This window comes from Rhodococcus sp. JVH1, assembly GCF_000280725.2.
GTDB lineage: Bacteria > Actinomycetota > Actinomycetes > Mycobacteriales > Mycobacteriaceae > Rhodococcus_F > Rhodococcus_F jostii_A.
This window is the reverse complement of sequence record NZ_CP166289.1, coordinates 4,633,262-4,690,932: the sequence shown is the minus strand read 5'-3', so window position 1 is coordinate 4,690,932 and position 57,671 is coordinate 4,633,262. Positions and strand designations below refer to the sequence as shown.

The 57,671-nt window shown below is 67.1% G+C and carries 45 protein-coding genes and 3 pseudogenes (1 of these 48 cut by a window edge); 19 read left to right on the top strand and 29 right to left on the bottom strand.

Going from position 1 to position 57,671, the window contains the following annotated elements:
- Positions 1–1,031, bottom strand: partial view of a LuxR C-terminal-related transcriptional regulator gene (locus JVH1_RS21670; protein WP_043779216.1) — the 5' portion only. The gene continues 49 nt to the left of window position 1, outside the view; only the first 1,031 of its 1,080 coding nucleotides appear in the window; it begins with the start codon at positions 1,029–1,031; the stop codon falls past the left edge of the window.
- A 148-nt stretch (positions 1,032–1,179) separates the two neighbouring features.
- Positions 1,180–1,551, bottom strand: coding sequence for a nuclear transport factor 2 family protein (locus tag JVH1_RS21665; RefSeq protein WP_043779239.1), 372 nt, complete (start codon positions 1,549–1,551; stop codon positions 1,180–1,182).
- A gap of 273 nt (positions 1,552–1,824) precedes the next feature.
- Here JVH1_RS21665 and JVH1_RS21660 point away from each other — a divergent pair, with 273 nt between their 5' ends.
- The 5 genes from JVH1_RS21660 (at position 1,825) to JVH1_RS21640 (ending at position 8,791) form a co-directional block, all read left to right on the top strand.
- A complete protein-coding gene (locus tag JVH1_RS21660) occupies positions 1,825–2,844 on the top strand; it encodes an ABC transporter permease (protein ID WP_009475364.1) in 1,020 nt (339 codons plus the stop codon).
- Between the two features lie 62 nt (positions 2,845–2,906).
- Entirely contained in the window at positions 2,907–3,977 is a 1,071-nt protein-coding gene (locus tag JVH1_RS21655; RefSeq protein ID WP_009475365.1) for a substrate-binding domain-containing protein, read from the top strand.
- 13 nt (positions 3,978–3,990) lie between these two features.
- The gene (locus tag JVH1_RS21650; protein WP_009475366.1) at positions 3,991–6,183 is read left to right on the top strand and encodes an SMP-30/gluconolactonase/LRE family protein; all 2,193 of its coding nucleotides are present in this window, start codon (positions 3,991–3,993) and stop codon (positions 6,181–6,183) included.
- On the top strand, positions 6,180–7,265 hold the full coding sequence (locus JVH1_RS21645) for a hypothetical protein (RefSeq protein ID WP_009475367.1): 1,086 nt from the start codon (positions 6,180–6,182) through the stop codon (positions 7,263–7,265). Before JVH1_RS21650 ends, JVH1_RS21645 begins: the two co-directional genes overlap by 4 nt.
- An 11-nt stretch (positions 7,266–7,276) precedes the next feature.
- Positions 7,277–8,791: a sugar ABC transporter ATP-binding protein gene (locus JVH1_RS21640; RefSeq protein ID WP_009475368.1), complete on the top strand. Its 1,515-nt coding sequence runs from the start codon at positions 7,277–7,279 to the stop codon at positions 8,789–8,791.
- A 21-nt stretch (positions 8,792–8,812) separates the two neighbouring features.
- Here the strand turns inward: JVH1_RS21640 and JVH1_RS21635 are convergent, their stop codons facing one another.
- From JVH1_RS21635 to JVH1_RS21605, 7 genes and pseudogenes are all read right to left on the bottom strand, one after another.
- The gene (locus JVH1_RS21635; protein ID WP_009475369.1) at positions 8,813–10,159 is read right to left on the bottom strand and encodes a phenylacetate--CoA ligase family protein; all 1,347 of its coding nucleotides are present in this window, start codon (positions 10,157–10,159) and stop codon (positions 8,813–8,815) included.
- 16 nt (positions 10,160–10,175) lie between these two features.
- On the bottom strand, positions 10,176–11,330 hold the full coding sequence (locus tag JVH1_RS21630) for a CaiB/BaiF CoA-transferase family protein (protein ID WP_009475370.1): 1,155 nt from the start codon (positions 11,328–11,330) through the stop codon (positions 10,176–10,178).
- Entirely contained in the window at positions 11,327–12,118 is a 792-nt protein-coding gene (locus JVH1_RS21625) for an enoyl-CoA hydratase/isomerase family protein (RefSeq protein ID WP_009475371.1), read from the bottom strand. The genes JVH1_RS21630 and JVH1_RS21625 overlap by 4 nt, the downstream gene beginning before the upstream one ends.
- A 52-nt stretch (positions 12,119–12,170) precedes the next feature.
- Entirely contained in the window at positions 12,171–13,292 is a 1,122-nt protein-coding gene (locus JVH1_RS21620; RefSeq protein ID WP_009475372.1) for a CaiB/BaiF CoA-transferase family protein, read from the bottom strand.
- A 25-nt stretch (positions 13,293–13,317) separates the two neighbouring features.
- The gene (locus JVH1_RS21615) at positions 13,318–14,484 is read right to left on the bottom strand and encodes an acyl-CoA dehydrogenase family protein (protein WP_009475373.1); all 1,167 of its coding nucleotides are present in this window, start codon (positions 14,482–14,484) and stop codon (positions 13,318–13,320) included.
- 10 nt (positions 14,485–14,494) lie between these two features.
- Positions 14,495–16,444, bottom strand: coding sequence for an AMP-binding protein (locus JVH1_RS21610; RefSeq protein ID WP_009475374.1), 1,950 nt, complete (start codon positions 16,442–16,444; stop codon positions 14,495–14,497).
- Between the two features lie 51 nt (positions 16,445–16,495).
- Positions 16,496–16,987 (bottom strand): annotated as a pseudogene (locus JVH1_RS21605) (MaoC family dehydratase); the annotation flags it as partial.
- 182 nt (positions 16,988–17,169) lie between these two features.
- Here JVH1_RS21605 and JVH1_RS21600 point away from each other — a divergent pair.
- Together JVH1_RS21600 and JVH1_RS21595 are read left to right on the top strand one after the other, a co-directional pair.
- Complete coding sequence (locus tag JVH1_RS21600) at positions 17,170–18,501, top strand: MFS transporter (RefSeq protein WP_009475377.1); 1,332 nt, start codon at positions 17,170–17,172, stop codon at positions 18,499–18,501.
- A gap of 135 nt (positions 18,502–18,636) precedes the next feature.
- The gene (locus tag JVH1_RS21595) at positions 18,637–18,987 is read left to right on the top strand and encodes a WhiB family transcriptional regulator (RefSeq protein WP_083849743.1); all 351 of its coding nucleotides are present in this window, start codon (positions 18,637–18,639) and stop codon (positions 18,985–18,987) included.
- 76 nt (positions 18,988–19,063) lie between these two features.
- On the opposite strand, the gene JVH1_RS21590 is transcribed toward JVH1_RS21595, so the two are convergent.
- From JVH1_RS21590 to JVH1_RS21565, 6 genes are all read right to left on the bottom strand, one after another.
- Positions 19,064–20,491 carry an MmgE/PrpD family protein gene (locus tag JVH1_RS21590; RefSeq protein ID WP_009475379.1) on the bottom strand — a complete coding sequence of 476 codons (1,428 nt, stop codon included), beginning with the start codon at positions 20,489–20,491 and terminating at the stop codon, positions 19,064–19,066.
- 48 nt (positions 20,492–20,539) lie between these two features.
- Positions 20,540–22,003 carry an aldehyde dehydrogenase family protein gene (locus JVH1_RS21585; protein WP_009475380.1) on the bottom strand — a complete coding sequence of 488 codons (1,464 nt, stop codon included), beginning with the start codon at positions 22,001–22,003 and terminating at the stop codon, positions 20,540–20,542.
- Between the two features lie 108 nt (positions 22,004–22,111).
- Positions 22,112–22,876 carry an SDR family NAD(P)-dependent oxidoreductase gene (locus JVH1_RS21580; RefSeq protein ID WP_009475381.1) on the bottom strand — a complete coding sequence of 255 codons (765 nt, stop codon included), beginning with the start codon at positions 22,874–22,876 and terminating at the stop codon, positions 22,112–22,114.
- A 308-nt stretch (positions 22,877–23,184) separates the two neighbouring features.
- Positions 23,185–25,104 (bottom strand): hydantoinase B/oxoprolinase family protein, encoded by a 1,920-nt coding sequence (locus JVH1_RS21575; protein WP_009475383.1) that lies wholly within the window; start codon positions 25,102–25,104, stop codon positions 23,185–23,187.
- Positions 25,105–25,114: 10 nt separating this feature from the next.
- Positions 25,115–27,181: a hydantoinase/oxoprolinase family protein gene (locus JVH1_RS21570; RefSeq protein ID WP_009475384.1), complete on the bottom strand. Its 2,067-nt coding sequence runs from the start codon at positions 27,179–27,181 to the stop codon at positions 25,115–25,117.
- Between the two features lie 138 nt (positions 27,182–27,319).
- Positions 27,320–28,429, bottom strand: coding sequence for a LuxR C-terminal-related transcriptional regulator (locus JVH1_RS21565; protein WP_009475385.1), 1,110 nt, complete (start codon positions 28,427–28,429; stop codon positions 27,320–27,322).
- 200 nt (positions 28,430–28,629) lie between these two features.
- On the opposite strand from JVH1_RS21565, the gene JVH1_RS21560 reads away from it, so the two are divergent.
- The gene (locus JVH1_RS21560; protein ID WP_371113093.1) at positions 28,630–29,631 is read left to right on the top strand and encodes an IS481 family transposase; all 1,002 of its coding nucleotides are present in this window, start codon (positions 28,630–28,632) and stop codon (positions 29,629–29,631) included.
- Here the strand turns inward: JVH1_RS21560 and JVH1_RS21555 are convergent.
- On the bottom strand, positions 29,628–30,995 hold the full coding sequence (locus JVH1_RS21555; RefSeq protein ID WP_009475801.1) for an MFS transporter: 1,368 nt from the start codon (positions 30,993–30,995) through the stop codon (positions 29,628–29,630). The genes JVH1_RS21560 and JVH1_RS21555 overlap by 4 nt on opposite strands.
- A 180-nt stretch (positions 30,996–31,175) precedes the next feature.
- Positions 31,176–31,886: a TetR/AcrR family transcriptional regulator gene (locus tag JVH1_RS21550; protein WP_192817831.1), complete on the bottom strand. Its 711-nt coding sequence runs from the start codon at positions 31,884–31,886 to the stop codon at positions 31,176–31,178.
- A gap of 146 nt (positions 31,887–32,032) precedes the next feature.
- Between JVH1_RS21550 and JVH1_RS21545 the strand changes: the two genes are divergently transcribed.
- The 3 genes and pseudogenes from JVH1_RS21545 to JVH1_RS21535 form a co-directional block, all read left to right on the top strand.
- Positions 32,033–33,424 (top strand): APC family permease, encoded by a 1,392-nt coding sequence (locus tag JVH1_RS21545; protein ID WP_009475803.1) that lies wholly within the window; start codon positions 32,033–32,035, stop codon positions 33,422–33,424.
- Positions 33,421–34,569, top strand: coding sequence for a serine hydrolase (locus tag JVH1_RS21540; RefSeq protein WP_009475804.1), 1,149 nt, complete (start codon positions 33,421–33,423; stop codon positions 34,567–34,569). The genes JVH1_RS21545 and JVH1_RS21540 overlap by 4 nt, the downstream gene beginning before the upstream one ends.
- A gap of 314 nt (positions 34,570–34,883) precedes the next feature.
- Positions 34,884–35,240 (top strand): annotated as a pseudogene (locus tag JVH1_RS21535) (aldehyde dehydrogenase family protein); the annotation flags it as partial.
- A 228-nt stretch (positions 35,241–35,468) separates the two neighbouring features.
- Here JVH1_RS21535 and JVH1_RS21530 read toward each other — a convergent pair.
- Together JVH1_RS21530 and JVH1_RS21525 are read right to left on the bottom strand one after the other, a co-directional pair.
- Positions 35,469–35,777: an antibiotic biosynthesis monooxygenase gene (locus JVH1_RS21530; RefSeq protein WP_009475807.1), complete on the bottom strand. Its 309-nt coding sequence runs from the start codon at positions 35,775–35,777 to the stop codon at positions 35,469–35,471.
- A gap of 120 nt (positions 35,778–35,897) precedes the next feature.
- Positions 35,898–36,143, bottom strand: a complete 246-nt coding sequence (locus JVH1_RS21525; protein ID WP_009475808.1) for a sigma factor-like helix-turn-helix DNA-binding protein — start codon at positions 36,141–36,143, stop codon at positions 35,898–35,900.
- Positions 36,144–36,275: 132 nt separating this feature from the next.
- Between JVH1_RS21525 and JVH1_RS21520 the strand changes: the two genes are divergently transcribed.
- Entirely contained in the window at positions 36,276–37,043 is a 768-nt protein-coding gene (locus JVH1_RS21520) for a hypothetical protein (protein WP_009475809.1), read from the top strand.
- On the opposite strand, the gene JVH1_RS21515 is transcribed toward JVH1_RS21520, so the two are convergent.
- The 4 genes from JVH1_RS21515 to hppD all read right to left on the bottom strand — a co-directional run bounded on the left by JVH1_RS21515 (position 37,016) and on the right by hppD (position 43,199).
- Entirely contained in the window at positions 37,016–37,921 is a 906-nt protein-coding gene (locus JVH1_RS21515) for a DMT family transporter (RefSeq protein ID WP_011595706.1), read from the bottom strand. The two genes, JVH1_RS21520 and JVH1_RS21515, sit on opposite strands and share 28 nt — an antisense overlap.
- 40 nt (positions 37,922–37,961) lie before the next feature.
- Positions 37,962–40,337 (bottom strand): FdhF/YdeP family oxidoreductase, encoded by a 2,376-nt coding sequence (locus tag JVH1_RS21510; RefSeq protein WP_009475811.1) that lies wholly within the window; start codon positions 40,335–40,337, stop codon positions 37,962–37,964.
- 14 nt (positions 40,338–40,351) lie between these two features.
- Positions 40,352–41,902, bottom strand: coding sequence for an FAD-dependent oxidoreductase (locus JVH1_RS21505; protein ID WP_043779535.1), 1,551 nt, complete (start codon positions 41,900–41,902; stop codon positions 40,352–40,354).
- Positions 41,903–41,993: 91 nt separating this feature from the next.
- On the bottom strand, positions 41,994–43,199 hold the full coding sequence (hppD, locus tag JVH1_RS21500) for a 4-hydroxyphenylpyruvate dioxygenase (RefSeq protein WP_009475813.1): 1,206 nt from the start codon (positions 43,197–43,199) through the stop codon (positions 41,994–41,996).
- A gap of 181 nt (positions 43,200–43,380) precedes the next feature.
- Here hppD and JVH1_RS21495 point away from each other — a divergent pair, with 181 nt between their 5' ends.
- From JVH1_RS21495 to JVH1_RS21480, 4 genes are all read left to right on the top strand, one after another.
- Entirely contained in the window at positions 43,381–43,908 is a 528-nt protein-coding gene (locus JVH1_RS21495; RefSeq protein WP_009475814.1) for an Lrp/AsnC family transcriptional regulator, read from the top strand.
- A gap of 207 nt (positions 43,909–44,115) precedes the next feature.
- The gene (locus JVH1_RS21490) at positions 44,116–45,342 is read left to right on the top strand and encodes a Glu/Leu/Phe/Val dehydrogenase dimerization domain-containing protein (protein WP_009475816.1); all 1,227 of its coding nucleotides are present in this window, start codon (positions 44,116–44,118) and stop codon (positions 45,340–45,342) included.
- 16 nt (positions 45,343–45,358) lie between these two features.
- Positions 45,359–46,798 carry an amino acid permease gene (locus JVH1_RS21485; protein WP_009475817.1) on the top strand — a complete coding sequence of 480 codons (1,440 nt, stop codon included), beginning with the start codon at positions 45,359–45,361 and terminating at the stop codon, positions 46,796–46,798.
- 133 nt (positions 46,799–46,931) lie between these two features.
- The gene (locus JVH1_RS21480) at positions 46,932–48,101 is read left to right on the top strand and encodes an NADH:flavin oxidoreductase (RefSeq protein WP_009475818.1); all 1,170 of its coding nucleotides are present in this window, start codon (positions 46,932–46,934) and stop codon (positions 48,099–48,101) included.
- Here the strand turns inward: JVH1_RS21480 and JVH1_RS21475 are convergent.
- Positions 48,102–48,589 (bottom strand): annotated as a pseudogene (locus JVH1_RS21475) (SRPBCC family protein).
- Entirely contained in the window at positions 48,586–48,918 is a 333-nt protein-coding gene (locus JVH1_RS21470; RefSeq protein ID WP_009475820.1) for a helix-turn-helix transcriptional regulator, read from the bottom strand. The pseudogene JVH1_RS21475 and the gene JVH1_RS21470 overlap by 4 nt, the downstream one beginning before the upstream one ends.
- A 270-nt stretch (positions 48,919–49,188) precedes the next feature.
- On the opposite strand from JVH1_RS21470, the gene JVH1_RS21465 reads away from it, so the two are divergent.
- Positions 49,189–51,495, top strand: a complete 2,307-nt coding sequence (locus JVH1_RS21465; protein ID WP_009475821.1) for a serine/threonine-protein kinase — start codon at positions 49,189–49,191, stop codon at positions 51,493–51,495.
- A 99-nt stretch (positions 51,496–51,594) separates the two neighbouring features.
- Here JVH1_RS21465 and JVH1_RS21460 read toward each other — a convergent pair whose 3' ends face one another.
- Complete coding sequence (locus JVH1_RS21460) at positions 51,595–52,221, bottom strand: TetR/AcrR family transcriptional regulator (RefSeq protein ID WP_009475822.1); 627 nt, start codon at positions 52,219–52,221, stop codon at positions 51,595–51,597.
- Between the two features lie 141 nt (positions 52,222–52,362).
- On the opposite strand from JVH1_RS21460, the gene JVH1_RS21455 reads away from it, so the two are divergent.
- Positions 52,363–53,595 carry an oxygenase MpaB family protein gene (locus JVH1_RS21455; RefSeq protein WP_009475823.1) on the top strand — a complete coding sequence of 411 codons (1,233 nt, stop codon included), beginning with the start codon at positions 52,363–52,365 and terminating at the stop codon, positions 53,593–53,595.
- Here the strand turns inward: JVH1_RS21455 and JVH1_RS21450 are convergent.
- The 3 genes from JVH1_RS21450 to JVH1_RS21440 form a co-directional block, all read right to left on the bottom strand.
- A complete protein-coding gene (locus tag JVH1_RS21450; RefSeq protein WP_009475824.1) occupies positions 53,580–54,086 on the bottom strand; it encodes a DUF664 domain-containing protein in 507 nt (168 codons plus the stop codon). The genes JVH1_RS21455 and JVH1_RS21450 overlap by 16 nt on opposite strands.
- Positions 54,087–54,312: 226 nt before the next feature.
- Complete coding sequence (locus tag JVH1_RS21445; protein ID WP_009475826.1) at positions 54,313–55,401, bottom strand: acyl-CoA dehydrogenase family protein; 1,089 nt, start codon at positions 55,399–55,401, stop codon at positions 54,313–54,315.
- Entirely contained in the window at positions 55,401–56,579 is a 1,179-nt protein-coding gene (locus JVH1_RS21440; protein WP_009475827.1) for an acyl-CoA dehydrogenase family protein, read from the bottom strand. The genes JVH1_RS21445 and JVH1_RS21440 overlap by 1 nt, the downstream gene beginning before the upstream one ends.
- 238 nt (positions 56,580–56,817) lie before the next feature.
- On the opposite strand from JVH1_RS21440, the gene JVH1_RS21435 reads away from it, so the two are divergent.
- Positions 56,818–57,585 (top strand): IclR family transcriptional regulator, encoded by a 768-nt coding sequence (locus tag JVH1_RS21435; RefSeq protein ID WP_009475828.1) that lies wholly within the window; start codon positions 56,818–56,820, stop codon positions 57,583–57,585.
- Positions 57,586–57,671 lie beyond the last annotated feature (86 nt).

Genomic DNA, 57,671 nt, shown 5'->3' with positions numbered 1-57,671 from the left:
AGCTTACGCAGGATGTGGGTGATGTGGGTCTTGACGGTCCCCTCGGAGATCGACAGTTTTCGGGCAATCGATCGATTGGCGTCACCTGCCGCCATGAGCTCGATGACGTCCACCTCACGGCTCGACAGCACGGGGTGGCGTGGGTCGCTCATCGTGATCTGCGGCGGTGCAGCGATCTTCACGTCACTCACCAACCGGGTCATCCCTTCGCTGAGCGAGGCCAGTCCCTCCAGAACCGAGACTCGCGCCAACGTGTGACTCAACCCCTCTGCATAGAGGTTGAGCACCGCACGGTCGGTGGCGTCGACGTCGCGAGCCGGATAGTGGCTGTCGGCGTGAACGAGACCGATGACCTTGCCGTGCGAACGTAACGGAGCCACGATGTACGACGTGCACCCGGACATCGAGACCAGTTGCCGATTCACCCGAGGATTGTTCTGAACGTCGAACACCAGCCCGGAGCGGGCTCGATCGACCACGTCCGACTCGATGATGGAGCCGTCGAGTTTCGGTGGATCCTGGCGGCCGGCCGCAACCATGTCCCGGGCCAGTCGGGGGTCCCGCTCGATGAACATCGAATGCAGGTTCCACGTCGCATCACCGATGGTGGAGACGAGCGCGCGATCGAACCCGATGGTGCACGCCTCGGCCGCGGCTCGAGACAGAAGCTCGTTCGCGGTCGACACGACCTGTAAGCGGCCGAGTGCCCGGCGTATCCGCCGCATGGTCTCGACACCGTCTGCGACGCGGGCGTCCTCGACCCGCGACTCCAGGTCGCGGATACGGCCGAGGAGCCCGGTCAGCTCGGCGAGACGAGGCGGCGTGGGGCCCGCCCCGGGCCGGTTCATCTCAGCTGTCACGCAATCCCACACATGCGCCAGGAGCCGCTTCGCGGACGACACGTGCGCGCACTCGGCGACGGAGATGCCGCAGTCCAGGGCGTCGCCGGCAGCGATTCCCATTTCGCGAATCTGCGCGGTGACGTCTGCGTCGAGCTCCACGTCACTGCGTCGTGTATCAGGGGAAGTCATACTCATCGGCACCACTCCAAGACGGGGCCTACATCATATACAAATATGATGCGTGACACACCCCGGGTTTGCCGAATGCCCGGCGCGCAGTCCGCGCGCCCGGCACTCGTTCGCCGATCAGGCTATTGCTCTCCGGGGTACGGCGATTTCAGGGCTGGATACCCATCTCCGGGCCGATGTACTCCCGGACTCGAACGGCCTTACCGTCACGCGCCTCGACGATTTGCACGAGGTGCAACTTGACCTCCTGGCCGCCCATCTCCAGCTCGACGGACGCCTCGTTGAAGAAGCCCTTTTCGGTGAACGTGATGCCCTCGGGGCGGAAGTCCGGCACGGGCCCGTCGCCGGCGCGTTCGTACACGGCGGCGACGGCCTCGGACACCGAGACCCACTTGTCGTCGGCGCTGTGCCACACGGGGCAGTTCTCGACGCAGATCTCGAGGAACAGGTCGATGTTCGCCAAGGCCTTGACCCAGTTCTCCGAGAGTTCGATGGTTGCCTGGTCTGGGGTGCTGCTCATGTGTGGTCGGACCTTCCTGTCGGTTTCGCTGCAGGTGATCTGCGTCACCCATGCTGCCCGCGCGTGAACCGATCGAGTGTCCAGATATCTGGACACTGCCCCGAAGCCGGGATCGTCCATAAGTCGTAGTGGGAATCCGACCGCAGGCAGATGTAGGCGCACTACGCCATTCGCCACACTGGCTCGACCGATATGACACAGATCACCGACTCGATCTGTTCACCTCCGCCTCGTTGCGGTCGACACCCATATCCGAATCGACACAGGAGTCCCATGACTACGGCAACAGTGGCGGCCGAGCCGAGCCGGGTAACGCTCCGCGGCCGCCTGGGCGGCTTCGACCAGGCGTATCTGGTCCTCGGCATCACCGTGCTACTCGCACTGGTCGGCGGCGCGACAACGACGAACTTCCTGACTACCGGAAACCTCACCAGCATCCTGAGTCTGTCCGCAGCGTTCGGCATCCTCGCCGTCGGCGAGGCGATCGTGATCCTGGGCAAGGGTTTGGACCTGTCCGTAGCGGGGATCGGTCTCGGCTGCGCGCAGGCCACGTTGGCACTGATGAGCACGGGCATGCCCGAGTGGCAGGCCATCGGGCTGATGGTCGGCCTTGCTGTGGTCATCGGCCTCGTCAACGGCGTGATCATCGCCTTCCTCAACGTGCCCGCACTGTTCGTGACGCTCGCGACCGGCATGCTGGTGATCAGCGGTATCGACATTCTCGTCCTCACCCAGAACGTCTACAGCGTTCCCGGATCGTCGCTACTCGCGGCGATCGGCGGCGGTTCGGCGCTCGGGGTCCCGCGTCCCGTGATCATCGCGGGATCGGCCTTCCTGGTCGCCTGGCTGTTCATTTCGTACACGTCCCCGGGACGCCTGATCCGCGCCATGGGGGACAACTTCGACACCGCCCGAGCGTCGGGCGCCCCGGTCCGGCCGCTGCAGATCCTCACCTACGTGATCTCGGCACTGCTCGCCGCTGTGGCCGGCTACGTCACGGTGTCCATTCAGGGAAGCGTGCAGACAACCATCACATCCTTCGATCCGATCCTGTTCACCGCCCTCACGGTGGTGGTGATCGGCGGCGTGTCGCTGTCCGGCGGCCGGGGAACCATCCTCGGTGTCCTCGCCGGTGCGATCTTCGTCGGAATCCTCAACAACCTGTTGGTACTTCACGGGCTGAGCACCGCCGTCCAGGACCTCATCCGGGGAGCAGTACTCATCTCGGCGATCGCGTTCGACGCATGGCTGCACCCGCGGAACGAGGAGACCGAGAAATCCGGCGAACTATGACACCCCATCGGAAAACCATCACTCACACAGGCTCTTCCGGCCACCAGAAGGAATCGAGAACCATGAAGACGATGAAGAAGATCGCCGCGTGCATCATGGCGGTGGCGGCCACCGTCGCCGTCGCGGGCTGCACGGTCAACAGCGGTACTGCCGCCACTCAGTCCGAGGGAGGAGAAAAGGCGTTCGGTACCAACGTCGAACTGCTCCCGGCGCGACAGACGGCACTCGACGCGATGCAGGGCAAGAAGATCGCCTTCGTGCCGATTCTCTACAAGGGTTACCAGTTGACCGAGAACTGGGGCACGACGATGCAGCGGACGTTCGACAACCTGGGAGCGGAGTTCACGGTCTACGACTCGAACTTCAGTAGCGACCGAATGCTCAGCACCATCAACGATCTGATCGCCCGTAAGGCGGCCGACGTGCTGATCCTCCAGAACCAGGATCAGGGCCTACTCGACAGCGTCATCGACCAGGCGGCGAAGGCGGGCATCTACACGGTGGTGCTCAACATGATGTCCAACCGGCTCGGAGACGCCTTCGTCGGAGTCGACGTCTACGGTGCTGCGAAGTCGATCGCGGGCCGTGCCGTCGAGGACTGCGAAAAGCGCAACGCCCCCAAGACCATCTCGATCATCGATGGTCCCGGCAACGACCCGGCATCGATCCTCTGGAATCAGGGCATCAAGGACGTGGTGGAGCCGCTGGGCTACAAGGTTCTCGTCAATCACTCGCAGTTCCAGAACGCGCAGGCGCAGGCGGCCGCCGAATCGGTGATCCAGCAGCAGGGCGAGCTGTGCGGCTTCATGGTGACGTTCGACCTCAACTCGATCACTGTCGGGCAGACGGTCAAGGCCGCGGAGTCGCGGGGACAGGTGCAGCCCGGATCGATCGGCGTCTACACCCTCGATGCGGACAGCAACTGGTGCGACGCACTGAGGCAGGGACTGGTGACCGCGTCGGCGGCCTACGACGTCCAGGGCATCGGTGCCGCGGGCGCCGCGGCGGCCCAGAACCTGATCTTCGACGGAGCACAGCCAGGTGCCGCCAACTCGGTCGCCTACGTCTCGAGCACAGTGGTCGACAGAACCAACGTCGACCAGACCACGATCGCCTGCTACACGAGCCAGTAGGGACCGATATCTGATGACAACGTCGACTACATTGCGCCGCAGCGGCTTCGGTCCGCTTCGTCGCGGCATCGATGCCTTCCCCCTGACCGGGGGCCGGCCGTCCGACCGCATCGCGCGGTTCCGCACGATCTCCGACCTGTTCGAGAAGCGGTGGATGGAGGGCGCCGTCCCACTCGTGCTGGCACTCGCGCTGTGCGCGTATGTCCTGGCGACGACGAACGTCGGCGCGGCCAACGCGCCGCTCATCCTCAACGAGGTGTCCGAGTACGGCCTGCTCGCACTCGGCCTGACGGTCGTCCTCGTCGGCGGCGGCATCGACCTGTCGATCGGATCGATGGTGGGCGTCTGCGCGCTCGGCGCCATGGTTGCCGACCGGGTCTGGATGTGGCCGACCGCGGTCGTCGTCCCGGCGGTGATCGTGCTCGGGGCGTTACTCGGGTCGGTCAACGGGTACCTCATCGCCTGTCGGCGGATGCGTCCGTTCATCACCACCCTCGTCACACTCATCGCCTTCGGCGGGGCGGCATCCGCACTGCAGAACGCCTACAGCACCAAGATCGGCATCGGCAAGCAGTCTCTCGTGTGGGACTTCTTCAGCAACGGCACGATCATCGGGATACCCACCGAGTGGTTCCTCTTCGCGGTTGCGCTGATCGTCGCGCACCTGGCACTGACGCGCTCACGTTGGGGCTGGTGGGTGACGGCGACCGGATCCGACCGGCGCTCGGCGCGTCGTAACGGCATTCCGGTTACCGCCGTGACCTTCTGGACGTATGTCCTGTCCGGCGCGTTGGCCGGCACCGCTGCGATCCTGACGTCGGCACGGCTCAGTCGTACCGATCCCAACATCGGAAGGGGTTGGGAGATCATCGTGCTGACCGCGGTCGTCCTCGGTGGGGTGAGTCTGAAGGGCGGGCGTGGTTCGGTACTCCGCGCGACGGTCGGCGTCGTCGTGGTTGCCATCATCCAGCAGGCCACTGTCGCCGACGGCGCCCAGGGGTCCTACTACACGGTCATTCTCGCGGCCGTGCTGCTGGTGTTCACGATCCTCGATCTGCAGTGGGGGAAGTACCGGCAGCGGGCGGTCGAGAAGCTGAAGATCGACCCGGCCCGCCTGTCCCTCGGCCCGCTCGTCGACGTCACCGAACCGGGCACCGTCTGGTCGCTGAACCGGCGGCTCACCGATGCGCCGCCGGTCGGTCTCGGCAAGATCCGGGGAGCGGAGGACTGCGCGGTCGACTCGGACGGCAACGTGTACTGCGGTGACCAGCGCGGCTGGGTGTGGCGGTTCCGCGGCATCGACGACACCGAGGGCGAGATCTTCTCCCGCACCGGCGGATTCCCGTGCGGGCACGTCTGGGATGCGGAAGGGCGCCTCGTCGTCGCTGTGGGCGGCATGGGTATCTACCGCATCGGGAAAGACGGCGAACCGGAGCTCGTCGCCAACAAGGTCACGCGCAGCCCCCTGTCGCTGATCGATGATTCGGGCCTGCGCGCCATCGACGATCTCGACGTCGCTCCGGACGGCTCGATCTACGCGTCCGACTTCTCCACGCGGACCAACACGGCCGACTTCCTGCTCGAGCTCGTCGAGTTCCGGCCGAACGGCCGGGTCATCCGCGTCACTCCCGACGGCAAGACCGAGGTGGTCGTATCCAACTACGTCTTCCCCAACGGCATCTGCACCGCCCACGACGGCGAATCGATCCTCGTCGCGAGTACCGGCCTGTGTCGCGTCGATCGGCTCTGGATCTCCGGACCGAAGACGGGGCAGCTCGAACCGGTACTGGAGAACCTGCCCGGCTACCCGGACAACATCAACCGGTCGTCGGACGGCAACTACTGGATGCCGTTGTGCGCCATGCGCACCCAGATGTCCGATCTTCTCGGGAAGTATCCCGCGGTCCGCCGACGGATGACCCGCGAGGTGTCCGTGGACAACTGGGTGGTTCCGCAGCTCAACGTCTCGTGCGTGATCAAGTTCAGTGACCGCGGCGAGATCCTGTCGGTGCTCTGGGACGAGTCGATGGAGAACTATCCGATGGTCACCGCGGCGAAGGAACGCGACGGTGCGCTCTACCTGTGCGGCGTCAGCAACAACCGTATCGGCCGGCTGGAACTCGACCCGAGTGAAGTCGGCACCATCGATCCCTCGGCGGTGCCGGGGACCGCTCGCACGCGTACTCCCGAGGAGGTCACCCGATGAGTTCGACCCTGAGCACCCTCAGAGAATGGATCAACCCGAATCGGGGCAGGCACCGCACCGTGCCGCCGATGGACACCGGGCTGCGCCCCAATCTCCGGCTGGACGAGGCAACGGAACTCTTGCCTCCCGGGCGGTACGGGCCCGACGACGTGGTGATCACCCGTTCCGGCGCTGCGGCTTTCAGCAGTGGCAACGTCGTGTTCGACTGCCACGACGGTGAGGTCGGCCTCCGCGCGGAGTTCTCCGGCAGGGTTGCGGCCCTCGCGGCCGTCGGCGACGAGGTCGTCGCCGCGGTCGAGGGTCGCGGGCTCTGTGCGATCTCACCGTCCGGTGCAGTCGCGGAGATCTGCACGGACCGGTCGGTCACCTCGTGCGTGACCGCGCTGACGGGGACTCCCGACGGCGCCCTGCTGGTTGCCGTCGGCTCGACGGCCGGGCAGTCCGCGGAGTGGGCACGTGCCCTGGTCACGGGCGATCGGTCCGGACAGATCGTGCAGGTGGACGGGGACCGGGCGCGGGTAGTCGCCGAAGGCCTGGCATGGCCGTCGGGGATCGGCATGGCCTCCGACCGCGACGTGCTCGTGTCCATCAGTCTGGAGCACCGCGTCGAAGTGCGCGAACTCGCGGCGCTCGGCGACCGGGGGCGCGCCGTGACGGCGAACCTCCCGATCTACCCCGGTCGGGTGAGCGTCGCCGACGACGGCTACTGGTTCGCCGCGCCGTATGTACGCAACCGGGTCACCGAGATGCTGCTCGACGAACCCGAGGTGCTCGCCGAGATGATCGGCACGATCAGCCGCGACGAATGGTTCGTCCCGCGCCTGCACAGTGAGGATCCCTTCACTGAGACGATGCAGATGGGACAGCTGCGGGTGCTCGGGGTCGTGAAGAGCTGGGCGCCTGCCCGCTCCTGCGGGCTGGTGTTTCGCATGAACCGCACGGGTCGGGTCGTCGAGAGCGCTCATGCCCGCGTCGACAGCAGCCGTCACGGCGTCACCGGTGTCGCCGTCCGGAACGGACAAGTGATCGCCGCGGCGCGCGGGCACGGAAATCTGCTGAAACTACAAGCCCACAACAGATGAGGATGGCAACGATGTCAGAGGTAGCGAGTGGCTCATCCGCCGCACCGGTGATCCGGTTGACGAACGTCGGCAAGAGCTACAAGGGAACCCACGCGCTCGCCGGAGTCGACTTCGATGTGCGCCCGGGCGAGGTCCACGCCGTACTGGGCGAGAACGGTGCCGGGAAGTCGACGATGGTGAAGATCATCTCGGGCGCGGTGGCGCACGACACCGGCACTCTGGAGATCTCCGGGCGGGCACGAACGTTCGCGACACCGCGCGAATCAGTGGAAGCCGGTGTGGCGATGGTCTACCAGGAAGGGTCGCTCGTCGAGTCGATGACGGTCGCCCAGAATCTGTTCATGGGCGACGAGAAAGTGTTCAACAACCTCGGGCACCTCAACGTTATTGCCCGAGAACTACTCGAATCGCACAACTTCCACATCCGACCCGACGTGGCAGCCGGTTCACTCGGGGTAGGCCAAAAGCAGATGGTGGAGATTGCCCGCGCGGTCCATCGAAATGCGAACCTGGTGATCCTCGACGAACCGACCGCATCCGTGACACCCGAGGAACGGCTGCAGTTGTTCATGTCGATGCAGAGTCTCGCGCGGCGCGGGATCGGCGTCATCTTCATCACCCACATTCTCGACGAGGCATTCGAGCAGGCCGATCGCATCACCGTCCTGCGTGACGGCGTAGTCCAGGGGACCCTGACGAAACCGGAGTTCACCCACGACCGGGTGGTCAAGATGATGGTGGGCCGCACCGTCGAGATGGGACGCGTGCCGCCGGGCCGCACACCGGAACCGACGCCGACGCTGCAGGTCGAGGACCTGACACTACTGCCCGCTGTGCGCAACATGGCGTTCTCCGCCTATGCGGGTGAGATCGTCGGCCTCTACGGGCTGGTCGGTGCGGGGCGCAGCGAGGTCGCCATGATCATCAGCGGCATCACGAAGCGTCGTCGCCTCCGCGGTGGCACGGTGCAACTCAACGGAAAACCGGTCCGCTTCCGAACACCGCGGCACGCGCGGCGAGCCGGCATCGTCTACATCACCGAAGATCGCAAAGCCTCCGGCTTCTTCAGCCATCTGACAATCGCGGACAACATCTATCTCGGCCACCTGTGCAGCGCGCTCCGCCTGCCGTTCCTGTTCCGCCCCCGCGTCCGGAAGACGGTGGCGCAGCGGTTCGTCCACCAGTTCGAGGTCCGCACCCTCGCGCCCGAAAAGGCCACCCTCGAGGAGTTGAGCGGCGGAAACCAGCAGAAGGTCGTACTCGCCAAGGGGCTGACCCGCAAGCCACTGGTCGCGATAATCGACGAGCCCACCCGCGGTGTGGATCTGGGCACGATTCCGGAAATTCACGCGATGATTCGCGCTCTCGCCGACGACGGAGTCGCGGTGGTGGTCATCTCGTCCTACCTGCCCGAGATCCAGTCGCTGTCCGATCGGGTGCTGGTCGCACGCGCGGGCAGCATCGCAGCCGAGTTCTCGCCGGAGGAAGCCGACGAGGAGAGCCTCATGTTCGCGGCGGTGCACTGACGCGCGGCGCCGCGACCTCCGTCACTGCACGCGTTCGATGAGATTCACCTTGACGTGGTCCGGTCGCGCGAGGGTGCCGTCGGGCACGAGCTCGACCACCGCCTTGACGCCCAGAGCCGACCGGACCCGCTGCTCGATCGACGACCGCAGGTCGTCGTGCTGCTCGGTACCGAGTCCGTCGGAATACTCCACGACCAGCATGAGCGGCTTCTGCGTCGAATGCCCCTCGAAGTCGACGCGGATCCGCATCTCGCCGGTCGCGGCTGGCGCCAGCTCCGACACCAATTGCTTGACCGCGGAAGGAAAGAGGTTGATGCCGCGCACGATCAGCATGTCGTCGGTCCGGCCGACGCACCGCACCTTGTACCCGGTGCGGCCACACGCGCAGTCGGTGCCGGTGACCACCACGTGGTCGCGGGTGCGGAACCGCAGCAGGGGTGACGCCTGCCTGCGGAGCGCCGTGTACACCAACTCGCCCCGCGCGCCGGCCACGGGCTCGACGATCTCGTCCGTCTCCGGATCGATCAGCTCGGCCACCATCAGGTCCGGGGAGAGGAAGTGCATCCCGTCGCCCGCCTCGCACTCGCCCCAGTAGATGCAGGCGATGTCGGTGCCGCCGAGCATCTCCCGCGACGTGGCGCCCCACAGCGACTCGAGCTTGCCGCGTACGGCGGGCAGCCCGCCACCGGGCTCGCCGCCCACGCTGATCGCGCGCACACCCAGATCCCGGGCCCGCAGGCCGAGGATCGCCGGTGCCTGCTCGGCCAGATACGCCAAGAAGTTCGGCGTGCCGATCAGGGCACTCGGCCGCTGATCCGCCTGTACACGCAGGAGTCGCTCGGCGCCCGCCTCCGCGCCGATCGGAATGTCGACGATGCCCATGTACTGCGCCATCTGCACGACGGGGATCCCGCCGACGAAGCCCTTGCTCATTCCGAACCCGTGCAGCAACCGGTCGCCGGGTCGAAAACCGTTGGCGTACAGGGCCCGCGCCCCGAGCTCGGACCAGACGTCGATGTCGCGGCGCGTCAACCCGACGTAGGACGGGCTGCCGGTGGTGCCCGACGACGCCTGGATCTGCACGATGTCGGCGGCCTCGGCCGCGACATGGTTGCCCAGCGGCGGCGTGGCCGCCAGGCTGTCCCGCAGTTCCTGCTTCTCGGTGAACGGCAGGCCCGCGAGGTCCTCCACCGTCCGCACCCGGGTGACGTCGACGGAATGCTCGGCGAACTTCGCCTTGTAGAAGTCGCTGCGGGCGGCGAGGTAGTCGAGTTGCTCGCGCAGCCGCCGGTTCTGCAGATCCGCAGCGTCGCCGGGCGCGAGCGACTCGACCGCGCTCCAGTGCCGTGCCGAATGGGGAACAGCCATGGTGCGATCCCTCTTCCTACTCGAATTCAGACCTGATGGCGTCGGTGTGCGCGCCGAGAGCGGGCACCGCGCCGCTGCGCACTGGCCAGCCTTCGGCCACCGCGGACGGCAGCAGCGCCGGCACGGGGCCGGACGGGGTACCCACCTCGCGCCACCGTCCGCGCTCGACAAGCTGCGGGTGCTCGGCCAGGTCGCGCACGGTGTTGAGCCGGGCGTTGCCGATCCCCGCGGCGTCCGCCGTCTTCTGGATCTCCGCCAGCGTGTGCTCCGCGCACCACGCCCCCACGACCGCGTCCAGTTCGTCCCGCGCCTCGACGCGATTGTCGTTGTGCGCGTATCGCGGTTCGTCGGCGAGCTCCGGTCGGCCGATCATCTCGGCGAGACGTCGCCACTCGCGGTCGTTGGTCGTCCCGAGCACCGCGGTCTGGTCGTCGGAGGTGGGGTACGCGCCGTAGGGCGCGATCATCGGTGAGCCCATGCCGACCGGCACGGGCTCGGTACCGGCGTGGATCACCTGATTGAGGGCGAACCCCATCATCTCGGCGACGGTGTCGAGCATGGCGATCGGGATGACCGCTCCCCGCCCGGTCCGTTCCCGGTCGTAGAGCGCGGCCAGCACCGCGGAGTACGCGTACAGCGCCGTGCCGACGTCGGCCACCGGGATGCCCGGCTTGGCCGGATGTCCCGGTGCGCCGGTGATGCTGCAGGATCCGCCCTCCGCCTGGATGAGCAGGTCGTACGCCCGCTTGTGGTCGAGGGGACCACCCTTCCCGTAGCCGGAGATGTCGACCACAATCAGTCGCGGGAAGTCACGCGAGAGGTCCCGGGTACCGATCCCCAGCCGGTCGAGCGCGCCGGGCGCGAGGTTGCTGACCACGACGTCGGCGGTGGCGAGGATGTTCCGGAAGGTCCCCATGTCGGCTGCGGACTTGAGGTCCAGCGCCGCCGACTCCTTGCCGTGGTTCAGCCACGTGAAGTGTGCGGACATCCCGCCGACCACGGAGTCGTACGCGCGCGTCGAGTCGCCGAAGCCCGGGGCCTCCACCTTGATCACGCGGGCCCCGAGGTCCGCGAGGTGACGCGTGCAGAGCGGCGCCGAGATCGCCTGCTCCAGCCCGACCACGGTGATGCCGGCGAGCGGCCCCTGCGTTTCCTGTTCGGTTCCGGTCACGAGAACTTCGGCTCCCGCTTCTCGCGGTGCGAGGACACACCCTCGACCACGTCGGGACCGCCGAAGCCGTAGAACTCCAGCCCCAGCGACGCGTCGAAGATCGGCATCGCCTGCCGGTACCAGCCGTTGAGGGCCATCTTGGTGCCCTGGATGCCGGCCCGGGAGCCGGCGGCCAGCTTCCGCGCGATCTCCATCGCCCGGTCCTGCACCTGGTCGTCGTCGACGCACAGCGAGACCATGCCGATCCGCTCCGCCTCCTCGCCGGTGAGCACCTCGTTGGTGAGCAGGTGGTACTTGGCCTTCGCCATGCTCGTCAGCAGCGGCCAGCAGATGGCTGCGTGGTCGCCGGCTGCGACACCCAGCCGGACGTGGCCGTCGACGATCTTGGTGCGGCGGCCCGCGACGGAGATGTCGGCCAGCAGAGCGGCCACCAGGCCGGCACCGGCAGCCGGTCCGTTGATCGCAGAAATGATCGGCTGCGGGACCTCGATGATGTTGCGCACCAGGTCGCGTGCCTCACGCATCACCCGGGTCCGCGACGAGTAGTCGCCGATCATGGCCTCGACGAGATCGAAGCTGCCTCCTGCCGAGAACGCACGCTCACCGGCGCCGCGAATGACCACGGCGCGAACCGACTGATCGAGACCGATCACCGGCCAGATGTCGGCCAGCTCGCGGTGCGCGTCCGGGCCCACCGCGTTGAGGTTCGGCCCGTCCAGCATGATGCGGAGAATGCCTTCTTCCGGGCGGTCTACCTTCACGGACGTGAAGTCCTCGTAGCTGGTCACTGTTGCTTCCTTCCTGGAAATTCTCGGGTCGATCGGTGCGCCGGCGGTTCGGTCAGTCGCCGAGGCCCCACCGCGACGCGACATCCGCGGTCGCGACCGTGCCCACCCGCGGCGTCTCGGGTTCGCGAGCGGGTGTGCCGCTGAAACGCGGCGCGGGCATCGGATGCAAGACACCGCCGACGGTCCGGTACACGCCGCGCTGGGTGTTGTGGGGATCCACCGCGGCCTCGTCGAACGTGAGCACCGGGGTGACGCAGGCATCGGTACCCGCAAACACCTTCTCCCATTCGTCACGGGTGCGGCACTCGACCGCATCGCCGATGAGCTTGCGCAGATGCGGCCACGCGGCGCGATCGTTCTGGTCGGGCCAGTCGGCGGTATCGACGCCGAGGCGTGAGGTGAACTCCCGGTAGAAGTCGGGTTCGAGCGCGCCGACGGCGATGTAGCCGCCTTCCGCGCACCGGTAGGTGTCGTAGAACGGTGCTCCGGAGTCGAGGAAGTTCGTCCCCGGATCGTCCGAGTAGAGTCCCGCGGCGCGCAGGCCCTGCAACTTGGCGGTGAGGGCCGCGACACCGTCGACCATCGCCGCGTCGATCACCTGCCCCCGCCCGGTGCGGGCGGCGGAGACCAGGGCGCACGCAATGCCGTATGCGCCCATGGCGCCGCCTGCCGCGTAGTCACCGAGCAGGTTGATCGGCGGACGCGGCGCACTGTCGGACCGTGCCATGGCGTGCAACGCGCCGGACTGCGCCACGTAGTTGATGTCGTGTCCGGCGTCCCGCGAACGCGGCCCCGTCTGTCCGTAGCCGGTCAGCCGCACGTAGACGAGGCGCTCGTTGCGTGCCATCACCTCGTCCGGTCCGAGCCCGAGCCGTTCGGTCACGCCGGGCCGGTATCCCTCGATGAAAACGTCCGCGGCTTCGGCCAGGCGCAGCACACTCTCGCGTCCGTCCGGGTCCTTGAGGTCGACGGCCACCGCGTCGACGCCCCGGTTGACCACGTCGACTTCCTCGGTCAGACCGTCCGTCTGGCTGAGGGCGCGGGCCGACCGGTTCGGTGGCCGCACCACCCGCACCACGTCGGCTCCCATGTCGGCGAGCAGCATCGAGACGTACGGCACCGGGCCCATTCCCGCGAGCACCAGTGCCCGGACTCCAGCCAGCGGACCGGTCATCGTCACACTCCTTCGTCGGTGGGGCTCAGTACGACCGCGGCAGGCCGAGCACCTGCTGCGAGACGTAGTTGCGCACCATCTCCTGCGAGAACGGCGCGTTGCGCAGGAGGCGCACCTCCCGCCACAGCCGCTCGATGTGGTACTCCTTCGCGTACGCGTAGCCGCCCAGCGTCGAGAACACCCGGTCGCACGCTTCGAAGCCGGCCTCGGCACCGAGGTACTTCGCCGCCGCGGCCTCGTGTCCGCACTCCTGCTTGTCGTCGAACAGTTTCGCGGCGTGCATCGCCATCCGCTCGGCGGCCTCGAGACGGATCCACGAGTCCGCGAGCGGATGGGCGACGGCCTGGTTCTGGCCGATCGGGCGATCGAACACCACCCGGTTCTTCGCGTACTCGGTGCCGATCTCGAGGGCCGCGCGGCCGAGGCCGATGCCCTCCATCGCGACGACGATGCGTTCGGGGTTGAGTCCGTCGATGATGTAGTAGAAGCCCTTGTCGACCTCGCCGACCACGTCCTCGTCGGCCACGAACAGGTTGTCGATGAACAGTTCGTTGGTGTCGATGGCCGCGCGCCCGAGCTTGTCGATCTCGCGGATCGTGACATGCTTGGGGTCGAGTTCGGCGAAGAAGATCGTCATCCCGTGCAGCGGCTTGTCGTCGCGCCGCGGCGCCGTGCGGGCCAGCAGCAGGATGCGGTGCGCGTTCTGCGCGTTGGTGATGAACACCTTCTGGCCGTTGATGACCCAGCCGCCGTCGACCTTGGTCGCCTTGGTCTTGATGCGGGACGTGTCCACGCCTGAGGTCGGCTCGGTGATGCCGAACGCGGTGAGCATCTCACCCGACGCCAGCTTGGGGAGATACTTCTTCTTCATATCCTCCGAGCCGTACCGGACGATCGGCGCCGGCGGGAAGACGTAGAAGTGGATCGCCGAGCCACCGCTCATGCCTCCGCCGGAGGACGCGATCTCGCCCATCATCACGGCGGCCTCCTGCAGGCCCAGGCCGATCCCGCCGTACTCCTCCGGGATCATCGCGCCGAGCCAGCCCCCGTCCGCGAAGGCCTTGATGAAATCCCACGGGTATTCGTGCTTGTTGTCCTTGTCGAGCCAGTAGTTGTTGTCGAACTTCCGCGCCAGCTCGCGAGTCGCCTTGCGGACGATCTCGATGTTGCTTTCGGTGTCGAAATCTGCCATCTCAGTACTCCTAGTCTTCGCCCGCGTACACGGGAATGTCCTCGAGCGGCGTCGCCGGGTCGAGCGACGACATGTCGCCGATCGGGGCACCGATGAACCGCGACCGGATGGCGCGGCGCATGATCTTTCCGTTCTTCGTCTTCGGCAGCGTCGGCACCGCATAGACCTCGGGCGCAAAGGATTTGCCCGCGTTCGCCAGCGCCGTCGCCTGCAGGTCGTCGTTGTCGACACCGTCGGCGCGCAGAACCGCGAACGCCACCGCGCGCTGACCGCGCATCTCGTCAGGCACGCCGATCACCGCGACCTCCGTGATCCGGTTGTCACGCAGCAGGGCCGCCTCTATCTCGGCCGGCCCCACGCGGCGCCCGGAGAGCTTGATCGTGTCGTCGGAGCGGCCGTGGATCCGCCACATGCCGGCAGCATCGACGCTCGCGAGGTCGCCGTGCACCCAGACGCCGTCCCAGCGACTCCAGTAGGTATCCAGGTAGCGGTCCCGGTCCTGCCAGAAGGCGTGCGTCATTCCGGGGAACGTGTTGAGCACCGCGAGTTCGCCGATCTGGCCGACGACGGGCTTGCCGTCGTCGTCGAGGACGGCCGCATCGACGCCGGGCAGTGGCCCGGTGAACGCCGCCGGTGCGGCGGGAAGGAACGGGTAGCCGACGAGGATGCCGCCACCGACCTCGGTGCCGCCGCTGTAGTTGACGATCGCGCGCTCTCGCCCGCCGACCTCGTCGAACAGCCAGAACCAGGTCGGCTCGTCCCAGGCCTCGCCGGTGGAGACGAACGTCTTCAGGGTCGGCATCGCCGGAGCGCTGCCGTCGCCCGCCGCCTTGAGTGCGCGTGCCGCCGTCGGTGCGATGCCCTGCACGGTCACGCCGTTACGGTTCACGATCTCCCACATACGATTCGGTGTGGGGTGGGTGGGCAGGCCCTCGATCATCACGATGGTCGCGCCGAGCTGCAGCGGACCGGTCATGAGCATCGGGCCCACGAGCCAACCGAGGTCGGTGATCCAGGAGACCACGTCGTCGGCGTGCACGTCGAAGCCGTACGCGAAGTCGACCGCAGTCTTGGCCGCGAAACCGCCGTGCGAGTGCACGATTCCCTTCGGCCTGCCCGTGGTGCCGGACGTGTAGACGATGGCCAGCGGGTCGTTCGACTCGGTCTCCGCGGTCGGCACCGGCTCCGGATCGGCTGCCAGTTCGTCGTAGTAGACGTCGCGGCCTTCCTGCATCGGCACGTCGGTTCCCAGGTGCCGGATCACCACGACGGAACGCACCGTCGGCGCCTGCGCCAGTGCGGCGTCCGCGGTCGCCTTCATCGCGACGACCTTGTCGCGGCGCGTCGTGCCGTCGGCGGTCACCAGGAGGACGGCGTCCGAATCCTGCAGTCGCGTGGCCAGGGCGTCGGGCGCATATCCACTGAACGTGGGCACCGCGACCGCGCCGATCATCGCGATCGCGAGGAACGCCACGGCGGCCTCGGGCACGACCGGCATGAACAGCACCACCCGGTCGCCGCGGCGCACTCCCAGGCCCGCGAGGTGCGCCGCGAATCGGCTCACCTCCGCCGCGAGCTCCGCGAAGGTCAGCGTGCGCCGCTGTCCCCCGTCGCCCTCGTAGACCACCGCGGTCTTGCCGGCGAGGTCACCGCGGGCGTGCCGGAGGGCCGCCAGTTCGGCGACGTTGATTCGGCCGCCCGGGAACCATCTCGGGAATTCCTTGCCCTCGGACTCGTCGAGAACCCGGTCGAACGGCACCGAGAACTCGACGTCGAGGTCGGTGAGCGCCTCGCGCCAGAACCACTCGGGATCGGCGACGGCGCGACGGCCCAGCTCGGTGACGGCGGCAGCATCGTCGCCGAAGCCCCAGCTCTTCATCGCTGCGAGCAGCCTCGCGCGCTCGCGCACCGCGGGGCCGGGAACCCAGGCCATCTCCTCGGGCTGGCTACTGATGCCCATTTCCGTGTTCTCCTCGTCTGGGGCGGTCGATCGTCCGGTCGGGGTGTGCGATCAGGCCTGCGCGTCGGCAGACTTCTTGAGCATCAGGCCGACGCGGGTGGCGTCGCACACGATCTCGTCGCGCTGATTGATGCCGTAGTGACGGAAGGTGACGATGCCGGAATCGTTGCGGCTCTTCGACTCCCGGGCCGAAACGATCTCGGTGCGCACGTGGATGGTGTCACCGTGGAACACCGGCTTGGGGAACTTGATCGAGTCGAAGCCGAGGTTGCCGAGGGTGGTCCCGTACGTGGTGTCGTGCATCGAGATACCGGCAACGAGGCCGAGGAGGAACAAGCTGTTCACCAGACGCTGCCCGTGGATGGAGTCCTTGCTGTACTCCGCATCCAGGTGGAGCGGCGCCATGTTCAAGGTCATCGTGCTGAACAGGACGTTGTCGGTTTCGGTCACGGTGCGACGCACCTCGTGATCGATAACCATTCCCGGTGCGAATTCCTCGAAGTACAGACCCGGCATGTGACGCCCCTTTCTCTCGAGCGACGACGAGTGCTCTCGGTCGCCGCAGTTCGTAGCCTCACTCTAAGTGAAATATATTATGCATGCAAGAACCAGATGTTTAGTGCTTGATGCATTGCGCAACCTCCGCAATGCGTGAATAGTATATGATGCACAGCACACAGCGTTGATGGTGTGATCTCGACGACAAGACTGAAGGGCACCCTTACGTGAACAACACCGAAGAACACCTCATAACCGACCCCGTGCCCACGAAAGCCCCTCGGTCCGAACCGGAAACCGAACCTCGCACGCTGACCGCGTGGGGCATCACGGGAATGCTCGTGGTGCTGTACCTCATGAACGCATCCGACAAGGCAGTGTTCGGCCTCATCGCTCAACCGCTCAGTGAGGACCTCGGGCTCAGCGCGTCACAGATCGGCTTCACCGGCAGCATGTTCTTCCTCGCCTTCAGCTTCGGCGGCTTCTTCGCGGGACCGATCAACAAGGTTCTCGCGCTCCGGTGGTCCATCGCGATCATCGCCGTGCTGTGGGGCGTTGTCATGCTGCCGCTCGTCGTGTGGTCGACATTCGCGGTGCTGCTCGCGAGCCGGATGCTCCTCGGGCTCACCGAGGGGCCCACATCCGGTTTGCTGCACACCGCCGCCTACTCGTGGCATGCGCCCGCCAAGCGGGGGCTCCCGAGCGCGCTCATCATCAGTGGAAGCATGCTGGCCAAGATGGCCGTCGTCCCGATTCTCGCGCTCGTGGTGGCCGAGTACGGGTGGCGCGCAGCAATCATCGTGCTCAGTTGCGCGACCGCGTTCTGGTGCGTCCCGTGGCTGCTGACCTGGCGGCCGGGACCGTATGTCGTCGGCGGGAAGCACACGTCGACGGAAGACACCGACAGCGAGCCGGCGGTCGCTTGGCGGCGTCTGCTCACGTCGAGGACCTTCGTGTCCGCCGTTCTCGTCGCGATGAGCGCCTACGCGCTCATGACCGTCGTGCTCACCTGGCTGCCGTCGTACTTCGAGCAGGGTTTGGGATATTCACGGCTCGAGTCGGGCACCCTGTTCGCTGCGCCGAGCTTCGTCGGGCTCGCGACGCTCGTCGGCGGCTCCTGGCTGAGCGACCGCGGGATCAGCCGCGGCCTGTCGATCCGCCTCGTCCGAGTGGTCGTGCCGTGCGTCGGCGTCATCGTCGCCGGTGTGTTGCTGCTGAGCCTGCCGGCCCTCGGATCTCCGCTCCTTGCGGTCTGCGCGGTGTCGGTGGCGTACGGGCTGGTTGTCGCGGTGTTCCCGCTGCTCAATGCCGCGGTGATCGCGACCTGCCCGCCGCGCCAGACAGCAGGCGTCATCGGCGCCTTCTTCGCGATCCAGGCGATCGGCGGGATCATCGGACCGTGGGCGATGGGGATCGTCGTCGACGCCTCGGCGACGAAGATCGACGGGTACCAGGCGTCGTTCCAATGCCTGGGCATCATTGGTGCCGTTGTCGCGGTTCTCGCACTGATTCTCGCCGACCCGGCGCGGGATCGCGAACTCCTCCGCGTCACCCGCTGACCCACAGCGATCCGCTGCGAGTCTCCAATTTGTGCCCAGCACTTCTGGCAACCGTCAGAAGTGCTGGGCACAGACGTCTGCCATCCGGTCGGCGATGCTTCGGTCCGGTTGCCCCTTATCGCCATTCAATATATTATGTTTTTAGTGCCCACATCGGCACGACATACCTCGTCGACGATCGGAGCGTGTTCTGTGAGAACATCGCACGCCGCACCGGATGGCGATGTCACCCCTGAGGAATGGCGCCTGCGTGCGCGGTGCCGTGGCATGGACATCGCCGTCTTCTATCTCGACGACGACAACCCGAAGGCCCAACCTCAGCGCGAGCGCACCGCGAAGAACATTTGCCGGCGGTGCCCGGTGATCACTGAATGCCGTCAGTACGCCATCCATTTCGGCGAACAACACGGAGTGTGGGGCGGATTGACTCCGCGGGAACTCGGCGCTGCCAGAAAATGGAGCCGCTGGCAGAGGAAGCCGGGGTAGGGCTCCACGAGTGCCTACACAGAACCGCGCCGCCCTCGCCAGTCTTCGGCAAGGGCGGCGCAGTGGTTCGATCCGATCAGCCGACGGTGTTGGGCTGCAATCGGTTCAGGATCGTCGAGATGTCGTCGACGTTCTCGAGGTCGTACACGGCCTCGATGACGGCGTCCGCGTCCGCGTCGCTCACTGCTCCGTCGACGTTGTGGCGGAATTTGGCGATCAGTTCGTCGTCGGTCATGTAGGTGGCCGGGTCGGGGGACGGACTGCCCTTGGGGTAGCCGCGTTCGCCGGAGAACTGGGTGCCGCGCGCGTGGACCTCGATGCGCGATCGGCGTGCGGCCGGGTTGCTCGCCAGTTCCGCGGTGTAGTCGGGGTGTTCCTGAAACGTCGTCTTCGTGGTGAGCTCGAGGACGGACGGATCGAGCACCACTTCCGGCGTCTGCCAGTCCTTGCCCGGGGGAATCCGGTGGGCGGCGAGGGCAAGGCCGTGGGTCATGCTGAACTGCGCGTCGCGCGGATTGCGGATGGTCTCGTTGACCCACACCGGCTGCATCACGAAGCTCTCGCCCCAGGCATTGATGGCCTCGATCTCGTCGGGCTTGATGTCGTTGACCTCGATGATCTCGGTGAGAGCGTCGAACAGCGCGTGCATGACCCGGCAGTGGGGATACGGCTTGAACGACTGGAACGGGGTGAAGGTCCACTCCGTGCCCAGACCCGCGGTGATCGGCGCCGGCTCCCAGCGTGAGGTCCCGATGAATCGGGGGAAGCCGTACTCGCGGTCGTCGAGCATCTGGCGGTCACCGGTGTGCCCGAGTTCGGCCAGGCTCGCTGCCGTCACGGCCGACAGGGCCATGCCCCCGGCGAGCTGGTATTTGATCGTCGTCGACGGCGCGTGCATCATCCATGCCCGCTGGGTGTTGGTCGGAATCGTCGAGCCCATGATCCCGAGCGCATCGGCCAGCGTGTCGTTGCCGAACCCCTTGACCACGCCGATCGCGGCCGCCGCACCGAACAGCGTGCTGCTGTAGCCGATGACCTTCGGGATGGTGACCACACCGCCTTTGATGTCGCGTAGATAGTCGGTGGCCTTGCCGATCCGGTACGACATCTCGTGCGCCACCGCGATCGCCGTGAGCAGCCGTTCGCCCGAGGAGCGCAGAGCTTCTGCCGTCGCCAACGCGCCGGGCACCACGTAGGGGGTCACGTGGCCGGGCGGCAGGACCGCGTCCTGGTCGAGCGCGTTGACCAACTCGGCGTTGGCGAACGCCGCACCGGGCACCGATGTCTTCGTGCCCGTCCCGATGATCGACGCCGAGCCACCCGACCCGCCGAGAAACCGGCCGTACTCGATGCCCCGGCGCGCGCCCGCGTCGCCGAGCGACGCCACCGCGCAGCCGAGGGTGTCCAGCAGAATCCGCTTGGACTCGGCAACCACGTCACCCGGGAGTGACCGTGCGTCGGCGCCGGCGGCGAAATCCGCGAGATCTTCGACAATTGTTGGCATCAGATTCTTCCTCTTGTTGCTGTGATGGTGAGCGTGACGTTGGTTCGGTTACACGGGCCACTGAATGTGCTTGACTTCGAAGAACTCACGGAACCCCTCTTCGCCGCCTTCGCGGCCGATTCCGCTGTGTCCGGGTCCGCCCCACGGGGCGTCTCCGCGCATTCCGCCACCGCCGTTGATGGTGACGGTGCCCGAGCGAAGACGACGAGCGAACGCGAGTGCGTCGGGGGTGGGGCCCCACACGTTGGCGTTGAGGGCGTACTTGACATCGTTGGCCATGCGGACGGCCTCGTCCAGGTCGGTGTACGGCATCACCACCCCGACGGGCGCGAAGAGTTCCTCCTGCGCGATCTCCGCGTCGTTCGAAATGCCGGTCACCAGAGTAGGTTCGAGGAAAAAGCCGTCATCGAGGCCGGGCGGCCGGCCCCCGCCGACGGGAACCTCGGCGCCCGCCTCCCGGGCGCGCGCCAGGAAGCCCTCCACATTTGCACGATGTTCGCCGGTGATCAGCGGTCCCAGGACGGTGTCGGGGTGATGGGGGTCGCCGACCGTGAGGTCACCGAGGAACTTGCCCGACCTCTCGACGTACTCGTCGAAATCGGCCTGGGGCACCAGGGTTCGTGTCGTCGCCCCGCACGCTTGGCCACTGTTGCGGGTGAAGCGCAGCGCGGACGCGGGTACCGCCTTCTCGATGTCGGTGCCGGGTAGCACGATGTTGGGCGACTTGCCGCCGAGTTCGAGGACGACCTTCTTCAGCGTCGGGGCCGCCAAGGTGAGGATTTTACTGCCGACCGCGGCGGAACCGGTGAACGTCACCAGGTCGACCTCCGGGGCACCGACCACCTGGGCGGTCACACTCGGTGGACCGAAGACCAGGTTGACCGCGCCCGGCGGGAACCCCGCCTCCTCGATCAAACGCATGATCGCGGACGTCAGCAGCACGGCCCTCGGCGAGGTCACCAGGACGGTCGAGCAGCCCGACGCCAGGGCGGGGCCGAGCTTGTACGCGCACATCATGACCGGGACGTTGTAGGCGACGACCGCGGCCACCACACCGGCCGGGTCCCGCACCAGCATGCTGCTCGAGACGACCGGGTCGTGATGCAGGGGAAGGGGCTGCTCGTAGCCGTCCCGCGGTCCCCGCACCGCCGCGTCCGCGAACCATCGGAAGAACCGGACGGGCAGATCGACGTGCAGGGCCGCGGCGCTGCTGATCGGCGTACCGATCTCGGTGGCGGCGAGGTCGACGATCTTCTCCCGGTCCCGCTCGAGCAGGTCCGCCAGCCGGTGCAGCAGGGCACCGCGCTCACCAGGCCCGAGACGGCTCCACTCGCCGTCGTCGAACGCCCGCCGGGCAGCGGACACCGCTGCGGCGACCTGCGCGGGGCTCGCCGCCGGTGTGACGGCCAGTTCCCGACCGGTGGTCGGGTTGATCGACCGGATCGCCTCTCCCTCGCCCGCGATCCGGCGCCCGTCGATGTGGCACTCGGCCTCGACAATCGGTGCGGTCATGACAATGAACCTCTGTCTCTCGATCGTGCACAGCGCCCTTCCCGGCTCGCGGCCGGGCAAGGAATACCATACTCAATATATTATGTTCATAAGTTGTTTCTCGTGGCGTTACCCCGCCATGTATCCGCCATCGACGACGAACGAGCCACCGGTCGCATAGCCGGCGCGATCGGAGAGGAGCCAGCACGCCATCTCGGCGATGTCGTCGGGTTGCGCGAGTGCGCCGAAGGGAATCCGGGACATGATGGTGGATCCGCTGCGGCGCTTCGCATCCTTCATCAAACCGGTGTCGGTGTAACCTGGGCACACCGCGTTGATCCGGATGGTCGGCGCATATTCGATTGCCGCAGTTTTGGTCAGGCCGACGACGCCGTGCTTGGCCGCCGCATACCCGGCTGTGGTTTTGAATCCGGTGAGACCCGCGAGCGATGCGGTATTCACGATGACGCCCCCACCCTGTGTCACCATCTGCTTCAACTCAGCGCGCATACAGAGCCACACGCCCTTGAGGTTCACAGCGATGGCCCGGTCGAATGCCTCCTCGTCCCAATCCGCAACGGATCGACCGCCCTGCCCGATCTGCCCACCGCTCACGCCCGCATTGTTGAACGCTCCGTCCAGGCTGCCGTAGTGGTCGACGGCCGCGGCGACCATCGCATCCACCGACGCACCGACCGTGAGGTCGGCGGGAAGCGCGATCACCTCACCGCCCGCCGCACGCACAACGTCTGCCGTCGCCGCGACGCCTTCCTCGGACACATCGGTCGCCGCGACCCGGGCGCCTTCCTTCGCGGCCAACAGCGACGTCGCGCGCCCGATGCCTCCCGCGGCGCCGGTGACGAGTACTACTTTCCCGTCGAGTAGTCCTGACATTTTCCGTCCTTCTTCCGAGTAGATCCGTTGGTACCTATCCGACGCGTGATGCCGGCCAGTCGCGGGCCGGCGAACGCCAAGCGGGCCAGTTGTCCTCGGGATCGGGACGCGTCACCGACACATGGTGAAAGCACTCTTGGCACTTCACGACCATGCGGGGCCCGAGGTGGTTGGCGACGGGATAGCGAGCGAGACTCGTTGCGCCGCACGACGGACATTCGCCGTCAACGGTGGTGCGTTCGACGTAGACCCGGTCGGTCTCGGGACGGGGAAACAGGAGCCGGTCGACTGCCATGGGGATGCCTTTCTCAGAGATTCCAGTTGCGGGGGGTGGCCACCGGCACGCTCCAGCGACCCTGGTCGCGGTCGGCGGTCAGCTGCGCTCGTCGCGCCGAGGTGGCGGCCTCGTCGACGTCACCGTTCGCGATCACGACCCCGTGGGCGTCGGCCGCGAACTCCGGGCTGACAAGTCCGCTACGGACGTCCTGCAGCACCTTTTCGGGGATACGAACCAGGGGGTCACCCCAGCCACCGCCACCGCCGATGACGAAGCGCAGCGCATCGCCGGCTTTCAGGACGAGCCCGGAGAACTTGCCGGTCCGGTAGCGCGCACCGCGCCCGAACTCACCGTGGTTCGGGTCCGGCCGACCCTGATCGTCGAACATGCCGAACAGCGGCTCGGCCCCACGGAGGTCGAGCGGGTCACCGTGTTCGGCAAGGTCGAAGTTCTCGATGTACCAGCCGTAGGCCGGCGAGCCGGCGCCACCTCCGTTCGAGCCGGGGGCGCCGCAGCGGACCCGGTCGGCGGTGATGGTGACCATCGTGTCGGACTCGGCGAAGATCGAGTAGACCGAGCCGAGACCGCCGCGGAATTCTCCGGCTCCGGCGGTGTCGATCACCATCTCGTGCTGGACGATGACCAGGGGGCTCTCGATCTCGACGTGTTCCTGCACCGACGTCCGGCAGTTGCCGATCGGAATCACGCAGAAGGAGACACCGTCGTCCTTCCACGTGCCGCCCCAGCCGCCACCGGCGAGCGCGAATGCACCCCACGGCGTGCCTTCGTGGCCCGGGCGGGTGTCGATACCGCCGAGACTGACGACGACGGCAGTGCCTGTGTCACAGGCGAATGCCTCGTCCATCGCCTGACTCAGGGCCTGGGTGACGACGTTGATCCCCCGCGCACCGATGTCGGCGTGGTTGGAGCAACTCGACGGTGGCAGAACCTGCACCACGCTGCCGGACGGCAGCAGAGTCTCGATCGGGCGCAGCGTGCCACTGTTGACCGGTGTCGACGGATCGACCATCAGCTTGACCGCCTCGATGCAGCGCGAGGCCTCGCACCAGGCGGTGCCACAGTTGCCGAGGGGCTGCCGACCCGAACCGGAGAAGTCGATCTCCATGGAATCTCCGCGGACCTTCACCGTCACGTTGACCGGGATCGGTTCGTCGGTGACACCGTCCTCGTCGAGGAAGTCCTCGGCGGTGTAGTCGCCGTCCGGGATACTCGCGATGCCGCGCCGCATGCTGGCTTCGGTGGCCTCGATGGCGAAGCGGCCGGCCGCGCGCACCTTCTCCAGGCCGCCGCGGGCGATCAGATCCTGCAACTGGCGCTCGCCGACGACCAGGCAGCCGTGCAGGGCCCGCAGGTCGCCGAGCACGAGCTGCGGCACCCGGTTGTTCTCCAGAATGAAGTTGAACAGCGGACGAACCGGAACGTCGTTCGCGTACAGCAACGTCGGTGGCAATTTCAGCTGCTCCTCGAAGTGCGTCTGGGTGCCGTTGGAGAAGCCGCCCGGGATCGCACCACCGAGATCGACGAGGTGGGACGTCGAGTGCAACAGGAACTCCACACGGCCATCGACGAATACGGGCCGGAGCAGGTTGACGTCGGACTGGTGGATGGTGCCGCGCCACGGGTCGTTGACGAAGATGACGTCACCGGGCTGCATGCGGTCGATGTCCCAGTCGTCCATCACGAAGTTCGCGATGTGCGGGGCGGTGAAGGCGTGCTGCATGCAGCCCTCCCACAGCGCGACGGTTTCCCATCCGTCGTCGGTGCGCATGTGAATGGCGCTGGTGCAGTCCAGGATGTCGCGACAGACCGGGGAGAAGGCGCTGCGCATCAGCGAGTCCAGCATCTCCCGGGCGACCTCGGTGAGGCCGTAGCGGAGGATGTCGAGTTCGACGTCGACCGCGGGGCCGGTGTCAGGGGTGGTGATCGTCATGGTCTGCTCCTCAGCTCTGGGGCTCGATGATGAGATTCAGGTCGCCGTCCACGTAGGCCGTCCGGCCCGGAAGGACGAGGGTTGTCGCGAACTTCTCGGCGACGAGGGCGGGGCCCTGCACCCGCTCGAACGGTTGGAGACGCTCCCGAACATAGATGGACACCTCGACCTGCTCGGTCGTGCCCGGCAAGGTGAGCTCCGTCGTGCGGAGGAACGCCTCCCCGTCGTCGGGGGTGAGGTCGGTCTTGTGTTGCTCGCGCGGGATAATCGCCGTCACCTCCACCGTCGAGATCACGACGGGAATCTCCGTCGCCGCGAAACCGTATGATTCCCGGTAGAAGTCGTGGAACTGCGGCACCAGCTCGGTCACCCCGTCGGCAGTGAGAGCGCCGGAACGGATAGGCATGCGGTTGTCCCACGTCTGGCCTCGATACATCGCGAAAACGGCCCGCTCGAAGCGGATTCGACCCACGTCGGCGCCCTGGCTGTCGAGTTCGCCGCGGATGCGGTCCTGCAGCCCGACGAAGGCGGCCTCGATCGCCTCGGCGCTCGACGGTGCGAGCGGGCTCATGATCGACTGCGCCCGGGTGACCATCAGGTCGCTGCGGAGCAGCCCCATGGCCGAGAACTGGCCGGGGTTTCGAGGCACGATCACCCTGTCCAGACCCAGGATCTGCCCGACGCGGTCGGCGAGCATCGGGCCGGCCGACCCCGAGGGCTGCAGGGCGAACTCGCGGACGTCAAGACCCCGGTAGACTGAGATCGTGCGGACCTTCGCGGCGATGTCCTCACACGCGACCTCGTAGGCCGCCGACGCGAGCTCGAGGGCCGACATGCCGAACTGTTCCCCGGTCTTCCGAAGGGCTTCGAGCGACGCGTCGACGTCGAGCCGAAGGGATCCGTTGGCGAACAGGTCCGGCTGGAGGACCCCGAGAGCCGCGCACGCATCGGTGAGCGTGGGCTCGACGCCGCCGCGCTGGTAACACACCGGACCGGGATTCGATCCGGCCGAAGCCGGACCGACCGCAACATTGCCGAGCGTGCTGGGCCGGATCAGGCTACCGGCACCCGAGCCGACGCTCTCCACGTCGACCAACGGCATGGTCAGCGTGAGACCGGTTTCCAGCGTCCACAGATCGGTGAGCGGCGTCTTGCCGTGCACGATCGCCGCCACGTCCGTGCTCGTGCCACCGACGTCGATGGTGAGCAGGTTCGGCGAACTGCTCTCGTTGGCCAGCTTGACGCTGCCGCTCACGCCACCGACCGGGCCGGAGACCAGCTGGAACACCGGGGCTCGGCCGGCGTCGGCGAACGTCGCGACCCCGCCGTTCATCATCATGATCCACAGCGTCCCAGCGTAATTGCGCTCCGACAGCTGGCTCATCAGACGGTCGAGGTAGCCGACGACAGCCGGACCCACGTACGCGTCGAGGGCGACGGTCGTGGTGCGCTCGTGCTCCTTGGTCACCGGGTAGAGCGCGGAGGTCTGAATGTAGGCGTCCGGCAACTCTTCTGCGACGATCTCGGCCGCCCGCCGCTCGTGGTCGGGGTTGATGTAGGAGTTCATCAGGCACACCGCCACCGACTTCGCGCCCTGGCTCGCGAGGGAGCGTGCTGCGTCGCGAACGGCGTTCTCGTCCAACGGCAACAACACGGACCCGTCGTACCGCAGTCGCTCGGGAACGCCGAAGCGCGATTCACGGTGCACGATCGGCCGTTCCTGGTGCGGCCGCAGCCAAGTGGGATCGTAGAACCGGTCACCGAATTCGCGGTGCATGCGACCGATGTCGAGCAGATCCCGGTGACCGCGTGTCGCGATCAGACCGGTGCGCTCGCCGGTGCGGCTGAGCAGGGCGTTGATGCCCACCGTGTGCCCGTGCACGATCTCGGCGACGTCCGGAACCTCGACGCCGATCGCCTCGATGCTCAGCAGTACCCCCTCCTCCTGCTGGAGGGTCGACAGCACCTTGCCGTCTCGGGTCTCACCCGTCTTGCGGTTGAGCGCAATGATGTCGGTGAAGGTGCCCCCGACATCGATGCCGACAATCCAGTCGGCTGCCCGCTCACTCTGCGTCATATCTCGGCCTCCGTGCTGTGTGCTTCAGTGACATGCGCAGTGCATCTGCGCCACGTTTGTGTTGCACGTCACTCTTCCGCACGGAGGGTGCGGGAACATCTGACGGAGGTCGTAGATCCGTACGACCTTCGGCCGACGTCAGCGGTGCGTCGCAGTGCGCGTGGCGTCGGAACTGCGCAGCCAGATCGACACGGCCTCGGCCCGGTTGGCTGCGCCGAGTTTGCGCAGGATTCGGGTGATGTGGGTCTTGACGGTTCCCTCGGAGATGACCAGCCTGCGGGCGATCTTGCCGTTGGAGTCGCCGTCTGCCATGAGTCGTACGATCTGCACCTCGCGGCGGGTGAGGACGGAGTCGTCGTCGCGACCGAGCGCGACGGACTTCGCAATTGCCGGGCCGGATGCATTGGTCCAGCGTCCGAGGCCGTCCAGCTGGGTGCGCACCGCCGAAATCCCCTCGAGCACACTGACTCTCGCCAGGTTCTGGCTCATCCCTTCGGCGAACGTCGACAACAGCGCTTGATCGACACTGGTCAGATTGCGCCTCTGGTGATAGCAGTCGCCGTGCACCAGACCGACGACGTCACCGTCGACCAGCAGCGGCGCAATGCCGTACGACGAGGATCTGGTGATCTCGGCGAGCGGGCGGTTGACGCGTGGGTTGTCCTGCACTTCGTGGACGAGCGTCGCGCGAGCACCGACCACGGTGTCGTTCTCGACGAGCATGCGGTCGAGAATCGGCGGGTTCTCCCTGCCCACCGCCACGATCTCCTCCGCCCAGCGAGGGTCGCGGACGACGTGCATCGAATGCAACCGCCACGACCCGTCCACCGTCGACAACAGCGCACGATCGAAGCCGAGGCTGCACACCGCCTCGGGAGCACGGGCCAGCAGCGCGTCGACGGTCTGCGCGTCGCCGACCCGTGACAACGCCGACTGAACCTTTGCCAGAATCTCCGCGTGGTCGGCCAGCCCCAGCTGCGCCACCGCAGCCTCCGCCTCGCGTATGCGACCGAGAATCGCCATCAAGGATGTCAGAACGTCGGACGACGGGTCGTCACGGCCGATCGCACGCGTCATCTCCGCAGTCACCAGGTCCCACAGCCGGCCCAGCGCCTGACTCTGGGACTGTGCGCCGACCGGCTGCGGAACACTCAGGTCGCGGTCGAGCAGCACACTCACGTCGTGGGTGATGTCGGCGACCGCATCGTGCAGCGCCACGGCATCCTGCCGGATCGACGAGTTGCGCATACTGCACTCCCATGAAGTCGCTGACCTACGCACCATGCTAGGCATCCTGGTGAGCCACGTCACGACCCGCAGCGGGCTAGCTGTTGCGGGTCATGACGTTGTAGACGCCCGGCGGAGCATAGGCTGAGCGAAGGGACGGGCCTTCCGACGGCAGGATGAGAAGTACCACCAACGCATCCGCCGACAGGAAGAACCCGTCCGTGCTCCACCGTAACGCGCCGCTGTCCGTCGAAGGCCGCCGCCGACTCGTCGAACGTTGCCAGACCCGTCCCATCGCCCACGTCGCCGCCGAGATGGGCATCTCCCGCGCCTGCGCCAGCAAATGGGTAACCCGCTTCCGCGAGTTCGGGGAACTGGGACTGCTGGATCGCCCGAGCGTGCCCCACCACCAACCGACCGCCACCCCCACCTCGGTGGTGGCACGGATCGAGAAGCTGCGCCGCGACAAGAAATGGTCGGCCCGCCGCATCGCCCACGAACTGAGCAGTGATGGCACCGCGATATCCGTGCGCACCGTCAGCCGACACCTGGCCCTCCTCGGATTGAACCGGCGCAAGTTCCTCGACCCCACCGGTGAGAGCAACCGTGAACCAAGGCGAATCGTCGCCCGCTGGCCGGGGCACATGGTGCACGTGGACGTGAAGAAGGTCGGGCGGATACCGGAAGGCGGTGGCTGGCGTGCCCACGGCAAGGGCTCTGACCAGGCGAAGGCCGTCGAACGCGCCAAGGCTGCCGGAGCCCGCGCCGGATACGTATACCTGCACTCCGCCGTCGACGGGTTCTCCCGCCTTGCCTACACCGAGGCTTTGACCGATGAGAAAGCCTCCACAGCAATCGGATTCATGCATCGAGCCCGGGTGTTCTTCGCTGCACACGGCATCGGCCACATCAATCGGATCGTCACCGACAACGGCTCATGCTACCGCGCGAAAGACTTCGCCAAGGTCCTGCACGGCGCGCGCCACCAGCGGATCAACCCATACACCCCACGGCACAATGGCAAGGTCGAGCGCTACAACCGGATCCTGTCCGAGGAGTTCCTCTACGCCCGAACCTGGACCAGCGAGCAGCAGCGCTCACAAGCTCTCGAAGTGTGGAACGTGCACTACAACTACCATCGACCTCACACTGCCGCCGGAAACCGGCCACCCGCGAGCAAGCTCCACGCCGGTGTCACCAACGTTATGGCCTCATACAGCTAGCGGCGCTGCGGCTCCAGCGCCGCGGCATCCAGGGCCTCGGACGATGCGGTCGCGTCACGTGTCACCCGACGGGATTGGTCGAACAGCCCGCCGACGACCACCAGTGCCGCGCACCCGATGATGAGCAGCGATACGCCCCACGTCGAGTGGCTGGGGGACATGGTCACCATCGTCAGCGCAAGGATCGGGGCCAGGCCCCCTGCTGCGGCGCCGCTGACCTCCCGGCCGGTGCCGATGCCCGAGGCCCGGACCTCGGTGGGGAATTGCCGTGCCATGTACGGGCTCGCCGCCACCATGATCATCGGCGCCAGGACACCCGTGGTCACGACCATGACACCCCAGATGAGCGGGGAGCGACCGGTGTCGAACAGCCAGAAGGCAGGGAAGGCCATCAGTGCGACCCCGATCGCCGCGCCGATCATGACCTTGCGGGTGTCCACACGGTCGGACAGGCGCCCGATCAGCGGACACGCAATGATCGCCGCGATGCTCGCGAACGTCACCCCGAGGGCGCCGACATTCTTCGCCACACCCTGAAACTCCGTCAGGTAGGACAGCGAGAACGTCTTGAAGGTGTAAGAGAGGGCGGAGTACCCGCCGTACACGGCCGCAACCACGACAAGGCCCCGCCAGTTGCCGCGCACCAGGTCACGCAGAACCTGGAAACCCTTACGTTGCCGCGCCTCGGTCGCCACCTTCTCGAATTCCTCCGACTCGGGCATCGCGCGGCGAATCCAGTAGCCCACGATCACGATCGCGAAACTCGCGATGAACGGCACCCGCCACCCCCACGTGTAGAGGGCTTCGTCGTCGAGGCTGGTGACCGCGGCAACTGCGAGCGACGCCGCAAGCAGTCCGATCTGGGCGCCCATCACCGGGTAGGCGCCGTACCGGCCCCGGGTCTTCTCGTCGGCATGCTCGTACGCCACCGTGATTGCGCTGCCCAGTTCGGCACTCGCTCCGAAGCCCTGCAGGATCCGCAGAATGATCAGCAGCGCCGGCGCCGCCACGCCGATCGCGGCATACGACGGCACGAGCCCGATGAGCCCGGACGCGATTCCCATGATCAGCAGGCTGATCGACAGCACCGCCTTGCGCCCGATGCGGTCACCCAGGATTCCGAAGAGAATACCCCCGAAGGGCCGGGCCAGGAATCCGACCGCGAACGTGGAAAACGCCGCGAGGGTGCTGGCCGACGAATTCGCCGACGGGAAGAACACCTTGCCGAAGACGAGCGCCGCCATCGACGCGTAGAGGTAGAAATCGAACCACTCCAGCGAGGTTCCGATGATGACTGCCGCGCCGACCTTCTTCTCGCTCTTGGGTGATTCCCGCCGAACGTATATCTCGCGTTTCTTCGCCACGCGTCAAGTCCTCTCTCAGGCCAACTTATCGCGTGAATCTATTATGCATAATCCTTAAAATCAAGTGGCCAGGGTCACTAGTGATAGGCCAATGAGATGCGTGCCACCCTTGGGTAGAGCGAACGTCGGCAGCAAAGACATTCGGCACAAACGGTTTTGGCCGAATCTGCTCACGAATGGCTAGGCCGACTCGGCGCTCTCGCGCTCGGCGGCCGCCAACACGGCCTCGACCACCAGATCGTAGATCGTCCGACGATCGATACTGGTCAGCTCCGTGATGTGGGCGCGAGCCGTCGGATACTCGCCGTCGGGAAGATGCGCGTAGATGCGCGTCCATGACGCGGCGTCCTTCGCTTGGATCTCGGTGTCCAGGGTGGCGAGTACGGCGACCTGCCCGGCGAGCCCGAGCGTGGCGTCGGCGAATGCCCGGTAGTACCGGACCGTGGCTTCGCGAGACAGGCCCGACCGCGCGAACGTCTCGAGGATCAGCTCGACCATTCGGCGCTCTGCCGGACCGCCCGTCGTACGGGCGAACGTCAGCGCCGCGATGGCAGGTGAGCGGACCGCGGTCGCCCAGATCCGATCGGCGATGCGGCGCAACGTGTCCTGCCAGTGCTCGCCTTCGGGCACCTCCCCGATCTCCTCGAGCTCGACCGCGGTCGCGTGGTCGTAGACGGCCAGTAGCAACTCGTCCTTGTCGCGGAACAGCCGGTACAGAGTCGTCGCATCGACCTTCAGTTCCTCGCCGAGGCGACGCATCGTCAGCCCCGCGGCGCCGTCACGCCGAGCGAGTTCGAACGCAGCCTTCACCGCGGCTTCCTGCTGCAGCCCCTTGCGTTCACGCCGCGTCGTTCGCCCCGGCGTTGTGGCGCGCGCAGTGTCCTTCGCCATCGTGCTCCCCTCGATTCCTCGACCGATCCACCGTAGCAATACAGCACCTGCACATCGCGCTACCCACAAAGTTGTCAACGGCGTTGACAACATCGTTTCGGCAGAGTTTAGTGGTCGTCGCCACAGCACTACTTCAAGGAGTTCGCATGACGGAATCGCGGGTCGCGACAGCGACTGACGAACCACAGTTGACGCCGCGACTGACACTTCCGTCAGTGGTGGCGTTCGGGTTGTCCTACATGGCACCGAGCCTGGTCATGATCATCTTCGGCGTCATCGCCGTCGTCAGTGCCGGCACCGCGCCCACGGCGTTCCTGGTCGCGACCGGGGCGATGCTGCTCACCGCGCTGAGCTACGCACGGCTGGCGCGCATCTACCCGGTCTCGGGTTCGGCCTACTTCTACGCCCGCCGCAACCTCGGCTCGGCGGCCGGGTTCCTGGTCGGTTGGGCGATCCTGTTGGACTACCTGTTCTTGCCGATGGTCGCGTGGCTGGCGCAGTCGATCCTGCTCAACGCACAGTTCCCGGCGGTCCCGATCTGGCTGTGGATGTTGATCAACGCCGGCTTGACGACAGCGATCAACGTCATCGGGATCGCGCTCGCCGATCGTCTCAACCGGCTACTACTAGCCGTCTCCACCTTCTTGGTGCTGCTCTTCTTCGCGTACTGCATCAAGTTCCTCGTCGGCAATCCGGTCGCCTCCTACGGCGAGCCGTTCTGGAACTCCAGCAGCACGGTCGCCGGCATCTCCGCGGCAGCGGCGATCGCGGCGTACTCGTTTCTCGGTTTCGACGCGGTGACCACACTCGCCGAGGAGACCAAGGACGCCGCGCGAAACATCCCCCGGGCCATCATCTGGATCGTCTCGATCGGCGGCGTCATCTTCTTCGTCGTGGCATATGTCATGCAGCTCGTCCACCCCGGCGACATCTTCGACGACGCGCAGGCCGCGTCGTACGCGATGTCGGTGCAGGTCGGTGGTCAGTTCTTCGCCGATTGGACCAACCTCGCGGGAATCATCGCAGGATCGGCATCCTGCCTGGCCGTCCAGCTCAGCTCGAGCCGTCTACTGTTCATCATGGGCCGCGACGGCGTGCTACCCCGCCGAATGTTCGGAAAGCTCAACGGCCGTACCCGGACTCCCGTGTTCTGCGTACTCGTCACGGGCGGCATGTGCTTCCTCGGTATGAACATGCCGCTCGAAACCGCGACGGGATTCATCAACTTCGGCGCGTTCACGGCCTTCACCGCAGTCAACCTCTGCGTCATCGTGTACTACCTGCGGAACTACGCCACACGGCAGTTGAGTGCCGTCCGCTTCGTGGTCATGCCGCTCGTCGCCGCCGTCGTGACGCTGTACATGATCACCCAGCTCAGCGAACATGCACTGATCTCCGGACTCTCCTGGTTGGCAATCGGAATCGTCTACCTCGTCTGGCTCACACACGGTTTCCGCCGGCCGACGCCCGAAATGAGCTTCACCCACGAACAGGCGGTCATCGTCGCCGCCGAAGAGAGCAGCGAGGCCGCGAAATGATCGACGACACCAAGACGATTGTCAGCCTTGCGGATTGGCAGAGCCCACCGATCAACCGGTACACCTTCGGCCGAATGCGGCAAGTCGTGCCGACGGCACAAGTGGCTGCCGGATTGGCGCCACTGCTTCTCACCGACGGCGACCCGCTCGATCTCGATCTCCCCGTCGGCACCGAAACGCTCCGTTCGGTACTGGACCGCACCTACACCGACGGATTCATGGTCCTCCACAACGGTAGCGTCCGCGCCGAGCTGTACCCCGGAGACCTTGAACCCGGCCGGACGCACATGCTGTTCTCGGTCAGCAAATCAATCGTCGGAACCGTCGCGGCAAACTTGATCGCGGCCGGTCTGCTGGACCCTGAAGCCGCACTCACCGAGTACATTCCGGAGCTTGCGAACTCCGGCTACGCGGGTGCCACTGTGCGCCACATCCTCGACATGCGTTCCGGCATCCGATTCTCCGAAGAATATCTGGAACCGGGCGCCGAGGTGCGCTACCTCGATCAGGCCGTGGGCTGGATTCCGCGCGTCGACGATTGGGTACCGCCGTCGCTCTACCAGTTCCTTCCGATGCTGAAAGCGGCACGCCCCCACGGCGGCCCTTTCGATTACCGATCGTGCGAAACGGATGTACTCGGCTGGGTGTGCGAACGCGCCGCCGCCGACCGTATGCCGGCGCTGCTGTCGCGGCTCGTGTGGTCGAAGTTCGCCGGCGACGACATGGACGCCGGGGTAGACCGTGCCGGAGCCGTTTTCGCGGACGGCGGCCTGGCCGCGACGCTCCGGGACGTTGCGCGATTCGGTGAGATGCTCCGCCGCGGCGGACGCATCGGCGCCGAACAGGTCGTGCCGCTGCACTGGATCGACGATTCCCTGCGTGGCGCGCCCGATTCGCATGAGGCATATTCCCAATCGCCGACCGGAACACCGTTCCCGGGCGGAATGTACCGAAATCAGTTCTGGATTCCCCACCCCGATCGGCGTGTGCTGTTATGTCTGGGCATCTACGGTCAGTCCATCTACATCGACATCGACCGGGGCGTCGTCGTCGTGAAACTGTCATCCTGCCCGACACCGGTGAACGACGAACTGGACAACGCCGCATTCGCCGCCGCGGAGGCCGTCGCCACAGCGTTGGCCTGAACGGTCACAGCATCAGAGTGGATGCGTTCCGCCGTCAGCCGCCCGGACTGCCCGTTCGGCAGTGATGCGGGTATGCGCCCGCCAAATTGCGTATCTCGTCCTGCCCACAGTTCGACGCCGGGAGGACTTGCCGCAACCGCTCGATGAACCGGCGCTTCGTCATTCCGAAGTGCACAAGGATGTCCTCTTCGGTAGCACCCCCGAATGCGACCCACATACCGGCGAACTCGATGAGGTGCTCCGCCTCGGTGTCAGGATGGACGCGTTCGCGGTTGGCTTGGCTCCGAGCGGCGCGACTTCGCTGGCGAAATTGGCGATCGGAGATGGGCGGCAAGAACGCCGCCGTCGTCCTCGGCGACGCCGGCCTCCGCAAACGCGCCGACGCGATGAACGTCGGTAACCCCGTTCAGGACGGTACCGAGATGGGGCCGGTGGTCGACGCCGCCGCCCGCGCCTCGATCCGTGCCGGGATCGAGCGTGCCATCGAACAGGGCGCACGCCCCGTCGCCGGCGGCCATGAATACTCCGAGGGCGCCGGCGCGGACCCCCACGTCCCGTTCGGTGGCGCGAAGAAGAGCGGATACGGTCCGAAGGAGCAGGGCCGCTCGGCGCGGGAGTTCTTTACCCACACCACCACGGTGTACCTGCGGGGCGGGCAGGCGACGATATGAGAATTGGCAGCCTTGGCGTCCGTGCCGTTGAGCATGCCAACGCATGGATGGCGGTGTAGCGGCGTCACATTCCGGACACGAGTTCGTGAGGGACGGAACTCTTTTTTACTTCGTCGAACATTCAACGGAGCATGCTTCGACGAGTCCGGATATGCACCGCCGAACCGAAAGTCCGGCACAACCGGATCCCTGGTGGTCCGTTCCAGCCGGTAGCTACCGACACCCCGATCAGTCTTCTTCAGTCGCAGTGTTCTGGACCACCTCGAACCACGTGGAATCCATCTGGCCGGCTTCAAGTCCCACGAGCTCTTCACGAGTCGAGCGGAAGGCTTCGTCATGATGCCAGGCCGACCAGTCTTCTCTCGTTTCCCAGACGCCGACGATGGCGCGCTCGAGTGGCTCATCGACCCCTTTCAGAAGCTGTGCCGATATCCAGCCTGGCTTGTCACGCGCCGCAGCAACCCGCTCATGCATTGCGCGGTCCCATTGCGCGGCACCCTCGTCGCGAAGCACAACTCTCGTGATGATTGTCATCATTCTGGCTCTCCTTTCCGGCCCTCCTCAGAATGAACCCGTGGGTCGACAAACTCCACGAATGCGGCAGCATTCGGTCGAGACCACTGAAGGAGGCAGCACCGCGGGATCCCGCAGCGTCGATCAGTACCGCCCGTTCGCCGGATTGTCGCCGTCGACCACCGCACCCGCGGCGAGTTGCCGCCGGAGGAGGTTGAGCGCCGCGTGCTGGAGGAGGAGCACGGCCTCGACGTTCGTCCCGAGAATGCGCGCGACCTCGACGGCCGGGAGGCGGTGCGCGAGCCGGAGGCGCAGCACCGTCCGGTGGCGGTCGGGGAGGGTGTCCATCAGGGTCGCGGCCCCGGCTGCCTCCTCGTCGTCGATGGTCACGACAGGCCTTTCTCTCGGGTCGCATCACTGTCGCCGACTTGATGTCCCAGGCGGAAGGGACCGGCGTCCCGATCGTCCGGGATCCTGCCGACACGGCTCCGACGGCCCGCCCGGCGCTTTACGCTGAACGGCATGGCCGCTCTTCGCGCGGAGTGGATCAGAATCTGGCGCAACCCGGCAGACACCCTGGCGACCGTTGCGTTCAACGCCGTCCTGATGATCGGGGCCTGGTTCCTGCTGCCCCGGAACTGGTTGTTCGAGTGGACCGGACCGTCGGGTTTCGCTCTGGCCCTCGCCGGCTGGATGTATGCCGACGTCACCGCCACCAACGTGCTGGCACCGGACCGTGAGCGGGTTCTTGCCGCACTCGACGACGGGGACGCGCTGGGTGCGTTGCTCGCTGCGAAGGCGGTGGCGCTGTGGATGCTGATCGCGCCGATCTGCGCGACCATCGCGGTCGCCGTGGGTTTCGTCGAGCAGGATTGGCTGTTCACCGCGGTGGTGGTGGTCGCGGTGGCGCTGTGTCCGTTCGGTGCACTCGCCGGGTCGAGTCTCGTCGGGGTGTTCTTCCCCTACCACCAGCGGTCGCTGCGGTGGCGGTGGGAGCAACGCGACCGGTGGCGCACCGTCGTCGTCCGGTGGCTGATCCTGCTGGTGGTGCCGTACGGGGTGTTCCCGGCGTTCTCCGTCGCGATCGCCGTCGTCCCGGTCGTGCTGTGGCGCCTCGTGCGCCCGGCCGATGTGCACACCCGTATCGGCACCGCGGACTTCGCACTGTGCGTCGTCCTCGCCGTCGTCATCTCCGCGCTGATGTGGGTGGTGGCGCGTCGAATCGCCGTGTCACGCATACAACGCCACGAACCGTTGGCGGCCTATCTGCGCGATCGGGACAGGGGCTGAGCCGGATCCGTGCCCGCGTCCTCCACGACGGCGGCGCCGCGCGCCAGCGCCACCGCGGCCATGACGACCGCGATCAGGGCGACGACGAGGACGGCGGTCACCTTCCGGTCGGCGTCGAGGTATTCGCCGAGCACCACGAAACCGAGCAGCGACGCCACGAGTGGTTCCATCACCGTGGTCGCGGGCAGCGAGGCCTGCAGCGCTCCGACCTGAAAGGCCGACTGCTGCAGCGCGACCGCGGCGGCTCCCACCACGACGAGCGCGTACAACTCGAGCGAGCTGAACAGCGGCCTCGGCCCCTCACCGGCGAGGTGCACCACGCCCTTCGTCAGTACCGCTGCCACCCCGAACAACGCGCCGCCCGCCAACCCCAGCAGCAGCGCGCGCCGCGACCGGCTACCCGACCGCGCACCCAGCAGGCACGCGAGGACGAAGGGCAGCCCGATCAGGCAGATCACGATCCAGTGCCGGGTCTCGGCGCGCTCGACGCCCGGCCGCGGGTCGCCGACCACGACCAGGACCGCGATCGCCGCGGTGAGGGCGGACGCCCACAGCCAGTCGGCGCGGGTGACCGTGCGCCCGGAGAACCGGGCACCCAGCGGCAACGCGAACAGCAGCGACAGCACGAGGAGCGGCTGCACCAGCAGCAACGACCCCAGACCCAGGGCGGCCGCCTGCAGCGCATATCCGCCGATCCCGACGACGGTGCCCACCCACCACACCGGTTGACGCACCAGCGTCGTGATCGGCCCGAGTACCCCGACGTTCTCGTCCGGGATCTGAGCCGCACTCCGGTGACGGACCACCGTCCCGACGGCGATGCACAGCGCGGCACCCACTGCGAACACCACGGCGAGCACGGAGTCGGTCACAGTCATTTACTGTAAGTGCAGAATGCCCAGTTCGATGGCACTCACGTCAGGAGAGGTGCTTCGGCTGGGGGGTCGCCTTGTGGAATCGGTCCGATCCGACCTGGTCCTGGCTCGCCTCCGGTGGGTATTCGGCGCTGTATTTGCCGGCGTGTTCCACGGAGACGATGACGGACTTCGACGTGGGACAGTTGCTGCCGACCGCCGTGGAATCGAGTGGGACGAGCGGGTTGGTCTCCGGGTAGTAGGCGGCGGCCGAACCCCGGGGCGTGTCGTATTCGACGATCCGGAAATCGTGGGCGCAGCGGACCCGGTCGTCGTCTGCCCAGTGGGTGAAGAGGTCGACCATGTCGCCGTCGTCGAATCCGAGGGCGGCGATGTCGTCGCGGTGCAGGAAGATCACGCGACGGCCGCCCTCGATTCCGCGGTAGCGGTCGCTGAGCCCGTAGATCGTGGTGTTGAACTGGTCGTGGCTGCGGATCGTCTGCAGGATCACGTGCCGCGGGGGCACCTGCAGCACCTCGATCGGGGACACCGCGAATTCGGCGCGCCCCGAGTGGGTGGGGAACGTCCGGGAATCGCGCGGCGGGTGCGGCAGGACGAACCCGCCCGGCCGGCGGACGTTCACCTCGTACCCCTCACAGCCGGGCACCACCCGCGAGATGTGCAGGCGGATGTTCGCGTAGTCGTCCCGCATCTTCTTCCACTCGAGACCGTAGCGGTCGCCGATCGTGGCCTCCGCGATGCGGGTGACGATCCCCACCTCCGAATCGAGGTGCGGACTAGCCGGTTTCAGCGGACCCCGGGATGCGTGGACCGAACACGTCGAGTCCTCGACCGAAATGAATTGCGGCCCGCCGGCCTGGACGTCCTGCTCGGTGCGGCCTTTCGTCGGCAGGATCAGGGCGGTGTCACCGCACACGAGATGCGAGCGGTTGATCTTCGTCGAGATGTGGACCGTCATCCGGGTCTTGCGCAGTGCGGCGGCGGTGACGTCGGTGTCCGGGGCGGCCTGGACGAAGTTGCCGCCCAGCCCGAGGAAGAAGTGCGCCTTGCCGTCACGCATTGCCCGGATGGAATCGACGGTGTCGTACCCGTTCTCGCGGGGCGGATCGAAGTCGAACTCCTTGGCGAGCGCGTCCAGGAAGTGTCGCGGCGGACGCTCCCAGATCCCCATCGTGCGGTCGCCCTGCACGTTCGAGTGCCCGCGCACCGGCAGTAGCCCGGCACCGGGTTTGCCGATGTTTCCCTGGGCGAGAGCGATATTGGTGACTTCCTTGATGATCGCCACCGAGTTGTGGTGCTGGGTGAGTCCCATCGCCCAGCAGAACACAGTGGCGTCGGAATCCCACAGGAGCCGGGCCGCGTCGGTGATCTGCTCCCGCGACAGCCCGGTCGTGCGGGTGACGACGTCCCAGTCGATGTCGGTGACGTGCTGTTTCCACAGCTCGAATCCGATCGTGTGCTGGTCGATGAACTCCTGATCGAGGGCATCCCATTCGACGAGCAGTGAGCCGAACGCCTGGAGCAGGGCCAGGTCGCCGTTCAGTGCGATGGGCAGGTGCATGTCGGACAGGTCGGTGCCTGGGCCCACCATGCCGCGGGGCGTCTGCGGATTCTTGAAGTTGACCAGGCCCGCCTCGCGGAGCGGGTTGATCGACAGGATCTTCGCGCCGTTCTGCTTGGCCTTCTCCAGCGCCGACAACATCCGCGGATGGTTGGTCCCCGGGTTCTGGCCCTGCAGCACAATGAGTTTCGCTTGATAGACGTCGTCCATCGTGACGCTGGCCTTGCCGATGCCGATCGACTCCTGCAGCGCGATACTGGTCGATTCGTGACACATGTTCGAACAGTCGGGCAGATTGTTCGTGCCGAACGCGCGGACGAACAGCTGGTACGCGAACGCCGCCTCGTTGGACGCCCGGCCAGACGTGTAGAAGATCGCCTCGTCCGGACCGTCCAGGGCGTTGAGCTGATTCCCGATCAGGGCGAATGCCTCGTCCCATTCGATGGGTTCGTAGTGCGTTCCGCCGGGCCGCTTCACCATCGGATGCGTGATCCGGCCCCGCTGCCCCAGCCAGTGCTCGCTGTGGCAGTCGAGTTCGGCGATACTGTGGCGGGCGAAGAATTCGGGTGTCGCACGGTCGCGGGTGGCTTCTTCCGCCACCGCCTTGGCTCCGTTCTCGCAGAACTCCGCGGCGTGGCGGTGGCCCGGCTCCGGATCGGGCCACGCGCAGCTCATGCAATCGAACCCCTCGGCCTGGTTCAGTTGCAGCAACGTCTCGGCCGTACGGACCACGCCCATGTGCTCGAGCGCGCGCTTCATCGACACCGCGACTGCGGTCGGGCCGGCCGCGTGGTCCTTCGGGGGCCCGACCTCGAGATCGGCCTCGTCGTAGTCCCGTTCCTCGTCCTTGTGTCGCATCGTTCAGCCTTTCGTCAGGACGACCTCCCCACCAGCCGACCGAGATAGTCGATGACGTCGTCGGCCGCGGTGGCCGCGGCGGTGAGCGCGACGTAACCGTCGGGGCGCACCACCACCAGCGTGCCACCGTGTGCCCCGTATGCGCTGCGCGCCAAACCGCGGTCGTCGACGACGTCCACGCCGGGACCGCGGGAATCGCCCACCACCATGTACTTCACGTCGTCGGGCGCGTCCTCGGCCAGGGTCTGCAGGATGTGCCGGGAGCCGCCGCCGAACCCGAGAACAGTGAAGTGCGTCCCCCGGAAGACGTCGAACAGTCGCAGCGGCGTGCCGTCCGGGCTCAGACACGGCGCGTCGGGTGCCCGGTCTCCCGCGCGCAGACCCGTCGTCGCGTCCCCGTCCCGAGACAGTGAACTCCACGGGTAGCCCAGACCGAGTTGCTGACCGTCTTCGGTCACCGCGCCCGCGAACCCCTCGGAGTCCTCGCGTCCGAGGTTCGAGGCCACCTTCTGCAGCCCCGCGCTGCTCACCCCGAGCGTCCAGCGCGCGAGCGGCAACCGTTCCTCCTGGTACGTATCGAGCAGCGACGGGTCCGCGGAGCCGGCCAGGACGAGAGCGAGCTTCCACCCGAGGTTGTAGGCGTCCTGGATTCCCGTGTTCATCCCGAGCCCACCGGCAGGCGGATGAACGTGGGCCGCGTCCCCGGCCAGGAACACCCGACCGTCACGGAAGCAGTCCACCATCCGCACGTTCACATGCCAGGTGGACAGCCACGTCGGTTCGGACAATCGCACGCCCGGGCCGCAGGCTATGTCGTCGAGAACGCGCTGGAAGTACTCGAGCGACGGTTCGGGCAGGTTGCCCTCCTCGTCGAAGTCCGCGAACGGCACGCCCTGGAACTGCCAGGAGTTGATTCCACGGAACGGGCACAACGCGACGAACCCCTGCTCGGGGTGCGTCCACTGATACCAGCGATCGGGGACCAGGCCGTCGACGGACACGTCGCCGAGGAGCATGCCCTCGATGCCGCCCGTCCCCTCGAACGACACCCCCAGCGCCTTGCGCACCGTGCTGCGCCCGCCGTCGCAGCCGACGAGGTAGCGCGCAATGACGGTCCCGCCGCCGGCGAGTCGGACGGTCACCTTGTCGGTGGTCTGCTCGAACCCGACCACCTCGACACCACGTTCCACGTCGATCCCGAACTCCGCCAGCCTTTCTCGCAGGATCTGCTCCGTCCGCCACTGCGGGATCATCAGACCGCCGTCGTAGGGCCGATCGGGCGTGGGACTCAGGTCCGCGTACGGGTCGCTGTCGCGCACTACCTGGCCGCGCACCGCGACCCGGCTGGGCAGGTGCCGGAACCCGGCCTCGCGGATTTCGTCGACGACACCGAGATCGTCCATCACTTCCTGGCTGCGCGCGGTCAATCCTTTTCCCCGCGAACCCGCGAACGGCTCGGGCGACCTGTCGAGGATCCGCACCTCGACGCCACGTCGCGCGAGTTCCAGCGCGAGCGTGAGCCCGGTCGGACCGGCACCGGCCACCACTGCCTCGGTAGGGCTCATGGCGTCATCGTATTCGCGACGGCACCGATCCGGCGGGAAAGTCGCTGCACAATCGTCGACGAAGGACCCCCGCGCGCAGTAATCCTCTCGCTCAGAAGTTTCCGCGGGCGGCCTGTTCGCGTTCGATGGCTTCGAAGAGGGCTTTGAAGTTGCCGATGCCGAAGCCGAGGGAGCCGTGGCGTTCGATGAGTTCGAAGAACACGGTGGGCCGGTCGACGAGGGGTTTGGTGAAGATCTGCAGCAGGTAGCCGTCTTCGTCGCGGTCGACGAGGATGCCGCGTTTCTGCAGTTCGGCGATGGGGGCGCGGACGTTGCCGATCCGGGCCCGCAGTTCGGGGTCCTCGTAGTAGGAGTCGGGGGTGGCCAGGAACTCGACGCCCTCGGCGGTGAGCTGGTCGACGGCGGTGAGGATGTCATTGGTGGCCAGGGCCAGGTGCTGGGCGCCGGGGCCCTGGTAGAAGTCGAGGTATTCGTCGATCTGCGACCGCTTCTTGGCGAGGGCGGGTTCGTTGAGGGGGAACTTGACCCGGTGGTTGCCGTTGGAGACGACCTTGCTCATCAGGGCGGAGTAGTCGGTGGCGATGTCCTCGCCGACGAACTCGGCCATGTTCGTAAAGCCCATGACCCGGTTGTAGAAGTCGACCCAGTGGTCCATCTTGCCGAGTTCGACGTTGCCGACGACGTGGTCGAGGGCCTGGAACAGGCGCTTGGGTGCCCCGTCCCGTTTGGTGTGGCCGGAGGTGCGGGCGGTGTAGCCGGGCAGGTAGGGGCCGGTGTAGTGGCTGCGGTCGACGAGGGTGTGGCGGGTGTCGCCGTAGGTGGCGATCGCGGCGAGGCGGACGGTGCCGTGGTCGTCGGACACGTCGTGGGGTTCGTCGAGGACGGTGGCGCCCTGGGCGCGGGCGTGGGCGATGCACTTGTCGACGTCGGGGACGGCGAGGGCGATGTCGACGACGCCGTCGCCGTGGGTGCGGTGGTGCTCGATCAGCGGGCTGGCCGGGTCGACGGCGCCCTTGATGACGAAGCGGACGGCCCCGGATTCGAGGACGAAGCTGTGGTGGTCGCGGTTGCCGGTGGTGGGTCCGGAGTAGGCGACGAGGGTCATCCCGAACGCGGACTGGAAGTAGTGGGCGGTCTGGGTGGCGTTGCCGACCACCCAGACGACGGCGTCCCAGCCGCTGACCGGGAACGGGTCGCGGGTGCCGTCGTACTCGACGAGCCCGACCAGCTGCTCGAGCTGGCCGAGGTCGAGACCTGCGAGGCGTTCCTTGTCGGTGAGAGTCTGCTCGATCGTCATCGCTGTCTTCCTGGTTCGAGGGACGGGGGCGTGGCCTGTTGCCTGGGTCACTACGAAAACCCACACCGTTCACATAGGCAACCGAGCCAGCAGAAGCTAGCCGAAGTGCCACCTTCGGCGGCTCCGGTACCAGTTTTCTTATACAGTCGGACTAGTTGAATCCGTTCGGAAAGGTCTGGCCATGAAGGACGCAGTGCAGTTGGACGAGCTCGACTTCGCCCTTCTCGACGCCATGCACGACGACCCGAAGGCCGGCGTGCTGGAGCTGTCGCGCCGGATCAAGGTCGCGCGGGCCACCGTTCAGGCGCGGGTGCGCAAACTCGAGGAGTCGGGCGTGATCGCCGGGTACGAGCCGCGACTCGACATCGCGGCCGCGGGGTTCGACGTGCAGGCGTTCGTCACGCTGGAGACGGCGCAGGGCGCACTCGACTCCGTGACGTCGGAGCTGGAGTCGATTCCCGGCGTGCTCGAGGCCTTCGCGACCACCGGTTCCGGCGACATCCTGTGCCGCATCGCGGCCGGCTCCCACCTGGGGCTGCAGCAGACGCTGATCGATCTGAACAAGTCGAGTGTCGTCGCCCGGTCCACCAGCGTGATGGTGCTGTCGGTGATCGTCCCGTACCGGTCGATGCCCCTCCTGCGGACCCTCGACCGGCCGCGCTCGGCGAAGGCCCCGGCCTATCGCACAGCCCCCACGGAACCGGATTAGCAACGCGATCATCTGTTCTGCTGCACAAACTGAATAGAAAATCCTGGAACTTCTTTCTCGGTGATGTTCATCGTGGCTATGTGCTGCCCGGCCGGTTGCGGCGCACGAGTGGCGGCCGACACAGTGATCGCCGTAACAGCGCGGGCACCGGCCGGGAACACGGCCGGGTCGCCCCGAGCCCCGGCAGTCGAGAAACCGAGAGAAGCCATGAAGAATCTGCTCACCCGATTCGAAGAGAAGGCCCCCGAGATCGTCTTCGAGTGGCACGACACGGAGACCTCCGCACGCGGATGGACGGTGATCAACTCGCTGCGTGGCGGCGCTGCCGGCGGCGGAACCCGGATGCGTCGCGGTCTCGATCGGCGCGAGGTGGAATCGCTCGCGAAGACCATGGAGGTCAAGTTCACCGTCTCCGGTCCGGCCATCGGCGGCGCTAAGTCGGGCATCGATTTCGATCCGACCGACCCGCGCAAGGACGAGGTGCTGCGGCGCTGGTTCAAGGCCGTGACCCCGCTCCTCAAGGCGTACTACGGCACCGGCGGCGACCTGAACGTCGACGAGATGGCCGAGGTCGTGCCGATCACCGAGAGCTACGGCCTGTGGCACCCGCAGGAAGGCGTTGTCAACGGACACTTCGCGGCCAGCGACCGTGAGCGGGTGCAGCGGGTGGGACAGCTGCGTCTGGGTGTCGCGAAGGTCGTCGAGGATGCGCGGTTCACTCCCGATCCGCAGGCGAAGTACACGGTGTCGGATCTGATCACCGGCTGGGGTGTCGCCGAATCGGTGCGGCACTACTACCGGGTCTACGGCGGCGAACTGGCCGGCAAGCGGGTGATCATGCAGGGCTGGGGCAACGTCGGCGCCGCCGCCGCGTACTACCTGGCGCAGTCGGGTGCCCGGATCGTCGGAATCCTCGACCGCAACGGTGGGCTGACGAACACCGACGGCTACGACTTCGAGCAGATCCGCGCACTGTTCCTGGCCAAGGAAGGCAACGAACTGCGCGCAGCGGGCATGGTGCCGTTCGAGGAGATCAACGAGACGATCTGGAGTTCCGGCGCCGAGATCTTCCTCCCCTGCGCCGCATCACGTCTCGTGACACGCGACCAGGTGGACCGGCTGATCGCGGGCGGCCTCGAGGTGGTGGCGAGCGGCGCCAACGTGCCGTTCGCGGACGACGAGATCTTCTACGGCCCCACCTACGAGTACGCCGACAAGAGCGTCGCCGTCGTCCCCGACTTCATCGCCAACTGCGGCATGGCCCGGGCGTTCGCGCTGCTGATGGAGGGCGACATCGAGGTGTCGGACGAGGCGATCTTCGGCGACGTCTCCGCCACCGTCGCGACGGCGCTCGAGCGGTGCTTCGCGCGTTCGTCGCAGCCGACCGGAATCGCCGGTACCGCATTCGAGATCGCACTCGATCAGCTCGTCTGACGGCACGGGAGCCCCCATGAACACAGTTCACGACCCACCGGCTTCCACCACCGGAACCGTTGTCACCAAGGGTCTTCAGCAGGCGATGAAACCACGCCAGCTGGTGATGATGAGTCTGGGCGGCGCGATCGGCGCCGGACTGTTCGTCGGCTCCGGTGCCGGCATCGCCGTCGCCGGGCCCGCCGTGCTCGTCTCCTTCCTCATCGCCGGATTCCTCGTCGTTCTCGTGATGCGGATGATGGGCGAAATGGTGGCCGCCGACCCCGACAGCGGCGCGTTCTCCGTCCACGCCGAGAACGCGATGGGCCCGATCGCCGGCCGGACGATCGGCTGGCTGTACTGGGTGCAGGTCGTCATCGTGGTGGCCGCGGAAGCGACCGCGGCGGCGGCGATCACCGCCGCCTCCATACCCGCAGTGCCGCAATGGGTGGCGGCCCTGGCGTACATGAGCGTGCTGACCGCCGTGAACCTGGCGGGCGTCTCCCGCTTCGGTGAGTTCGAATTCTGGTTCGCCGCACTGAAGATCGTCGCGATCGTCGCGTTCCTGGCGGTCGGTTCCGCGATGATCCTCGGCTGGATTCCCAGCTTCGACGCGCCGGGCCTGTCGAACCTCACCGGCCACGGCGGGTTCGCCCCCAACGGTGTCACCGGCATCGCGGCCGGCCTGCTGATCGTGGTCTTCGCGTTCGGCGGCACCGAGGTGATGGCCATCGCCGCCGCCGAGACGTCGGACCCGCGGCGCAACGTGAGCCGGGCGGTGCGGTCCATCGTGTGGCGGATCCTGGTGTTCTACGTCGGCTCCGTCCTGATCATGGTGACGGTGCTGCCGTGGACCGCCGACGAACTCGCGACGGGACCGTTCGTCGCGGTCCTGAACGCCGCGCACGTTCCCGGCGCCGGTGCCGTCATGACTGTCGTCGTGGTCATCGCACTGCTGTCGTCGCTGAACGCCATGCTGTTCAGTGGTTCCCGGATGATCTACTCGCTGTCCGAGCGTGGGGCGGCGGCGAAGGTGTTCGGCCGGGTGTCGGGCAACGGCGTTCCGCGCGTGGCGGTGCTGGCGTCGGTGACGTTCGGGTTCGTCACCGTCGTCCTCAACTATCTGGCCCCGGATCGTGTTCTCCCGCTGCTGCTCAACGCGGTCGGTTCGACGATCCTGGTGCTGTGGACGTTCGTCACCGTCTCGCAGATCGTGTTGCGGCGGCGCGCCGAGAGGTCGGGCCGGACGGATATGCCGCTGAAGATGTGGGGCTTCCCGTATCTGTCGTATGTCGCCCTCGCGCTGCTGGCCGCGGTCGCGGTGCTGGCGTTGTTCGACGACGCGGCACGCAACCAGCTGTTCGCAACGCTCACGTTCACGTGTGCGATCACACTGGCGTGCTGGGTGCTCGGACGCAGGCAACGCGGTGCGGCCGCCGACTCCACGCCGGAGAAGACGCCCGAGACCGTCGGCTGAGACGACACCGCGGTCTCACGGATGTCGAGGGGTCATCCGTGAGACCGCGACAGTCTCCCGCTCAGCGGGACACATTCCGCTCGCCGAACGTTCCCGCGGCCTACCGTCGACCGCACAGAACGAAGGGCCGGGAATGACCACACATCCAGACGTTTTCGCTCCAGCCACGCTGGGCCCCATCACGTTACGCAATCGCGTCATCAAGTCGGCCACGTTCGAGGGCCGCACTCCCGACGCGCTGGTCACCGACGAACTGATCGAGTTCCACCGCCGGCCCGCGGCGGGTGGGGTCGGGATGTCGACGGTGGCCTATTGCGCCGTGGCGCCGGAGGGTCGCACCGAGCGCGGGCAGTTGTGGATGCGGCCGGACGCCGTCCCCGGACTGCGCAGGCTCACCGACGCCATCCACGCGGAGGGCGCGGCCGCATCCGCCCAACTCGGGCACGCCGGACCCGTCGCGAACGAGAAGTCCACCGGACTGCCCGCGCTCGCACCGTCGCGGTCGTTCAACCCGCTCAGCATGCGGATGATCCGCAGGGCCACCACCGCCGACATCACCCGGATCACCGCCGCCCACGGAACCGCGGCACGGATCGCCGTCGAGTCCGGATTCGACGCCGTCGAGATCCACTTCGGCCACAACTACTTCGCCAGTTCGTTTCTCAGCCCGAAGCTGAACCGTCGCGCCGATATCTACGGCGGATCACTCGAGAACCGGGCCCGGGTGGTGCGGGACGTCGCCCGGACCGTGCGCGACGCCGTCGGCGGCCGGGTCGCGATCCTCGCCAAGCTGAACATGGACGACGGCGTCCCCGGTGGGTTCTGGCTCGACGAGGCCATCCAGGTGGCCGGACTGCTGGAGCAGGACGGCAGTGTCGACGCCCTCGAACTCACCATGGGCAGTTCACTTCTCAACCCGATGTACCTGTTCAAGGGCGACGCGCCGGTGCGGGAGTTCGCGGCCGCCATGCCGCAGCCGGTCCGGCTCGGCGTCCAGTTGGCCGGGAAGTCCATGATCCACGCCTACCCCTACCGCGACCTGTTCATGCTCGAGCACGCACGCCAGATCCGCGCGGCGGTGACGCTGCCGCTCGTCCTGCTCGGCGGAGTCACCGACCGTGCAGGCATGGACACCGCCATGGCCGAGGGCTTCGAATTCGTCGCCATGGCCCGGGCGCTGCTGCGCGAACCGGACCTGGTGAACCGCATCCGGTCCGAGCCCCACACCCAGTCGTTGTGCATCCACTGCAACAAATGCATGCCCACCATCTTCAGCGGAGCGCGCTGCGTGCTCGTCGAGTGATCACCAGCTCGTCTGCGCCAGAACCGCATCCAGCGCCGCGTAGCTCTCGTTCATGCCGCCTTCCATGCCGGACTGCAGCATGCCGTCGCGCTCCTCGGGGGTGTGGAACTGGCTGACGACGGACAGCTTGGTGCGCCCGTCCCCGAGTCGGTGTAGGTGTTGTTCTCGACGATGACGTGGCCGGGCATGCCGTCCCACTCGAACGTGTACACCAGGCGCTCTTCCGGGGTGATCTCCCGGAATCTGCCCTCGAAGCCGTGGGTTTCGCCGTCCGAATGTTCGACGAAGCGCCAGTGCCCGCCACGCTCGAATTCCCATCGTTCGACGTCGAGTTCGTTTCCGCGGCCCCACCACTGGGCGAGGAGTTCCGGTCTCGTGAACGCAGCCCACACGCGGTCGCGGGGAGCGTTGAAGGTGCGTTCGACGTGGATCTCCCGGTCCGTCGGAGTCGAGACGGTCGCGGTCGTGGGAGTCTGCGAGGTGCTCATGACGTGCCTTCCGTTCGATTGAGGAATTCGTCCAGACGGTCCAGGCGCCCGTCGAGCGACAGCTGGTAGTCGCGGATCCAGGCCACCTCCCGCTCGAGGGAATTGGTCCCCAGCATGCAGTACCGCACCCGGCCACGCTTCTCGGTCACGACCATCCCCGCCTCCTCGAGCAGTCGCACGTGTTTCTTGACGCCGGTGAGGGTCATCTCGAAGAGTTCGGCCAGGTCACTGATCGAGCAGGCGCCCTCGCCGAGCCGACGGAGGATCCCACGTCGCGTGGGGTCTGCCAGTGCGGCGAACGTGGCGTCGAGAGCCGAATACTGAACCATCGAGTTCAGTGTTGCACGCGTGGGGGGTTCCGTCAACGATGCCGTACGGACCACCACCTGCCGCAGCGGTGACGTCTCGTGGGCGCACGTCCACGCGAGAATCGGATCACGCAGATCGTTCGCGTCGACCTGGCACTGGTTCTGGACCCGCCGGGAACGTGTGACGGCCGCCCCGCTGTTCCGTACCCTTCACGCACCGTCAGGAATACCCTGGCAAGTACACGCCCCCATGCACCTCCCGGAATCCGCACCGCCCGGAATCGGACCGCCATGAACGATCGCCCGCCGAGTGATTCGACGGTCGCGTCTGGGCCGCCCACCGAACTGGGTCAGGACACCCAGCTGCCGCCGTCGACGACGTCGGGCGCCGAATCGGTGTTCGTCGTGGAGAGCGGTGTCGAGCGCCTCGTCGCGGATTGGGAGTCGTCCGGTTCGCCGGCCGAGCTCACCGAGTATCTCCCCGACACGACCGCGATCAGGCGGGCCGCGTTGATCGAGCTGATCAAGGTGGACCTCGAATACCGGTGGCTGCGGTCGGGCCACCCGAAGCGCATCGCCGACTACTGCCTCGAATTCCCGGAGCTGCTCGCCGAACCTCTGCCACCGGAACTCGTCTACCTGGAGTACCGGGTCCGCCGTCAAAGCGGCGCCGACGTCGATCCCGCCGAGTACGTCACCGAATACCCGCAGCAGGCGGCCCGGTTCGAGACCCTCCTCGAACACGACCGCCGCATGGACCGGCGCACCATCACTGCGGAACTCGGCCCGGGCGACGACCTCGACGTCGGTGAACGCCTCGACGACTTCGACCTGATGATGGAACTGGGTCACGGCGCGTTCGCGCGGGTGTTCCTCGCCCGGCAGCGTTCGATGCAGCGTTGGGTGGCGCTGAAGATCTCCCGGAACATCGGCAACGAACCGCAGACACTCGCGCAGCTCGACCACCCGTACATCGTCCGCGTCTACGACCAGCGGGTGCTGGAGGACCGCCGGCTGCGGGTGCTGTTCATGGAGTACGTGCCCGGCGGCACGCTCCTCGACGTGGTGCGGCTGGTCCGCAAGACCCCGCCGGAGCAGCGGTCCGGACAGCTGCTGCTCGATTCGGTGGACCGCGTCCTCGCGGAGAGAGGCGAGATCCGGCCCGAGTACTCGAGTGTGCGGGACGAGATCGCCGCACTGTCGTGGCCGGAGACGGTCGCGTGGATCGGGCTGCGCTTGGCCGACGCGCTCGACTACGCCGAGGAGCACGGCGTCCTGCACCGAGACATCAAACCGGCGAACGTGTTGCTGGGGCTAGAAGGCATCCCCAAGCTGGCCGACTTCAACGTCAGTTCGAGCGACAGCGTCGAGAATCGCGGCGCCGGAGGATTCATCGGCGGCTCCGTCGCCTACATGTCACCCGAACAACTCGAGGTGATCGACCCGAGCATCCACCGGACCGCCGCCGACCTCGACACCCGCAGCGACATCTTCGCGTTGGGCGTGATGCTGTGGGAACTGCTGACCGGGGCGCGGCCGTTCCCGGACGACGACGGGACCACGTCACCGCCGTCGCCTCGCGTCCTTCTCGAGTCGCGACGCCGAGGAGTGGACCCGGAACGATCCGCGCTCCCCGAAGACTGTCCCGCCGCGCTGCGGCGCATCCTGGTGAAGTCGCTCGCACCCGACCGGGACAATCGGTGGTCGAGTGGCCGGAAGCTGACGCGGCAGTTCGCGCTGTGCCTCGACCCGCACGCCCGCGATCTCGTCGACCCCGCGCCGGGAAGCGTGCGGTCCACGATGTGGCGGTGGGCGCTTCCCATTGTGATCGCCGCCGTCGGCATCCCGAACCTGCTGGCAGCCGGATACAACTACTACTACAACAAGGTGCTGATCATCGCCACGCTGCCCGTCGAGGCGCAGCAGGATCTCGAATTCGTGCACCTGGTGATCGGCGGGATCGCGTTCCCGCTGGGCGCAGTGCTCATCGTCTACTGGTGTCGACTCGCGCTCACGGTGCCGCGCGGTCTCCGCAACGGCAGAACCTACAGTTCCGAGGTGCTGGAGAAGGCGCGCGCCACGACGCTCGGGCTCGGCCATCGCGCGGTCGTGGTCAGCTTCGGGCTGTGGGTCGTCGCCGGCGTCGCCTACCCGGTCGCCCTGGAGATCACCGCCGGCGGGATTCCGTTGCGCGCATACACGCAACTCCTCGCGTCCCTGGCCGTGTGCGGGGCGGTCGCGCTCGCCTACCCGTTCTTCATCCTCACGTTCTACGCGGTGCGGTGCCTCTGCCCGATCCTGCTGTCGCACGGCGAGTTGCGCGGAAACGACGGACGCAACATCCGGGCCCTCGGCCGGAGCATGCCGCGGTACCTCGCCGTCGCCGCGGCCGTCCCGTTGATCGGGGTCGCCGGGCTCAGCTTCGTCGGCGGAAGCACCGGCGACGCCGTGAACGCGACGGTGCGCGCGCTGTGTCTGGGCGGAATCTTCGCCTTCATCGCCGTGTACCAGTTGTTCCGGCGGATCGAGAGCGATCTGCGTGCGCTCGAGAGGGTCGTGTGGCTGGAGGTGCCGGGGTCGCCGACCAGGCGGCGGTAGGAGCGGCCGGCGCAGATAAAGAAGGCCCCTGACGCTGCCGGGTCGGGGTCCGACAGCGCCATGGGCTCACTGTGTATTTCTCTCGAAGCCCCCTCCGCGTTACACCCCGCGTGTCACGCGCCCGGCGAGGCCCCCCATCGTCATGTCGTAGAGGACGGTGGCCAGCTCGTTTCGCCGGTCGCGGAGGTCGCGGCGGAGGTATTCGAGGCTCACCTCGCGGTAGCTGACGGTGAGCACCAGGAGCAGCGCGTCGAGATCGACACCCGGACCGATCGCCGACGGATTCAACGTCACATACGTACGCAACAGGTCGCGGCACCGTTCCTCGATGCGGACCGAACGGTGCGCGGTGAGAGCCAGGTGCGGGGCGTCGTTGAGCAGCGAACCGAGGATGTCGCGATACCTGTCCAGGACGGCGAGGAGCTGGGACTGCAGCGCCGCGTCCTTCAGGAACGTGCCCTTCGCGACGGCCTGCTCGAGCTGCGTCCCGAACGTGGCGGTGGTTTCCTCCATGATCTTGTCGATCAGGACCTCGATGATCTCGTCCTTGTTCGCGAAGTACTGGTACACCGACCCCTTCGAGATCCCGGCGGCCTCGGCGATGGCGTTCGTGCTGCAGCCGGTGTACCCCTTGGCCCGCAAAACCTGACCAGTTGCCGACAAGATGCGCGCGACCGTCTCCTGCGACCGCTGCTGGGAGGGGTCTTTCCGCTGGCCAGTGCCCATTCGCTGAATCCTCCCGATCTGCCGCACAATGCGACTTGTACCCGTCCGATTCGGTGGGGTGAACTGTAACTCACAGCCCCTCGAGCGGGGGCCGAGGCACAAAGACGCCCCCTTCTCGACTACCGAATCGAGTGCACCGCAATGACAGAAACCCAGTCCCGGGAGTCGGCGGCCGGCTTCTCCGACTTCACGCCGCCGCGGCGGTTCGACATGGACTCGGAGTGGGGTCGCCGCTCGATGCGGACGCTGTCGCGGTTCGTGCACGGCGACCCGACGCCCACCGCGGCGGAGCGGGAACTCCACGCCCGGGCGGTGGTCGGTCAGGACGAGATCGGTGCCGCACTGGCGCGGGCCGTCCTCGTCGACAAGACCGTGACGATGGCCCAGTTCTCCCGGGCACTCTCCGACGGCATCGGCAGCGTGCCCGACGCCGCGCCGCCGCTGGTCGCGTTCTTCGATGCAGTGGACAGTCGGCCGTCGTGGGTCGACGACCGCCGCCTCGAGCACGGGGCCGCCGTCTGCCTGCGCAGCGGCATGACCGGACTCGACCTGCTCGCGACCGGTTCGCTGATGAACGGCTACCGCAGCGCGGCCACCTCCCGCCAGCTCGTGGCCACCGGCAGGCTCGTCGGGGACGGCGCCGGTCAGCGGGTCGCCGAGACCGTGCGGTGGTGGTACGAGTGCGTCCTGCCCGACGGCATGGACCGCGACCGCCGGGGCTGGCAGTTGTCCGTGCACGTCCGGTTGATGCACTCGTTCGTGAACCTGACCCTGCTGCAGGACGAGAGTTGGGACGTGTCCGACTGGGGCATGCCGATCAACCAGTCGGATCAGGCCGGGACGCTCGCCCTCTTCTCGACGACGTTCCTCGTCGGACTCCGGTCGCTGGGCGTGTGGGTCTCCGCCGACGAGGGCCGCGACGTCATGCACCTGTGGCGGTACATCGGCTGGCTGATGGGCATCGACGAACACTGGCTGGTCGACGACGAGAACACCGGACGCCGCAACATGTGCCAGATCGGGATGTTCGCACCCGGTCCCGACGACAACTCCAGGGTGCTGGCCGACTCACTGCAGAAGTCGTGGGCCACCTTCCACTACCCGCATGCCGAGTCCCTGCGACGCCGGCTCAACCGCCAGCGTCTGCTCAGCATCCAGCGGTTGTTCTCGGGCAAGCGAGGCATGCAGGAACTCGGATTGCCGGTCGTGCCCGCCTGGTTCGTTCCGCTTGCCCTGGCGGGGAACGGGACGCTGCACGGTGCAGCCAGAGTGAGTCCGGCCGTCCGGGACCGCGTCGGCCGACGCTCCCGGCGGCGAGTCGAGGCGTGGCTCGCCGCCAACGAGACGACGTCGCGGGCTCAGCGGCGCTGGTAGATGCCGCGGACGTACGCCGCCTGCCCGGCATGCTGCAGATCGTCGGAGATGACGCTGATCAACCGGACACCGAGAGTGACTGGCGGATCCCAATTCTCGTCGACAATTCGGTCGAGGTCGTCCGGGCCGATCGACTGGACGTAATCGACGGTGCGGTCGTGCACGGCATCGTGATACCCCCGCAGGAGGTCGGCGCCGGTCCGCACCTTCGCCACCTCGTCCGCGGAGTGCCCGTAACCGATGTCGGCAACCGGGAACGGGAGGTCGAGGCGCTCCACCCACCCGCCGGACGTCCACACCTGCGCGGTGCCCGCGACACCGGCGACGTGGTCGTCCTGCACTCGCGTCAGATGCCAGATCAGCCAGGCGATGGTGTTCGCCTTCGCGTCCACCCGAAACGTGAGGGCGTCGGCGGGGAGATCGGCCAGCGTGGAATGCACGGTCTCCTGAATGCGATCGAAGGCGTCGGTCAACAGCGCGCTATGGTCCACGATCTTCCTTTCGTCGTGTTCACATCACGTTCCACTATGACCCCCCTCGGGCTCACAGAACCGGCACGACATGTCCCCAGTACCCCGGGCGGCCGCCGACCACCACGGCCGGGCTACGCCGGTGACGATCCGAACCGCCGAGCGTCACGGCTTCCGGAGATCGCGGTATGCGTGGGCTCGGGTACTGATCGTCTCGGTCAGGTCGGTGACCGTGGCGGTTCCGTTTTCATGACACGGACCTTGCGATCACGGCGTCGAGGTACCGGCTCGCGGCGTCCTCGACGCGGGCGCCCTCGGCGACCATCGGCCACGCACCGTCCATCCCGCCGACCATGGCCGCGCGGGAGAGGAACCTCTCCCAGAACGCCGGTGACCCGAACTCGCCGCGCCACTGCAGGGCGGGAAGGGTGACCCGGTGCAGGGTGTGCTCGTGGGTGGTCCCGATCGCGCCGTGCACCTGGTGGACGTTGCGCACCGCCACGGCCAGGGCCTGCGAAACGACGCTGCGCGCGACCGCAACGCGGAACTGGGACAGCTCGCCGTCGAGGTCGTCGGTGAGGGCGTCGGCGAGCGCGGTGTCCACGGCAGCGCGGGCCAGCACGGACTCGGCGGCGATGTCGACGACGAGGTTCTGCACGGACTGGAACTTCGCCAGGGCGCGACCGAACTGGCTGCGGGCGGTGGTGTGCTCAATCGCCGAGGCGAGCATGCCGTCCATCGCGCCGACGCACTGCAGTGCACGGGCGAGCGCGCCGCGCAGGACGTACGCCTCGACGGCCGCGGTGGGTACGGGTGACCAGGAGATGCCCTCACCGACGGTGACAGAGCCGGTCGGCACTGCCGAGATGCCCTCAATGGTCGTGATCGTCAACCGGTCGGTTGGCACGTCCGCGAGCTCATGGGTATCGCCGGCGGGGCGCACGCACACGACGGTGGCGGTGGCACCGGCCCACGGGACACCGTGCGCGGTCCCCGAGGAATCGAGCAGCGCGACGGTGGCGGTGGAGTCGGACGAGTCGTCGATCCCGGCGGCGCGCCGGAGCGGCCCGGCCAGCAGGTCAGTCTCGGCGTACGGGACGGCCACACCGGCGGCAGCCGCGGTGCGCAGGAGCGCGGCGGCTTCGGCCCAGCCGGCTCCGCTGCCCCCGGCGTCCTCGGGCGCGGTGAGCCGGGCGACGCCGACCTCCCGCAGAGTCGACCACACGGCGTCGGCGTCGGGCCGGACGTCGGGGCCGGAGAAACCGGAGACGACGTCGGAGAGCATCGCCTGCAGGTCCTCGTCGACGGAGAGGTCGACGGTCGTGGCGGTGGTCATCAGCGCATCCCCAGTCCCCGCGCGATGACGCCGCGCAGAATTTCGTTGGTGCCGCCGCGGAGCGTGAAGCCCGGGCGCTGGTGGAGGCCCGCGCGCAGCAGGCCGTGGATCTCGGCGACCGCGGCGGTGCCGTTCGTGCCGGCGAAACCGGGTGCCAGCTCGTCGCCGAGCCGGGTGGAGACGGTGTCGACGATGTCACCCTCGGTGGCGGTGCCGAGCAGCTTGACGAGGGCTGCCGGAGTGTCGGCGGGTTCACCGCGCTGCAGCGCGCCGGCGATGTTCTGGCTGAGGTTGTGCAGTCCGGCCATCCGGGCCACGGTCCGGCCGAGGTCGCTGCGCTCGGGCAGGGCTCCGGTGGAGATCGCACCGATCTCCGCGGCGAACAGGCGGAACGAGGAGAGGAACCGTTCAGGGCCGCTGCGCTCGAAGGCGAGCTCGGAGTTGACCTGTTCCCAACCGTTACCGAGGGTGCCGAAGACCATTGAGTCCGCCACGAAAACGTCCTCGAGGACGACCTCGTTGAAGTGGTGGTCCCCCGAGAGGGAGACGATCGGCCGGATGGTGACGCCCTCGCTGCGCAGGTCGACGATGAACTGACTCAGACCCGCGTGACGGTGCGAGGTGTCGAGCGGTTCGGTGCGGCACAGCGCGATGAAGGCCTCCGCGTGCTGGGCCCCGGAGGTCCACACCTTGGTCCCGGTGATCCGCCAGCCGCCGTCGACCTGAACGCCCTTGGTGCGGACACTGGCCAGGTCGGAGCCGGAGTCCGGTTCGGACATGCCGATGCCGAAGCAGCACTCGCCGGCGGCGATGCGGGGCAGGTAATCGTGCTTCTGCTCCTCGGTACCGTAGCGAAGCAGGGACGGGGCGATCTGTCGGTCGGCGACCCACTGCGCGGCGACGGGGGCGCCCACGGAGAGCAGTTCCTCGGTGACGACGAAGCGCTCGAGGTGGGTTCGGCCGCGGCCACCGAACTCCGTGGGGATCGTCATCCCGACCCAGCCGCGTTCGGCGAGGCGTCGGGTGAAGTCCTCGTCCCAGCGGGTGAGCCAGGTGTCGATCCAGGGTATGAACCGCCCGGCGTCGACCTCCTCGGCGAGAAACGCGCGTACCTCGGCACGCAGGGCGTTCATCTCATCGGTCGCCACCGTGGTCGGTGGCGCGAGAGTCGAACTCATGGGGCCTCCTGATGAGTCCTGCCCGGGCAGCGCCCGGGCGATCGGGGTCGACTGTGCCGCTGTTCGGGGAGTGCGCACAGTCAAATCGAGGGTCAGTCCAGACCGCGGGTCGCCCTGCCGCGGAGGATGCCCCGCATCACTTGGAAAGTGTCCCAGAAACGCCAGAGATACACAATAGCGAAGCGGACTACGTATATACGCTATCTGTTGAGCGCGAATGCATTGCTACGCTTTCGCAATGACGGAAACTTCTCCGGCCGCCGGAGCCGTACCTTTCGAGCAGGTTCCCGAGCGTCCCCGCCATCGCATGATCGACCGGGTCGCGGCAATCCTCGAACTCGTCGCCCGCTCCGGTGCCGGTCTCACCCTCACGGCCGTGGCAAAGGCTCTCAACGCCCCAGTGAGTTCGGTGCATGGGCTGCTCAACGGTCTCGTCGCCGTCGGCTACCTCGACGAACGCGACCGTGTCTACACCCTCGGTACAGCGCCCTACCTGCTCAACGTCATCGCGGGACGCCCCCCGGTCACGTCGATAAGTCACGAACAGCTCCAGCAAGTGCACGCCGAGGCCGGACTGACCATCGCGCTGTCCACCTCGGTGGGCGACGACCTGTTCTACGTTGACCACGTCTCCTCTGAACCGGAGTACGCGTACCTGGCGGAGAACCGCCTGCGGCGCTCCCTGCTGCGCACGTCCGCGGGGTGGCTGCTACTGGCCGACCGCGAGCAGCGCGACATCTGGGCCTACCTCAACTCCCGCCCGGTGGCCGACGCCGACTACATCGAGCAGTTCCTCTACGCCCTCGAGGCGCTACGGGCCACCGGCGTGTGTGCAGCCCCGGGCGTGGCTGTCGAACGCGGTGACGGCGTGTCGGTGGCTCTCCGGGAACGCGGCCGAACCATCGCCACACTCGGTGTGGTCGGCGTTCGCGAGACGATCATAGAGCGGCGCGACGAGCTCGCTAAGATCTGTCTCCGGCACGCCGAGGAGTGGGGCTTTCGCTGACCGCTAGGCGCGCGACTCCGTGCGAATGCCGAGTGCACGAACGTTCTCACAAGATGTAGGCCGAACGCGATCTCTCGGGTCAACGC

Bases quoted from the DNA above. Each gene is read 5' to 3' on its own strand.
- JVH1_RS21440 (WP_009475827.1), bottom strand. From the start codon at position 56,579: ATGAGTTCGACTCTCGCGCCACCGACCACGGTGGCGACCGATGAGATG.
- JVH1_RS21460 (WP_009475822.1), bottom strand. From the start codon at position 52,221: ATGGGCACTGGCCAGCGGAAAGACCCCTCCCAGCAGCGGTCGCAGGAG.
- JVH1_RS21595 (WP_083849743.1), top strand. From the start codon at position 18,637: ATGTTTTTAGTGCCCACATCGGCACGACATACCTCGTCGACGATCGGA.
- JVH1_RS21665 (WP_043779239.1), bottom strand. From the start codon at position 1,551: ATGAGCAGCACCCCAGACCAGGCAACCATCGAACTCTCGGAGAACTGG.
- JVH1_RS21635 (WP_009475369.1), bottom strand. From the start codon at position 10,159: ATGGCTGTTCCCCATTCGGCACGGCACTGGAGCGCGGTCGAGTCGCTC.
- JVH1_RS21575 (WP_009475383.1), bottom strand. From the start codon at position 25,104: ATGACGATCACCACCCCTGACACCGGCCCCGCGGTCGACGTCGAACTC.
- JVH1_RS21495 (WP_009475814.1), top strand. From the start codon at position 43,381: ATGAAGGACGCAGTGCAGTTGGACGAGCTCGACTTCGCCCTTCTCGAC.
- JVH1_RS21650 (WP_009475366.1), top strand. From the start codon at position 3,991: ATGACAACGTCGACTACATTGCGCCGCAGCGGCTTCGGTCCGCTTCGT.
- JVH1_RS21480 (WP_009475818.1), top strand. From the start codon at position 46,932: ATGACCACACATCCAGACGTTTTCGCTCCAGCCACGCTGGGCCCCATC.
- JVH1_RS21485 (WP_009475817.1), top strand. From the start codon at position 45,359: ATGAACACAGTTCACGACCCACCGGCTTCCACCACCGGAACCGTTGTC.
- JVH1_RS21580 (WP_009475381.1), bottom strand. From the start codon at position 22,876: ATGTCAGGACTACTCGACGGGAAAGTAGTACTCGTCACCGGCGCCGCG.
- JVH1_RS21490 (WP_009475816.1), top strand. From the start codon at position 44,116: ATGAAGAATCTGCTCACCCGATTCGAAGAGAAGGCCCCCGAGATCGTC.
- JVH1_RS21530 (WP_009475807.1), bottom strand. From the start codon at position 35,777: ATGATGACAATCATCACGAGAGTTGTGCTTCGCGACGAGGGTGCCGCG.
- JVH1_RS21620 (WP_009475372.1), bottom strand. From the start codon at position 13,292: ATGACCGGTCCGCTGGCTGGAGTCCGGGCACTGGTGCTCGCGGGAATG.
- JVH1_RS21540 (WP_009475804.1), top strand. From the start codon at position 33,421: ATGATCGACGACACCAAGACGATTGTCAGCCTTGCGGATTGGCAGAGC.
- JVH1_RS21585 (WP_009475380.1), bottom strand. From the start codon at position 22,003: ATGACCGCACCGATTGTCGAGGCCGAGTGCCACATCGACGGGCGCCGG.
- JVH1_RS21515 (WP_011595706.1), bottom strand. From the start codon at position 37,921: ATGACTGTGACCGACTCCGTGCTCGCCGTGGTGTTCGCAGTGGGTGCC.
- JVH1_RS21520 (WP_009475809.1), top strand. From the start codon at position 36,276: ATGGCCGCTCTTCGCGCGGAGTGGATCAGAATCTGGCGCAACCCGGCA.
- JVH1_RS21645 (WP_009475367.1), top strand. From the start codon at position 6,180: ATGAGTTCGACCCTGAGCACCCTCAGAGAATGGATCAACCCGAATCGG.
- JVH1_RS21470 (WP_009475820.1), bottom strand. From the start codon at position 48,918: ATGGTTCAGTATTCGGCTCTCGACGCCACGTTCGCCGCACTGGCAGAC.
- hppD (WP_009475813.1), bottom strand. From the start codon at position 43,199: ATGACGATCGAGCAGACTCTCACCGACAAGGAACGCCTCGCAGGTCTC.
- JVH1_RS21455 (WP_009475823.1), top strand. From the start codon at position 52,363: ATGACAGAAACCCAGTCCCGGGAGTCGGCGGCCGGCTTCTCCGACTTC.
- JVH1_RS21435 (WP_009475828.1), top strand. From the start codon at position 56,818: ATGACGGAAACTTCTCCGGCCGCCGGAGCCGTACCTTTCGAGCAGGTT.
- JVH1_RS21590 (WP_009475379.1), bottom strand. From the start codon at position 20,491: ATGCCAACAATTGTCGAAGATCTCGCGGATTTCGCCGCCGGCGCCGAC.
- JVH1_RS21465 (WP_009475821.1), top strand. From the start codon at position 49,189: ATGAACGATCGCCCGCCGAGTGATTCGACGGTCGCGTCTGGGCCGCCC.
- JVH1_RS21565 (WP_009475385.1), bottom strand. From the start codon at position 28,429: ATGCGCAACTCGTCGATCCGGCAGGATGCCGTGGCGCTGCACGATGCG.
- JVH1_RS21660 (WP_009475364.1), top strand. From the start codon at position 1,825: ATGACTACGGCAACAGTGGCGGCCGAGCCGAGCCGGGTAACGCTCCGC.
- JVH1_RS21655 (WP_009475365.1), top strand. From the start codon at position 2,907: ATGAAGACGATGAAGAAGATCGCCGCGTGCATCATGGCGGTGGCGGCC.
- JVH1_RS21610 (WP_009475374.1), bottom strand. From the start codon at position 16,444: ATGGGCATCAGTAGCCAGCCCGAGGAGATGGCCTGGGTTCCCGGCCCC.
- JVH1_RS21445 (WP_009475826.1), bottom strand. From the start codon at position 55,401: ATGACCACCGCCACGACCGTCGACCTCTCCGTCGACGAGGACCTGCAG.
- JVH1_RS21550 (WP_192817831.1), bottom strand. From the start codon at position 31,886: ATGGCGAAGGACACTGCGCGCGCCACAACGCCGGGGCGAACGACGCGG.
- JVH1_RS21510 (WP_009475811.1), bottom strand. From the start codon at position 40,337: ATGCGACACAAGGACGAGGAACGGGACTACGACGAGGCCGATCTCGAG.
- JVH1_RS21615 (WP_009475373.1), bottom strand. From the start codon at position 14,484: ATGGCAGATTTCGACACCGAAAGCAACATCGAGATCGTCCGCAAGGCG.
- JVH1_RS21505 (WP_043779535.1), bottom strand. From the start codon at position 41,902: ATGAGCCCTACCGAGGCAGTGGTGGCCGGTGCCGGTCCGACCGGGCTC.
- JVH1_RS21545 (WP_009475803.1), top strand. From the start codon at position 32,033: ATGACGGAATCGCGGGTCGCGACAGCGACTGACGAACCACAGTTGACG.
- JVH1_RS21640 (WP_009475368.1), top strand. From the start codon at position 7,277: ATGTCAGAGGTAGCGAGTGGCTCATCCGCCGCACCGGTGATCCGGTTG.
- JVH1_RS21570 (WP_009475384.1), bottom strand. From the start codon at position 27,181: ATGACGCAGAGTGAGCGGGCAGCCGACTGGATTGTCGGCATCGATGTC.